General features: G+C 40.6%; 43 protein-coding genes and 2 pseudogenes (1 of these 45 running past the window's edge). 13 read left to right on the top strand and 32 right to left on the bottom strand.

Going from position 1 to position 57,671, the window contains the following annotated elements:
* The 4 genes from QZ574_RS13070 to QZ574_RS13055 form a co-directional block, all read right to left on the bottom strand.
* Positions 1-210: the 5' portion of a hypothetical protein gene (locus QZ574_RS13070; RefSeq protein WP_297090187.1), read on the bottom strand. 135 nt of this gene lie to the left of the window's left edge; only the first 210 of its 345 coding nucleotides appear in the window; it begins with the start codon at positions 208-210; its stop codon lies beyond the left edge, outside the window.
* Between the two features lie 68 nt (positions 211-278).
* Positions 279-1,181: an inositol monophosphatase family protein gene (locus QZ574_RS13065; RefSeq protein ID WP_297090185.1), complete on the bottom strand. Its 903-nt coding sequence runs from the start codon at positions 1,179-1,181 to the stop codon at positions 279-281.
* A 49-nt stretch (positions 1,182-1,230) separates the two neighbouring features.
* Entirely contained in the window at positions 1,231-2,211 is a 981-nt protein-coding gene (locus tag QZ574_RS13060) for an oxidoreductase family protein (protein WP_297090183.1), read from the bottom strand.
* Positions 2,212-2,252: 41 nt separating this feature from the next.
* Positions 2,253-3,674: a monomeric [FeFe] hydrogenase gene (locus QZ574_RS13055; RefSeq protein WP_297090180.1), complete on the bottom strand. Its 1,422-nt coding sequence runs from the start codon at positions 3,672-3,674 to the stop codon at positions 2,253-2,255.
* 259 nt (positions 3,675-3,933) lie between these two features.
* Here QZ574_RS13055 and QZ574_RS13050 point away from each other — a divergent pair, with 259 nt between their 5' ends.
* On the top strand, positions 3,934-5,151 hold the full coding sequence (locus QZ574_RS13050; RefSeq protein ID WP_297090179.1) for a serine hydrolase domain-containing protein: 1,218 nt from the start codon (positions 3,934-3,936) through the stop codon (positions 5,149-5,151).
* A gap of 79 nt (positions 5,152-5,230) precedes the next feature.
* On the opposite strand, the gene QZ574_RS13045 is transcribed toward QZ574_RS13050, so the two are convergent.
* From QZ574_RS13045 to QZ574_RS13030, 4 genes are all read right to left on the bottom strand, one after another.
* The gene (locus QZ574_RS13045; protein WP_297090177.1) at positions 5,231-5,851 is read right to left on the bottom strand and encodes a DUF4230 domain-containing protein; all 621 of its coding nucleotides are present in this window, start codon (positions 5,849-5,851) and stop codon (positions 5,231-5,233) included.
* Between the two features lie 75 nt (positions 5,852-5,926).
* Positions 5,927-7,048: a serine hydrolase domain-containing protein gene (locus QZ574_RS13040; protein WP_297090175.1), complete on the bottom strand. Its 1,122-nt coding sequence runs from the start codon at positions 7,046-7,048 to the stop codon at positions 5,927-5,929.
* 99 nt (positions 7,049-7,147) lie between these two features.
* A complete protein-coding gene (locus QZ574_RS13035) occupies positions 7,148-7,888 on the bottom strand; it encodes a LytTR family DNA-binding domain-containing protein (protein WP_297090173.1) in 741 nt (246 codons plus the stop codon).
* A gap of 18 nt (positions 7,889-7,906) precedes the next feature.
* Complete coding sequence (locus tag QZ574_RS13030; protein WP_297090171.1) at positions 7,907-8,923, bottom strand: histidine kinase; 1,017 nt, start codon at positions 8,921-8,923, stop codon at positions 7,907-7,909.
* Positions 8,924-9,381: 458 nt separating this feature from the next.
* Here QZ574_RS13030 and QZ574_RS13025 point away from each other — a divergent pair, with 458 nt between their 5' ends.
* The 3 genes from QZ574_RS13025 (at position 9,382) to QZ574_RS13015 (ending at position 14,886) form a co-directional block, all read left to right on the top strand.
* Positions 9,382-11,034: a diphosphate--fructose-6-phosphate 1-phosphotransferase gene (locus QZ574_RS13025; protein ID WP_297090169.1), complete on the top strand. Its 1,653-nt coding sequence runs from the start codon at positions 9,382-9,384 to the stop codon at positions 11,032-11,034.
* Positions 11,035-11,226: 192 nt separating this feature from the next.
* Positions 11,227-12,105: a hypothetical protein gene (locus tag QZ574_RS13020; RefSeq protein WP_297090167.1), complete on the top strand. Its 879-nt coding sequence runs from the start codon at positions 11,227-11,229 to the stop codon at positions 12,103-12,105.
* Positions 12,106-12,429: 324 nt separating this feature from the next.
* On the top strand, positions 12,430-14,886 hold the full coding sequence (locus QZ574_RS13015; protein WP_297090164.1) for a DUF5686 and carboxypeptidase-like regulatory domain-containing protein: 2,457 nt from the start codon (positions 12,430-12,432) through the stop codon (positions 14,884-14,886).
* A gap of 29 nt (positions 14,887-14,915) precedes the next feature.
* On the opposite strand, the gene QZ574_RS13010 is transcribed toward QZ574_RS13015, so the two are convergent.
* Positions 14,916-15,977, bottom strand: coding sequence for a hemolysin family protein (locus QZ574_RS13010; RefSeq protein WP_297090162.1), 1,062 nt, complete (start codon positions 15,975-15,977; stop codon positions 14,916-14,918).
* A gap of 265 nt (positions 15,978-16,242) precedes the next feature.
* On the opposite strand from QZ574_RS13010, the gene QZ574_RS13005 reads away from it, so the two are divergent.
* The gene (locus tag QZ574_RS13005; RefSeq protein ID WP_297090160.1) at positions 16,243-16,977 is read left to right on the top strand and encodes a hypothetical protein; all 735 of its coding nucleotides are present in this window, start codon (positions 16,243-16,245) and stop codon (positions 16,975-16,977) included.
* 145 nt (positions 16,978-17,122) lie between these two features.
* Here the strand turns inward: QZ574_RS13005 and nqrF are convergent, their stop codons facing one another.
* From nqrF to QZ574_RS12975, 6 genes are read right to left on the bottom strand one after another with little or no spacing between them, the layout of a single operon-like run.
* Positions 17,123-18,400 (bottom strand): NADH:ubiquinone reductase (Na(+)-transporting) subunit F, encoded by a 1,278-nt coding sequence (nqrF, locus tag QZ574_RS13000; protein WP_297090158.1) that lies wholly within the window; start codon positions 18,398-18,400, stop codon positions 17,123-17,125.
* 15 nt (positions 18,401-18,415) lie between these two features.
* Positions 18,416-19,036 carry an NADH:ubiquinone reductase (Na(+)-transporting) subunit E gene (gene nqrE / locus QZ574_RS12995; protein WP_297090156.1) on the bottom strand — a complete coding sequence of 207 codons (621 nt, stop codon included), beginning with the start codon at positions 19,034-19,036 and terminating at the stop codon, positions 18,416-18,418.
* Positions 19,037-19,061: 25 nt separating this feature from the next.
* The gene (locus QZ574_RS12990) at positions 19,062-19,706 is read right to left on the bottom strand and encodes an NADH:ubiquinone reductase (Na(+)-transporting) subunit D (RefSeq protein ID WP_297090154.1); all 645 of its coding nucleotides are present in this window, start codon (positions 19,704-19,706) and stop codon (positions 19,062-19,064) included.
* Between the two features lie 5 nt (positions 19,707-19,711).
* A complete protein-coding gene (gene nqrC, locus QZ574_RS12985) occupies positions 19,712-20,407 on the bottom strand; it encodes an NADH:ubiquinone reductase (Na(+)-transporting) subunit C (protein WP_297090152.1) in 696 nt (231 codons plus the stop codon).
* Between the two features lie 15 nt (positions 20,408-20,422).
* On the bottom strand, positions 20,423-21,604 hold the full coding sequence (locus QZ574_RS12980; protein ID WP_297090150.1) for an NADH:ubiquinone reductase (Na(+)-transporting) subunit B: 1,182 nt from the start codon (positions 21,602-21,604) through the stop codon (positions 20,423-20,425).
* A gap of 32 nt (positions 21,605-21,636) precedes the next feature.
* On the bottom strand, positions 21,637-22,983 hold the full coding sequence (locus QZ574_RS12975; RefSeq protein ID WP_297090147.1) for a Na(+)-translocating NADH-quinone reductase subunit A: 1,347 nt from the start codon (positions 22,981-22,983) through the stop codon (positions 21,637-21,639).
* 438 nt (positions 22,984-23,421) lie between these two features.
* Here QZ574_RS12975 and QZ574_RS12970 point away from each other — a divergent pair, with 438 nt between their 5' ends.
* A complete protein-coding gene (locus tag QZ574_RS12970; protein WP_297090145.1) occupies positions 23,422-24,708 on the top strand; it encodes a DUF5103 domain-containing protein in 1,287 nt (428 codons plus the stop codon).
* 54 nt (positions 24,709-24,762) lie between these two features.
* Here the strand turns inward: QZ574_RS12970 and QZ574_RS12965 are convergent, their stop codons facing one another.
* The gene (locus tag QZ574_RS12965; protein ID WP_297090143.1) at positions 24,763-26,676 is read right to left on the bottom strand and encodes a PAS domain-containing sensor histidine kinase; all 1,914 of its coding nucleotides are present in this window, start codon (positions 26,674-26,676) and stop codon (positions 24,763-24,765) included.
* A gap of 430 nt (positions 26,677-27,106) precedes the next feature.
* On the opposite strand from QZ574_RS12965, the gene pruA reads away from it, so the two are divergent.
* The 3 genes from pruA to QZ574_RS12950 all read left to right on the top strand — a co-directional run bounded on the left by pruA (position 27,107) and on the right by QZ574_RS12950 (position 29,859).
* Positions 27,107-28,744, top strand: coding sequence for an L-glutamate gamma-semialdehyde dehydrogenase (gene pruA, locus QZ574_RS12960; RefSeq protein ID WP_297090140.1), 1,638 nt, complete (start codon positions 27,107-27,109; stop codon positions 28,742-28,744).
* Between the two features lie 99 nt (positions 28,745-28,843).
* Positions 28,844-29,152 carry a septum formation initiator family protein gene (locus tag QZ574_RS12955; RefSeq protein WP_297090138.1) on the top strand — a complete coding sequence of 103 codons (309 nt, stop codon included), beginning with the start codon at positions 28,844-28,846 and terminating at the stop codon, positions 29,150-29,152.
* A 116-nt stretch (positions 29,153-29,268) separates the two neighbouring features.
* Positions 29,269-29,859, top strand: coding sequence for a YqgE/AlgH family protein (locus QZ574_RS12950; protein ID WP_297090135.1), 591 nt, complete (start codon positions 29,269-29,271; stop codon positions 29,857-29,859).
* Positions 29,860-29,881: 22 nt separating this feature from the next.
* Here QZ574_RS12950 and QZ574_RS12945 read toward each other — a convergent pair whose 3' ends face one another.
* The 4 genes from QZ574_RS12945 to QZ574_RS12930 are packed head-to-tail and all read right to left on the bottom strand — an operon-like array spanning position 29,882 to position 33,100.
* The gene (locus tag QZ574_RS12945) at positions 29,882-30,712 is read right to left on the bottom strand and encodes an aminotransferase class IV (protein WP_297090133.1); all 831 of its coding nucleotides are present in this window, start codon (positions 30,710-30,712) and stop codon (positions 29,882-29,884) included.
* A gap of 3 nt (positions 30,713-30,715) precedes the next feature.
* Positions 30,716-31,327 carry a rhomboid family intramembrane serine protease gene (locus QZ574_RS12940; RefSeq protein ID WP_297090131.1) on the bottom strand — a complete coding sequence of 204 codons (612 nt, stop codon included), beginning with the start codon at positions 31,325-31,327 and terminating at the stop codon, positions 30,716-30,718.
* Entirely contained in the window at positions 31,327-32,310 is a 984-nt protein-coding gene (holA, locus tag QZ574_RS12935) for a DNA polymerase III subunit delta (RefSeq protein WP_297090129.1), read from the bottom strand. Before holA ends, QZ574_RS12940 begins: the two co-directional genes overlap by 1 nt.
* Before the next feature lie 19 nt (positions 32,311-32,329).
* The gene (locus tag QZ574_RS12930) at positions 32,330-33,100 is read right to left on the bottom strand and encodes an AMP nucleosidase (RefSeq protein ID WP_297090127.1); all 771 of its coding nucleotides are present in this window, start codon (positions 33,098-33,100) and stop codon (positions 32,330-32,332) included.
* A 107-nt stretch (positions 33,101-33,207) separates the two neighbouring features.
* Here QZ574_RS12930 and QZ574_RS12925 point away from each other — a divergent pair, with 107 nt between their 5' ends.
* A complete protein-coding gene (locus QZ574_RS12925; RefSeq protein ID WP_297090125.1) occupies positions 33,208-33,693 on the top strand; it encodes a type I restriction enzyme HsdR N-terminal domain-containing protein in 486 nt (161 codons plus the stop codon).
* Here the strand turns inward: QZ574_RS12925 and QZ574_RS12920 are convergent.
* The 3 genes from QZ574_RS12920 to recR form a co-directional block, all read right to left on the bottom strand.
* Complete coding sequence (locus QZ574_RS12920; RefSeq protein ID WP_297090122.1) at positions 33,690-34,232, bottom strand: GNAT family N-acetyltransferase; 543 nt, start codon at positions 34,230-34,232, stop codon at positions 33,690-33,692. The two genes, QZ574_RS12925 and QZ574_RS12920, sit on opposite strands and share 4 nt — an antisense overlap.
* A 16-nt stretch (positions 34,233-34,248) precedes the next feature.
* Complete coding sequence (locus tag QZ574_RS12915; protein ID WP_297090120.1) at positions 34,249-36,204, bottom strand: glycosyltransferase; 1,956 nt, start codon at positions 36,202-36,204, stop codon at positions 34,249-34,251.
* A 143-nt stretch (positions 36,205-36,347) separates the two neighbouring features.
* Complete coding sequence (gene recR, locus QZ574_RS12910) at positions 36,348-36,968, bottom strand: recombination mediator RecR (RefSeq protein ID WP_297090118.1); 621 nt, start codon at positions 36,966-36,968, stop codon at positions 36,348-36,350.
* 171 nt (positions 36,969-37,139) lie between these two features.
* On the opposite strand from recR, the gene QZ574_RS12905 reads away from it, so the two are divergent.
* Positions 37,140-37,730 (top strand): hypothetical protein, encoded by a 591-nt coding sequence (locus QZ574_RS12905; protein WP_297090116.1) that lies wholly within the window; start codon positions 37,140-37,142, stop codon positions 37,728-37,730.
* Between the two features lie 70 nt (positions 37,731-37,800).
* Here the strand turns inward: QZ574_RS12905 and QZ574_RS19465 are convergent.
* The 3 genes and pseudogenes from QZ574_RS19465 to QZ574_RS12895 form a co-directional block, all read right to left on the bottom strand.
* Positions 37,801-38,787, bottom strand: a pseudogene (locus tag QZ574_RS19465) (phosphate acyltransferase); the annotation flags it as partial.
* 75 nt (positions 38,788-38,862) lie between these two features.
* Positions 38,863-40,086: pseudogene (locus QZ574_RS19460) on the bottom strand (malic enzyme-like NAD(P)-binding protein); the annotation flags it as partial.
* A 196-nt stretch (positions 40,087-40,282) separates the two neighbouring features.
* Positions 40,283-41,368, bottom strand: a complete 1,086-nt coding sequence (locus QZ574_RS12895; RefSeq protein ID WP_297090112.1) for an MraY family glycosyltransferase — start codon at positions 41,366-41,368, stop codon at positions 40,283-40,285.
* Between the two features lie 298 nt (positions 41,369-41,666).
* Between QZ574_RS12895 and QZ574_RS12890 the strand changes: the two genes are divergently transcribed.
* Together QZ574_RS12890 and QZ574_RS12885 are read left to right on the top strand one after the other, a co-directional pair.
* Positions 41,667-43,805, top strand: a complete 2,139-nt coding sequence (locus tag QZ574_RS12890) for an REJ domain-containing protein (protein WP_297090110.1) — start codon at positions 41,667-41,669, stop codon at positions 43,803-43,805.
* 162 nt (positions 43,806-43,967) lie between these two features.
* Positions 43,968-49,760: a leucine-rich repeat protein gene (locus QZ574_RS12885; protein WP_297090108.1), complete on the top strand. Its 5,793-nt coding sequence runs from the start codon at positions 43,968-43,970 to the stop codon at positions 49,758-49,760.
* 86 nt (positions 49,761-49,846) lie between these two features.
* On the opposite strand, the gene QZ574_RS12880 is transcribed toward QZ574_RS12885, so the two are convergent.
* The 6 genes from QZ574_RS12880 to QZ574_RS12855 form a co-directional block, all read right to left on the bottom strand.
* Positions 49,847-51,316, bottom strand: coding sequence for a capsule assembly Wzi family protein (locus QZ574_RS12880; RefSeq protein ID WP_297090106.1), 1,470 nt, complete (start codon positions 51,314-51,316; stop codon positions 49,847-49,849).
* A gap of 209 nt (positions 51,317-51,525) precedes the next feature.
* The gene (locus QZ574_RS12875; protein ID WP_297090104.1) at positions 51,526-51,978 is read right to left on the bottom strand and encodes a YhcH/YjgK/YiaL family protein; all 453 of its coding nucleotides are present in this window, start codon (positions 51,976-51,978) and stop codon (positions 51,526-51,528) included.
* A 106-nt stretch (positions 51,979-52,084) separates the two neighbouring features.
* Positions 52,085-54,979: a bifunctional fucokinase/fucose-1-phosphate guanylyltransferase gene (locus QZ574_RS12870; RefSeq protein ID WP_297090102.1), complete on the bottom strand. Its 2,895-nt coding sequence runs from the start codon at positions 54,977-54,979 to the stop codon at positions 52,085-52,087.
* 369 nt (positions 54,980-55,348) lie between these two features.
* Entirely contained in the window at positions 55,349-56,521 is a 1,173-nt protein-coding gene (locus QZ574_RS12865) for a GDP-L-fucose synthase (protein ID WP_297090100.1), read from the bottom strand.
* Positions 56,522-56,702: 181 nt separating this feature from the next.
* Positions 56,703-57,077: a four helix bundle protein gene (locus QZ574_RS12860; protein ID WP_297090098.1), complete on the bottom strand. Its 375-nt coding sequence runs from the start codon at positions 57,075-57,077 to the stop codon at positions 56,703-56,705.
* A 332-nt stretch (positions 57,078-57,409) separates the two neighbouring features.
* Positions 57,410-57,671: GDP-mannose 4,6-dehydratase (locus tag QZ574_RS12855; protein WP_297090095.1), on the bottom strand; the 262-nt coding region annotated here is incomplete at its 5' end.

The raw sequence follows: 57,671 nt of genomic DNA, 5'->3' as shown, positions 1-57,671 counted from the left end.
TTTTATCGGAAAGGCACAAACCGATGAAACCAGTGTTCCGGAAATACTTATAATACTTTTTATTTCGCCGGGGAAATCGAGCAGGTTAAAAGCATTTAACAAGATGATTAACAATCCTATTGATACAATTAAAACTGCAAAGCCAACCCTAAAGCGAATAGACGATTTATAGGTGAGAATTATTTTTTGTATGTACAATTCAACATCCATAATGATTTAATGGTAGCTACAAGTTACTCAATAAACTAACTCGAGGCAAGAAAATGGAGGATAAAAGACTAAAATGACTTATTTCGTCGGGCCAATGATTTGAACTGCCTGATAAGGGTAGCAATTTCTTGATTACTTGAATACAAAACCCCCCGGTGATTCATAAAACTTGAATCTTTTCGGTTAAGGTCGAGCAGGCTGTCATCAAAACTTTTTGCTACAGCTCCAACTTCGTTAAAAATGCAGGCTGTTGCTGCAAAGTCCCAAAGGCTTCCTCCGCCCGGCGTGGCTTTTGGCAGTTTAAAGTAGCATCCCGGAGCTTGCTCCAATACCCAAATAGCATTTAGCACGGCTCCTGCATGTTTTTGTATATTTAACTTGCTGATGTTGTACTTCTTTAAAACTGTTTTAAGTTCATCAACAAATAAATTGAAATGTTTGTCCTGCAAAAATGTACGATCGATATGGAGGGTAAAAGTATTTTTATTGGTAAGCTGCAGGTCGGGTTGCCAGGGATGCAGGTTTAGAAAAGCGCCCTGGTCTTTTACCGCATGATAAAGGTTTTGGGTAAGCGGGTCGAAAACTACTCCCAGTTGTGGTTCGCCAGATTTAGCCACCAAAGCAATGGAAACCGCATAACCCGGTGTTTGTTCAGTAAAAGCGAGCGTGCCATCCATGGGGTCGATACACCAGAAGTAGTCCTTTAAAAACCTGCTGTTGTTATCCGGGCTTTCTTCGCTTAGCAAAGCCAGCTGGTATTCTCGAATTGTAGGAGCTAAGGTTTCCAGAATACAGTTTTGTGCCTTAATATCTACCGCTGTTACTACTTGCGATGCCAGGCTGTCGGCGGCAATTTTTTTACCTACTTTCACTTTTTTACCGGCATATTCATGAATTATACCTCCGGCTTTTTTTGCAGCAGTAATGGCATATTGGCAAAGTGTGGAAAGCTGGGTGCTTGATAACTGCATAGTTGTTTAACTAATAATATTTGTATCAAAGTTAGCAAACAAGCCAAAACTATTGTGCAATGTTTTTTATTACTTCACGCGAAACCCGTTCGCTGTATGAGTTGATTTTCCAGTGGCCAGGGTGCCAGCCTTTTAAAAACCGATGAAAATCGGCCCAGGCAGTATGGTATAAATTTCGCCAGTTGTGCTCGAGAGCGATAAAATTGGTGCTATTTTGTTTCCGGTTCAGAGCAGCTTTTAAAAACTCAAAATAAGTGTTTAGAATCTGTTCTTCGTATTTTTCGCAGTCGTTTTCACTCATGCAACTGCCAATAAAATAGGCCAGATCTTTCATTCCACAACCACCACCAACATATTGAAAATCAACTGCTGCTACTTTTTTTCCATCTTCAGAAAAGCAAAAGTTGGCCAGTTTGGCATCGCCATGTACCAGCGTTTGAAATGGGCTTGATGTCAATGCCCTGTCAATTGCTGCAGCGGCATTTTTTAACGGAAGATCGTCCATCGCTTCCAGTTCTTCAGGGCGGGTGTTAAGGTGCCAGTATGTTCCGGTTTCCCATAGTCCCTGTGGCTTTATGTGCAAAAAAGTGGCATGAAAATTTGAAAGCCAACTCAGACAGGCGTTTATATTCTTCCAGTTAACCGAAGCACTAAGGCGCTTAGCAAAACCCGATTCATCTAAATCTTCCATCACCATCAACACTTCAGAACCCAGGGTTTCAAGTGCATAACATTCAGGTACTTTGCAGTTCTGGTCGCAGCTATTGGCAAAGGATTTATACCATTCGGTTTCAACTTTATATGATTTTAGTTTACGCTGGTGCGATAAATCGGTATTCCACCCGCGCGGATGGTTGCCGCCTTCAGGAAGATTAACATGTTTTACCACCACACTCTTCATTTTTGATCCTTCAAGGCTAAACCGAATAATTTCGCCATATCCGCTCCACAGGCTCTGTATAGATGCTGTTCGGCTCAAACTTTGTGCCCCCGTAGCCTTTAATATTGTTTCCTGAAAATGTTGGTTCATCGCAATTACTTTTGAAGATTAATGGCTTGAATAGCCTGTATTTATTTCAGGTTACTGTTAAAGAGTTTCCGGTTACCCGCCATTTCTCCCAGCGAAGCCGGGCCATTAATGCACCCTCCTTCGCAAACCATCACTTCAATAAAATTGGCCGGAGCTTTTCCGCGCGCATAAGCTTTCATCATGCCAACAGCTTTTTTATCTACACCATTAATTACAAGCTCTTTAATATTGGCCTCAGGGCGTTCTGCTTTTACTGCTGCTGCCACTCCTCCCGACAGGGCAAACCCGCGATCTACCGTTTTTTGGTTGTGGCGACTTTCGTTGTCGGCCAGGCTGCCCAAATCAATATCCAGCCCAACAATTAGTGCGTTTAGCTCTTCAAACGACATAACAAAATCAACTTTGTCGTTACGCTTGGCTTCCTTACGTTTACCAATACATGGCCCAATAAAAACTACTTTGGTTTCCGGATTTTTTTGACGCGCCATTTCTGCAGCATACATCATTGGCGATGGCGTATCAGAAACATAAGGTTTTAATCCTTTTACGTGTTTTTCAACGGTTTCAACATAACTCGGACAGCAACTGGTGGTCATAAAGGGTGCTCCATCTCCCAGTCGTTCTAAAAATTCTTCCGATTCGTGCTCCACTGTTTTTCGGGCACCATCAGCAACCTCAACAACCTCATTAAAGCCGATTTCTTTTAACAGGCTTTCAATCTGGCCGGTGGTTAAATCAAACTGACCGTGAATGGCCGGGGCAAAAATGGCTGTTGTGTGTTCTTCTTTCCTGATGCACATTAACACATCAATCAGCTGACTAATCTCAAAAATACTTCCAAAGGGGCAGGCAATCATGCATTTCCCGCAGTAGATACATTTTTCATCATCAATACGTTCTACTCCAAATTTATCTTTCGAAATTGCTCCTACGGGGCAGGCCGCCTCACACGGAATAGGTACATGAATTATGGCGTGGTACTGGCATTGTTTTTGGCAAATACCACAGTTGATACATTTTGTTGAATCAATTTGCGCCTGTCCGTTTACCATGCTTACGGCATCTTTTGGGCAGTTCATCATACACGGACGCGCTACACAGCCCCGGCACAGATTACTTACAACATATTGCGCTTTTACGCAGCTGGTGCAGGCTTCGTCAACAACAGTTAATATCTCATCTTTTATTTTAGTGCGGTTTTGAGCATTCTCGGCATAAGCACTCAGTGGGGTTAGCTCGTCTTTTTCATCGTCAACTGTATAGCCCAACAGCGGGAAAAGTTTGTATTTTATTACGGCCCGTTCTTTATGAATGCAGCAGCGGTGTTGTGCTTCGCGACGCTTGGGAGCCATTTGTATCGGAATTCGGTCTATTTCTTCAACCAGCCTTCCGTCGGCAAAAAGTTTAACTACTTGTTTTAGAAGATCTCTTCTGATAATCAGTGTATTACTTGTATATCCCATAGTGCCTCTTTTTTTTGACGCCGCAAAAGTACTGCCTTTTTAATGTTCTGCAACATAATTGTAAGGATTACTTGTTACTTGTTAAGCCTGAGTTAAGGGTAATTTCTGCTAAAGCAAGTTTATTATGACAATAAGGGGAAAAACCAAAAAATTGTAAACATAAATTTATTGAATTTCACCAATTTACACATTGAATTTTATAATTTTGAAGAAATAGGAGATACAACAATTTCTGAAACTAAACAAAAGAAACAGATTTATGAAAACACTACCATTTAACTTTTTATTGCTTGGCCTGGTTGTGTTGCTTTTTTCAAGCTGCAGCTCAACCCCCAAGAACCAGAATCTTAATCAAAGCCTTGATGCCGACTCATTAAAAGTGGCAACAGCGCATATTCAACACTACATTGATAAGGGGGAGCTGGCCGGTTTTTCAGCCCTGGTGTTAAAAGATGGCCAGGAAATAGTGCGTTTGAATGAAGGTTATGCCGACCGGGAAAACAGTAAGGCGATGGAAGCCAATACTATTTTTAGGATTTTTTCGATGACCAAACCAATTACCGCTGTGGCCTTAATGACTTTGTATGATGAAGGTAAATTTGAACTGGATGATAAGGTGTCGAAGTTTATTCCCGAATTTTCATCGGCAAAAGTTTATACGCCAGGTGATAATAGCTATACGCTTGAAGAACAGGAAAATGAAGTAACGATAAGACATTTATTAACGCATACATCAGGCATTTCTTACGGTTGGGATCCCAACTCGTATGTTGATTCGGTTTACCGGGCAACATTTGATAGTGCCTGGGATGGAAAATTGGAAGATAAAATGCCTTTGCTTGCAGAGCAGCCACTTAATTTTCAACCTGGTACCCAATGGCTTTATGGACTTTCAATTGATGTTGCCGGCTTTTTGGTAGAAGTAATCTCAGGAATGTCTTTTGATGAATACCTGCAGCAAAAAGTATTTGGCCCGTTAAAAATGGATGACACCGGATTTTATGTGCCGGAAGAAAAACACGAACGTTTATGTACCCTTTATAGTCCCGCTGAAGATGGTTCCCTTATACCTTCGGATGACCGTTTTGCAGAAGCCTTCAAGCAACCGGCAACCTTATTGTCGGGAGGTGGCGGACTGGTTTCTACCATTGATGATTATGCCCGTTTTTGTACTATGCTTTTAAATGGTGGCGAGCTTGACGGAGTAAAAGTATTGGAACCAACCACAGTAAAAATGATAATGAGCGACCAACTACCCGAAGGTGCAATTTACGACAATGGTAAAAGGGGCTATGGCCTGGCAGGGGCAGTTGATTTTGAAACCGGGGAGTACAGCTGGGCCGGTGCAGCATCTACTAATTTTTGGATAAATCCGACTGATCAGCTTATTATTATTACTGCTACACAAATAATGCCGAGCAACTTTAAGTTTGGTAAGGAGTTTAAAGCAAAAATTGAAGCCGCTATAAAAAAATAGCATGGCTTGATGTGTTTTGGCCGGATATGGCAAACTATTTGGCAGGCTATTGTTTTTCAGACATCTATAAAAAGTTGACTTAATCAGTCAGCTTTTTTTGTGCCTTTTTATTGGGTAACTCTTTATGTTCTGCTACCAGTTCCCAGCCAACCGATTCAATTAACTGACGGATAAGCGAAATTGTATCGTTGGCCTGGTTTTTTGCAATTTGCACCAGGTGGCTGTTTTGCACTTTTTCACGAATAAACTCTTTCGATTTTTTATTCATATTCGTCAGGTCGGTTTCGGTAAACTTGTTGATTATTCCTTTCTGTACATCGTAGTATTCCAGATCGTTATCAATGCTTAGAATTTCAGGCTCAGGGAATTGCGATAAGCGAACCTGCCTTTTTGGCGTATTTATTTCTATGTTTATTTTCGTGAGGTCGAAGCCAATCATAACTTTGGCTTTAACAATAAGTAGCGCTTTTTTTTCGGTCTGAAAAAGTTTAAAAAAAAGATTCTTTTCATCGCGGTGCGTGAATATTTCTGAAAATTCACCTTCAACAGTAATAAGCTTACAAACTTGTTTTATTTTCTCTAAAAGTAAAACCGATTGACTTTGCAGTTGGCGTTCGTTGCGGTTTTTATAAAAATATACCGTGCCGGCAATGCCGCCAACCAAGCCAATTATTAATCCCAAAAAAATAAGGGTCTCCATAAAATGTGGTATTTAAAAGTCTAAAATAAAACTTTTTACACAATACCCTCTTATCCGGGCGTTGAAAAGCTTGGCTTAGTCCTGTTCTTGTTCTGCTTCAGGAAGAAAAAAACGGGCTAGTTTAAATATTGGAATGCTTGAATTCTCTTGACACAGGTTAGTTGTTACCACCACTACCAGCTCTTCATCGGGGTAAATTAGCATCGACGAACTACCTCCGGTAACAGCTCCCTCGCGGCCATATACTTTTCTTCCACTGCTGTCGGTGATTATAATCCATCCGTTGGCGAGGAGAGAAGGCCCCTGACTGGATAGTGAGACAGGTTCAAAAAGGTTTTCACGGGTACGCTCGTTCAGGTAATCAGAGCTAAGGAAAACATTGCCCAATTTAACCAGATCTTCAGCTGTGGAAAGCAATCCATCAGACGGAAGTCGCCAGCGCATATCCATTGTTACTGCGTTTACTACCTGCGCAATCATGTTGTGGTCGTAAAAATTTGTACGGCCTTTTATTGTGGAAAAAGGATTATCGGGGCAGGTATTGCTAAGTTTAAGCGTATCAGTAACATAGTTTTCAAGCAATTCGTGATATTTTTGATTGGAGGCATTTTCCAGTATTGCTCCAAGCAGGTTATAGTTAAACCGGCTTTCTTGTTGATAGGCCCCTGGTGGTGCCATTAATGGATCGTCCATAAATTTCTCCAAGCCTCTTTTTATGCTAAAATTAATTCCGGTCCATTCTTGTTCCGCCCGCGTTAGTTCTCTAATGCCCGAGCTATGGTTAAGCAGGTGTTCCAACTTTACGGGCATTTTCTTTTTCGGAAAGTCGGGCAGGTAGTGTTGTACTGCTGAGTCGGGGATAAGTTTGCCTTCTTCAACCATTTTCAGGTAGATAAGCGCTGTATATAATTCAGATAATGAACCTATTCTGAATTTGGTGTCGCGTTTTGCAACTACTTCCAGGTCTTTTGAAGCCCAACCCATTGCTTCAGAGTAGATTAGTTCTCCGTTTTTAGAGATAGCAATTTGTGCTCCCGGAATAAAATTGCGTCCTAAAAGAAAAGAAAATTCTTTTCGAACCTGCTTAATCTCTTCAATGTATTTTTTATTATACACCACATCGTTTTTTGCTTTTTTACAGTTGGTAAGTGTTGCTAAAACAAAAAACAAAATTAGTACCTGAGTTATTCGCATCATTTTTTACTGGTTTTAGTTAAAAAAGCAGCTGCAAAAATAAAAATTTAGTAGAAGTGTGAGCTGAAATTTTTTGAAAAAATCGAAGGCTTTTCGTTGTGTTTAAAGGAAGTTTTTTTTCTGAAGCAGGTTTTGAAATGCGATTTTATAGGTACTGCTCACCGGAATTAATTTGTCCTTTATTTTTACTGTGTTGTTTTCGATATAATCAATTTTATCTACTGAAATTATAAACGATTTGTGTACCCGAATAAATTTCTGCTCATCTAAAAGCTCCTGCATTTTTTTGAAATTCAGCAGGGTCATAATCCGGTTGTCTTCGGTATGAATCTGAAGGTAATCGCGTTGTCCTTCGATGTATAAAATTTTATCAAAATATACTTTTACGGTTTTATTTCCTGATTTAATAAACATAAAATCGGGCTGCTCATTTACCGGGGTGCTTTGGGTAGAAGCCTGAACCGGTGCCTGGGTGTTTTTATCTTTCAGAAAACGGGCATATACTTTTTCCGTTGCTTTTACAAAACGTTCAAAAGGAATGGGTTTTAAAAGATAATCAACAACATCCAGTTCATAGGCTTTAAGTGCGTACTCGTCAAAAGCCGTGGTTAAAATAACGTAAGGCGGATCTTTAATGGTTTCCAACAGCTGGATGCCTGTAAATTCATCCATTTGGATATCAAGAAAAATAAGGTCTACTTTATTTTCGCGTAAAAATGAAAACGTGGAAAGTGCGTTGTCGAAAGTACCTAACAGGTTCAGGTAATCGATTTTTCCGGCAAATCGTTCTATCTTTTTTAAGGCCAGAAGTTCATCGTCAACAGCTATGCAATTCATTTTCATTGGTACGTTGTTTTTCAGTTAAACCGGTACTTTTATATGTACCTCAAATTTATCTATATCCTTATTAATATCAAAGGTATAGTTATCGGTATAAAGCAGTTTTAGCCTTTTTTCAACGTTTTTCAGTCCTGTTCCGGTGCCGCTGTCGGGTAATTTAAAATCATTACGCTTTATAAAATTTGAGGTGTGCAATTCAATAAAATCTTTACTAATGAAAAAATTTATTTTAATACCCGGCGATTGCGACTGTTTGTTACAATGTTTTACCGCGTTTTCAATAATTGGTATAAAAAGTAAGGGCGGAACTTGCTGAGAATTGGGCATGCCGTCTTGTTCGTAGTGCAAAAAATCGGGATCGGCAAAACTCAGCTTAGCCAGTTCAAGATAATCTTGAATATAGCTTATTTCTTTATCCAGTTTAACTTTTTCGTGCGTAGATTCCTGAAGCATATAACGCATAATTTTCGAAAGCAAAAAAATGGCATTCGAAGCTTTTTCTTTGTCTTCAAAAATTAAAGCATCAATGTTATTCAAAACGTTAAATAAAAAGTGCGGGTTAACTTGCGAGCGCAAAATTCCTAATTCAGACTGTACCGTTTTTCGTTCAAGTTCTGATTGTGTTAATTGGATGTTGTACGAATAGCGAAATAGCTTGAATGCTGTTGCAGACCCTATTATCATAAAGTTGTTGAGCAGCGCCGAAAACATTTCAGCACTAATTGGGCGGCGGGCAATCCAAAAACCCAGCATGGGTTGTATATTTAGTTTTATAAATTGCGAAACGGCAATGTTTAGCGCAATAATTAGGGCTGTACCCAAAATGAAAATCCCAAAGTTTCGCTTTTTAAAAACAAAGCGCGGCAAGAGGTATTCAATAACAATGTATACTCCAATAATATCAATCGGAATGTAAATGATGTTTATAAAAGCCTCAAATACAAAGCCATACGACAGTAGGTAGGGAACAGTGTAAAAGGTAAATATAAATATCCAAAACAGGATATGGTTAAGAATTCTGTATTTAAAAATTTTCATTTTTAGTTAAAATACTTATTTCTTACAATTGTACATGATTTAATTGAATAATTCACTGATATTCTGCCAATAAGCCGTTTAATTCGTCTAGCAGGGTTATTTTAAGCCACTTGCAGTTTTGAAGATTAAGAGCTGTATTTTGCAGATTATTTCATACTGTTGGCAGATAGGGAAAGCAGGCTGAAAATTCAACTTGTTTTAGCTCTAACATTTGTTGTAAATCAATGGTTTTTTAAGGCACATGATGTCGCTCCTGTTTTTTAGCAAGTATTTTCCCTTTTAACTTTACTTTAAATCGAATAATGAAAAATTTCTTTGGTAGGTTTCCCGTTTAAAATGCACTATTTTTGATCTGCTTAAAAAATTAGAAATCAATAATTAAAAATTGCAGTCATCAGAATTTCTGATCGTGCAAAATCGGAGCTTCAATTTTGGGGCCCGACTAAAAATAAACAGACATGAATATTAGCGCATTGCAAAAAGAAAGGGCTAAATATCAGCCTAAACTACCTAAATCATTAAAAGGGCCGGTAAAACTGGTTGAAGGAGCAAAAACCGAATCGGTTGCCGACCAAAAAGAAATTGAAGAACTATTTCCGAATACTTACGGAATGCCACTAATCTCTTTTGAGGCAGCTGATGAAGCCGGTGCAAAAGAACCTGTAAATGTTGGAGTTATTCTTTCAGGCGGACAAGCGCCAGGAGGGCACAATGTTATTTCAGGTATTTTCGACGGGATAAAAAATATTCACGCCGATAGTAAATTATACGGATTTTTAGGTGGACCTGGAGGATTGGTTGACCATAAATACATGGAACTTACTGCCGATATTATTGATGAATACCGTAACACCGGTGGTTTTGATATTATTGGTTCAGGACGTACAAAACTGGAAGAAGAAGCACAGTTTGACAAAGGACTGGAAATTGCCAAAGATCTTGGCTTAAACGCCCTGGTAATTATTGGTGGCGATGATTCGAACACAAACGCTTGTGTTTTAGCCGAATATTATGCAAAAATTAATGCAGGTGTGCAGGTGGTTGGTTGCCCGAAAACAATTGATGGTGACCTGAAAAACGAAATGATTGAAACATCGTTTGGTTTTGATACAGCCACTAAAGTATACTCAGAGCTTATTGGTAACATTCAGCGTGATGCCAATTCTGCAAAAAAATATTGGCACTTCATTAAATTAATGGGGCGTTCAGCTTCGCATATCGGGTTAGAGTGTGCGCTAAAAACACAGCCAAATATTACCTTAATTTCTGAAGAAGTTGCCGAGAAAAAACAAACTTTAGGCGAAGTGGTAGAGTATATGGCGGGTATTGTTGCCAAACGTGCCGATGATGGTAATAACTTTGGTGTTGCCTTAATTCCGGAAGGATTGATCGAATTTATTCCGGAAATGAAAGTATTGATTTCGGAGCTAAACGATTTACTTGCTGAAGATACCGATACTGAAAAGGAATTTAAGATGTTGAAAAAAAGTCACCGTAACGAATGGGTGGCCAGTCAACTTACTGATGCATCAGCAAAAGTTTTCAGTTCGTTGCCAACAGGTATTGCAACTCAGTTAACACTCGATCGCGATCCGCACGGTAACGTTCAGGTTTCGTTAATTGAAACCGAAAAGTTATTGGGCGAAATGGTAGGTACACGTCTTGAAGAGCTGAAAGAGGAAGGTAAATACATTGGTAAATTCGGAACACAATACCATTTCTTCGGCTATGAAGGACGCTGTGCTGCTCCATCTAATTTTGATGCCGATTATTGCTACTCCTTAGGTTACACCGCATCAGTTCTTATCTCTGAAGGAAAAACAGGATATATGTCGTCGGTGCGCAATACAACTGCAGCTGCCGATGAGTGGATTGCCGGAGGTGTTCCTGTAACCATGATGATGAACATGGAAAAACGCCATGGACATATGAAACCGGTTATTCAGAAAGCTTTGGTTGAACTCGATGGAGCTCCTTATAAGTATTTCGTTTCAAAAAGAGGCGAGTGGGCGGTTGGAACTGAGTTCGTATATCCCGGCCCGATTCAATATTTTGGTCCGACTGAAGTGTGCGACCAAACAACCGAAACATTAAAACTGGAACAGGAGTAATACTTGTTTCAATAAAAATACTTCAAAAAACCTTCCTGTTTTTTTACAGGAAGGTTTTTTTTGGTTTCCCCAGTCGTATGAATATTAGTAATTGTGCCTATTCTGTTGTACCTTTAACCATAATGTTGATACAGAGCAAGGTGCATGCCCTCAAAAAAGAAAACGTTCTTCTAACCAAAAAATAAAAGTAAAATGAAAAGAATTTTGATTTTGTTAATTTTTGCTGCAAGTATTGTTTCGTGTCACAACTATAAAAAGGATGCCGAACAATTGATTACTGAGCGAGACAGCCTGGCCCAGGTGACGGCGGTGAAAGATTCTTCAATAGTTGAGTTTCTCAATGATTTTAACGACATTCTTGCCACGCTGGATTCCATAAAACAGGTAGAAAAACTGGTTACCGTACAATCGGCCAGAGGGCGTGAAATGAATTACCGGCAAAAACAACAAATCCTTGAAGATATTCAGTTGCTTAACGAACTGATTCAAAAAAACAAGGAGCAGCTCTCATCGTTGCAAAAAAAACTTAACAGTGCCAATTATAAAATTGGTAACCTAAATGCTATGGTAGCCGAGTTTGAACAACTGGTACAAAAACTTGAAAAACAGGTGTCGGAAAAAGATATGGAAATTGTTGAATTATCACGCGAAGTGCAAAATTTAACCCGTAACATCAACCAGTTGAATCAGAAAATTACCGTAATTGAAACTGAAAGTGCTGAAAAGACGCAAACAATTGAACAGCAAAAGATGGCCTTAAACAAAGCCTTTTATGTGGTGGGCAGCGCAAAAGAATTAAAAGAAAATGGAGTTGTTGAACGTACGGGAGGAATGCTTGGAATTGGCCGAACATCAACCATTAAAGAAGATTTTAATAAAGAAGCTTTTACCGAAATCGATATCAGGGAGTTGAATTATGTGCCTTTAAATGTTAAAAAGGCAACTGTTATTTCTGTTCACCCTGCCGGATCGTTTTATATTTCAGGCGAAAAGGCTGCTGATACCCTTTTTGTTGAGAACAAAGTTGAGTTTTGGAAAGCCTCGAAATATTTGGTTATCGTACTCGACTAAAAAAATAAGAAAATCAAAACAACAGGCGCTTTTGCAAAAGGCAAAGGTGCCTGTTTGTATTGTTAACGCAATGTTGATGGTTAAACGGAATGGTTCTTAATAAAAGTTAAAAAATAGTAGGATTATTAGCGATATTAAATTTTGATCTGGTGATCTTAATTACTTTCGCTTCATTATTAAATATGTAAAATGCCACGAAAACAATTATCTTGAATAGATAAGCATATTTATTGTGTAAAACGTAGTGTAGTGATTTGTTTCTCTTTATCTTGAGTATTCAATAAAATGAAAATCTGATAAAAGAAACAAGATTGCTTATTTATTATGAAAAACAATATCAGATTTACAATACTTTTCCTCCTCTCTGTATTTGTTGCAACGGCTGCTGATGAGGCAACAGAATTATCGGGCTTCGTGTTTGACGCGAGCACGAATGAACCAATTCCGTTTGTGAACGTGTGGGTAAAAGGAACTACCCGTGGCACTATTACCGATATTGAGGGGTATTTCCTGCTCTCAGCTACAGTTGGCGACGAGATTAGCTTCTCGTCGGTTGGTTATGAAAAAGAGGAAATAAAGGTTACGGCCAATCTTGCTCTTCCCTTAAAAGTGCAATTAAAACCCGATGTACAACGTATAAGCGAGGTAACAGTTAAACCCGAGGAGTCGCGTGCCAAAGTACTTTTTCGGGAAATCATGAAGAATAAGAAGGATAACAGGCAAAAGGTGGAAGGCTTTGCCGATTACAAAACTTTTGCCCGAACTTCAGTTTATATGGCCATCGATTCAACCTCTAAAGTGAACCGAATTATCCCCAACCTTAACGAGGTTACCATGAAACTGGACGACCGTGATGTACGTTTCTCGCCCATATATTTGGCTGAAGAAGGGATATTGGTTGAAAACCAGGAAGACAGTTTGGTGTACCGTAAAAAGGATGGCATCTTCCCAAAACTTAACCAAACCATCGAAAGCTTGATTTTATTAAACGTAGTTATCGATCTTGATTTTTATAAAGACCAGATTAATATTTTAGGCCGTGGAATTATTTCGCCACTGAGCAATTCGGCCAGGTTACATTACGATTTTTACCTGAACGACAGTACTCTGGTTGATAGTGTATGGCATTATAGTTTTTCTTTTACGCCCAAAAATAAATACAACCCGCTATTTACCGGCAGGTTTACTGTTGAGGGTACGAATTATGCGCTTACAAGTGTTTATGCTTATGTTCAGGAGGAAGCAAATATTAATTTTGTAAATGGTTATCGGTCGAATGTACAATACCGTAAAACTCCCGATGGAACCTGGTTCTACGATGAACAACAAATTAGCCTGAACCTTTCTTTAATGCTGAATAAAGACACCGTTTCGAGGTACGGGTCGCAGCGAATCGACCAGATATCAAGTGGAAACTGGATGGTTAACAAAACAACCCAGTATTCAACATCGAAACAGTTGGATGAGGTAAAAGGGCGAAATTGGAAATTGCAACCCGAATTTGCCGCAAGCCTGATGTCGGATGGTACCTACGAGCGTGTTGACAGGCTCAAAGAAAACCAGGTGGTAAAAGGTATTGATGCAGTAGGGGGGATGGTGCTTACCAGTTATGTTGACCTGGGTAAGTTGGAATTAGGTCCTGTTTTTGATATCTACAGTACAAACGCCATCGAAGGCCAACGCTTTTCTCTGCCTTTCAGAACCGGGCAAAAAATGTGGGAGCGTTTTACCATTGGTGGATTTTTAGGGTACGGAACACGAAATAAAGAACTGAAATACGGCCTTAATTTTGGCTGGCAATTAACGGAGGATGACCAGTTTGTGCTGCGTGGAAGTTATTCCGACGATTACAACCTGGTTTCGCAGGATAAGTACCTGAGGTTTATAAAGAAAAATCCGAATACCCGCGGTAACGGAAACTTTATTGCGGCTTTAACCTCGCGCGAAGAAAATCCATACCTGCAGCAAGAAAAAAAAGTCCATGTAAACCTGGAGTATAATACCGAAAATATTATTCTGGAAGGGGGGGCTTACTTCTCTTCCAACCGCAGTACACCCGAAATTCATTACATACACGATGGGGTTGATTACAACCATTATTCAGCTTACGGTGCGTTATTTAATGCCCGTTTAGCCTTCGGACAGTATTTCGATCAATATTATTTTATGCGTGTTTATTACATCGACCAAACGCCGGTTATTAACCTGAGTTGGGACATAGGTCAGGCCTATCTGCCGGGTAGCAACACACCCGATTTTGGTCTGTATTCTCATTTTCACGGTTCTATTGTTGGAAAGTTAAATATGGGGGCGGCATTTATGCGCTACATGGTTAATGGTGGATATTTGTTTGGCGATGCGCCCTACGATTTGCTCGAAATGCCGGTTGGTTCGCAATCGCTCGGGTTTGCCAAGTACCGTTTTAACTTGTTGCACCAGGCTTCGTTCGCACACAATGTGTATACCAATGTTCACCTCGACTGGGTTGGGGGCGGCATTGTTTTTAATCGCTTGCCTTTAATTAAAAAGCTAAAGCTGCGTGAAATGGTTTCGTTAAAAGCTCACTATGGCGACAGAACAAGTTCATATAAACCTGTATTTGACTTGCCGCAGGCCTTTTCGCAAGACCTTACAGCGCCCTATGCCGAAATAGGTGTAGGTATTACAAATATTTTTAAAGTGTTGCGTGTGGAGTATATTCACCAATTGGGCAGTACCTACATGGATAGAAGTTTTACCGACAATAGTGGAATCCGCTTTAGGGCCGAAATGAGTTTCTAAAATTGAAAAACTACGTGTTTCATGAGTAATTAGTCTTGATCTTTAGACTGTTCCCATTGTTCGCGGGCAAGTTTTTGCAGGTCAGCAACCTTGTCGGTTTCATCCATGATTTCAAGTCCAAAAAGTGTTTCAATAACATCTTCCATGGTTACCAGGCCTACAATTGTGCCAAATTCATCGGCAACAATATTCATGTGTTGTTTCTCTTTAATCAGTTTATCCAACAGCTCAGCTACCGATACATTATCTTCAACAAAATATACCTTTCTTCGTATTTCAACGGCCTGACGGTTGTGTTTGTCGGCTGCAATGTTCTCTAAAATAGCAGCTTTCAGAATAAAACCGGTAATGTTATCAGTAGTTTCGCTATAAACCGGAATGCGCGAAAACTGAAAAGGATTGTAGCTGCTGTATATCTCGCCCAGGCTTTGATTTTCATCGAGACTAAGCACAACGCTTTTGGGGGTCATTATGTCTTTAACCACCTGGTTCTCGAGCTTTAGCAAGTTCTGGATAATTGATTTTTCTTCCTTGTCGATGGCACCACTTTTTAACCCGGCATCGGCCATTGCTGCTACATCGGCACGGCTCAATACGCTTTTTTCGCCATCTTTTTTTATTAAATGGGTAACCCATTTGCTTAACCAAACAAAAGGAGCCAAAACAAGCATCAGTATTTTTAACGAACGTACTGTAAACGATGTTAATTGTTTCCAGTACGTGGCGCCAATGGTTTTTGGAATGATTTCAGAAAGAATCAGTATGGCCAACGTCATCAGTCCGGCTATAAGCGATTCGTAGGTGGCCTCGAAAAGATAAAAATCGACTTTTGCCGTGCCATATATTTTCCCGGCCTCAACACCCACGCCCACTGCACCAACCGTATGTGCAATTGTGTTTAAGGTTAACACTGCCGACAAAGGCCGGTCGATATCTTCTTTTAAAAAGCTAAGCTGCTTTCCCAAACGTGGCTTTTCCATTTGTATGCGACTAACATACGATGGTGTTACACTTAGTATTACAGCTTCCCATATTGAACACAAAAATGAAAAAATGATAGAGATTAAAAAGAAGAAAAGAAGTGTCGTCATATATTACCTCAACAATGTTTACTACGAAAATAAAGAAATATTCCGGAATTTAATTGTCTGAAGTACATTCTTAAATCAGTAAGCTGGCAGCTGTTCGTCATTTGGATGATTGGAAATTCTGTGCATTAAACGCACTGTTTATCCCTGTTTTATTACCTGATATTTGTTTATCTGCCTGTCTGAAAAAATTTATAGTTTCATTTTTAGCATTAAAGTTGCTGATAGTGTTAACTTTAATGGGCTTTAAAACCGAATTACTACTGCAATGAAAACGATTATAAACTATTTCTTTCTGCTGGTTTTATTTTTTGTTGGATGTAATTTTAATCAGGAAAAGAAAGTTGAAACAAATGAAAACAGTAAGAATGATGGAATAACGGTGATAAAAAAGCCGTATAAAAATTCAACCAAGATTGAATATGAAATACCGGTTGTAAGCGGAACAACTATTAAACATGGTATACAAAAACGTTTTTACCTTCACGGAAGTGTATACTCTACAATACCTTATGTGGCAGGTAAAAAGCAGGGAATAACTTACACTTATTACAAGGCTGCATTGGGAGACAAACCGCAAGTGTGGAAAGAACAGCCCTACGAGAACGATGAGCTTAACGGAACCTGCAAACGCTATCACCGCAATGGTACGCTACAGGCTGAATATGAATATAAAAACGGATTACGGGCGGTTGGGTTAAACGAATTCTGGGAGTCGGGAAATGCCATAAAACAGCCCGAGCTGGTGTTAACCAGGAACAGGGTTGCTACAGGATATTATATTTCTGCACGTTTGTCGGATGAATCGGACAAGGTCGATTTTTTTATAGGCGACCTTGTGGAGGGCAGGTATATGCCAGAAAATTTGAAAGCGTTGCAGGTACGCAATGGAATTGGGGAAATTGTAGTAGAACAAACCTCCGGAAAGCTAACTATTACAGCTGTTTACTCCACCCGTTACCGAAATACAGGGGTGGTAAGTGGCCGGGTTGTTCTGCCATAATTAAAAACTCTAACATAGTTGTAGCGTCTTAAAATCGCTATTGGGCAAAATCAAAGCATTTGAAAAAAAAAGCCACCCTCCCTAAGGAAAGTGGCTTCTATATCGTTAAGTCTTATTTGCCTTATGCAAAAAACCGTTCTGTGGTTTACGATCCAAAGTCGTCGAATAATACGTTTTCATCCGGAACTCCCATATCGTAAAGCATTTTCTGAACGGCATCGTTCATCATTGGTGGGCCGCACATGTAAAAGTCAATTTCTTCCGGCTCTTCATGCTGGCTCAGGTAGTTGTCGTGAATTACCTGGTGTACAAACCCGGTTTTGTATTTAACGTCTAACTTATCCGCTTCCGGATCTTCGCGGTCCAGTGCCAGGTGGAACTCAAAATTTGGAAAGTTTTTCTCGATGTCTCTAAACTGATCGTAATAGAAAACTTCTTTCCATGAACGTGCTCCATACCAGAAGGTAACTTTCTTTTTCAATTCTTTAACCGTATGGAACAGGTGGAACAAATGCGAACGCATAGGCGCCATTCCTGCACCACCTCCAACAAACATCATTTCGCTGTCGTTGTCTTTCAGGAAGAACTCTCCGTAAGGCCCCGATACAGTTACTTTGTCGCCTGGTTTAAGGTTAAAAATATACGATGAACAAATACCTGGATTTACTTTCTTAAATCCGTTGCTTGCACGGTCCCAGGGTGGTGTTGCAATACGAATGTTCAACATTACAATATTTCCTTCAGCCGGGTGATTTGCCATTGAGTAGGCGCGGAATGTTGGTTCCGGGTTTTTCATTACCAGGTCGAACATGCCAAATTTCTCCCATTCCTCACGGTATTCCTCTTCAATATCCATGTCTTTAAAGTTTACATCAACTTTAGGTACGTCAATCTGGATATATCCGCCCGATTTGAAATCAAGGGTTTCGCCTTCAGGAAGTTTAACCACAAATTCTTTAATGAAAGTCGCCACGTTGTGGTTCGAAACCACTTCGCACTCCCATTTCTTCACACCAAGAACTTCTTGTGGGATTTTAATTTGCATGTCTTCTTTAACTTTTACCTGGCAGGCTAAACGCCAATTGTCGTTTTGTTCTTTACGGGTAAAGAAACCGGTTTCAGTTGGCAGAATAGAGCCTCCGCCTTCTTCAACCTGACAACGGCACATGGCACAGGTACCACCGCCACCACATGCTGATGGAAGAAGAATTTTATTGTCGCCAAGCGTAGTTAACAGCGTGTTGCCCGGTTCTGTTTCAACTTCCAGGTCGCCTTCGTTAATGCTCACTTTTACAACTCCCGATGGCATTAATTTCTTTTTGGCAAACAATAAAATGGATACCAATAAAATAACCATCAGCAGGAATACTGCCACACTGGCAATTACAACGGTTGATAGTGTTGCTAATAATATCATATTCATTAACTCTTTTTTATTCTACAATTTAATTCCGCCGAAACCCATAAAAGCCAAGCCCATTAAACCGGTAACGATAAACGTAATACCAAGTCCGCGTAGAGGTGCCGGAACATTTGAGTATTCGATTTTTTCACGAATAGCAGCAATACCAACAATGGCCAGTAGCCAACCCACACCCGAACCAAGTCCGTAAATGGTGGCTTCGCCAACGTTAAGGAAAGCTTTTTGCTGAAGGAATAATGAACCCCCTAAAATTGCACAGTTTACAGCGATAAGCGGTAAGAAAATACCCAGCTGCGTGTACAATACCGGAGCGAATTTCTCAACAATCATTTCTACCAACTGTACCATCGAGGCAATAATGGCGATAAACATGATAAAGCGCAAGAAGCTAAGGTCAACTGTCGCAAATTCTTCGCCCAACAACCAAACCAATGCGCCTTCATTCAAAATATAATTTTCTAACAGGTAGTTAACCGGAACAGTAATTCCTAACACAAAAATTACGGCAAGTCCTAAACCGGTTGCAGTACTTACTTTTTTCGAAACCGCCAAATACGAGCACATTCCGAAGAAGTACGCAAATACCATGTTTTCAATAAAAATTGACTTAACAAAAATATTAATCAGATTTTCCATTTGAATTCTTTTTTTGCGTTATGAATTAATCTTCAATTAGTTTACGGTTGCGGCTGCGTTGAACCCAAATAATAATACCAACCACAATAAGAGCCATTGGCGACAATACCATTAAACCGTTGTTTGCGTAGAATCCTCCGTTGGCAATGTACCAGCTATCGGGAATAATTTGGTAGCCTAATAAAGAACCACCACCTAATAACTCGCGCAGTGCACCAACAACAATTAAAATCCAACCATAACCTGCTGCATTACCAATTCCATCTAAAAAAGCCGGCCAGGGGCGGTTACCCAGGGCAAAGGCTTCCAGACGTCCCATAATAATACAGTTGGTAATAATTAATCCTACAAATACCGAAAGCTGCTTACTTACGTCGTAAACATACGCACGAAGTATTTGGTCAACTAAAATTACCAAAGCGGCAATTACCACAAGCTGCACAATAATTCGGATACGGTTTGGAATTGTATTTCGTAACAATGAAATAATTACGTTTGCAAATGCTAATACGGCGGCTACCGATATGGCCATTACAATTGATGGCTTTAATTGTGCGGTAACTGCCAGTGCTGAGCAAATACCAAGTACCTGTACGGTAATTGGGTTACTGTCGTTCAATGGATCCGACAATAACTTTAAGTTTTTCTTTGAAAATAATGGTTCGCTCATCTCTATTATTTTTTCTTATTTAAGAATTCTTCATAACTCGCAAAGTCGTCCTCAAGCATTTGTTGAAGACCTTTACTTGTGATTGTACCACCCGAAATACCATCAACTTTGTGTTCTTCCGGAGCAACTTCTCCAACTTTGGCAACCAAAATTGAAACCAGTTTACCCGATGCATCGAAGATTTTCTTTCCTTTAAAAGGTTCTTCAAATGCTGTTGTTGAAATTTCGGCACCCAAACCCGGTGTTTCCCCTTCGTGGTCGAAGTTGGCACCGTAAATGGTGTTCATATCGTCGTTTAACGAAACATAGCCCCAAACCGGTCCCCAAAGACCTGCACCGTATAACGGAAGTACATATTTAATACCATCTTCGGTTTGTACTTCAAAAACAGGAAGTAATTTGTCGGCTTCATCTTTAGCACGTTCCTTTTTTAGGTCGGTGTTAAACGCATCGCCATCAACCTGCTCGCCTTCTACGGTTACAACATATTCTTTTACCACTTTCTCAGCATAAATTGCTTCAGCTGTTTCTGCAGTACTTTCAATATTTACCGAGGCCAGTATATTTTGTTTTTTCTCTATCTCAACGTTCTTTTTCTGCGCAGGCTTTAACGCCATTGAAACTGAAGCAAGAACCGCTGCAACTATAATTACCATTATGGCTGCGTATAAAAATGTGTAAGTATTACTATTTCTATCCATGATTCTTCTTTTTTATTATGCAGAAACTTTAGCTCGTTTAGCTCTTTTCTTAATATGACCGGCTACAACGTAGTGGTCGATAAGCGGAGCAAATGTGTTCATTAGCAAAATTGCCAACATCATACCTTCAGGGAAGGCCGGATTGATAACACGGATGATAATGGCAAGGATACCAATCAGGAATCCGTAAATCCATTTTCCTTTTTCGGTTTGCGATGCCGATACCGGGTCGGTAGCCATAAAAATAGCACCAAACATAAAGCCACCTAAAATTAAGTGATGCCAGAAAGGCATGGAGAAATAAGTGGCAACTTCGGGCGAAAGACCTGCGTTTCCTGAAACAGCGTTAAGGATAAGGCCCATAACTGCTCCACCGGCAATGGTTGAAACCATAATTTTCCAGCTTCCAATTCCGGTTACAACCAGTAAAATGGCACCCAGCAGTATGGCTACTGCCGACGTTTCGCCAATTGAACCCGGAATTAATCCGATAAATGCATCGGCAACACTGTAATCGAGGTTACCCGCAGCAGCTCGCGCCATTGGAGTAGCTCCCGAGAAAGTGTCAACCACTTTATCGCCGGATGCAAGACGCACCCAAACCGATTCGCCCGACATTTGAGCCGGATAAGCGAAGAATAAGAAAGCACGTGCAACAAGTGCAGGGTTCCAAATATTCATTCCTGTTCCGCCAAAAACCTCTTTACCTAAAATAACCGCAAAGGCAGTTGCAATGGCAACCATCCAAAGTGGTGTGTTTATTGGCATAATAAGCGGGATAAGAAAACCCGATACCAGGAAACCTTCCTGAATTTCGTGACCACGTAGTTGGGCAAAAACAAATTCGATACCCAAACCTACAACGTACGAAACAATAAGGATGGGAAGTACCCGCAGGAGACCGTAAATGAATATTTCGAAGAAACCGGTTGAGGCCAGTTCTCCAATTGCTTTAAAGTGCTGGTACCCGGTGTTGTACATCCCGAACAATAAAGCCGGAACTAAGGCCAACACCACCATACCCATTGTACGTTTTAAATCGATGTAATCGTGAACGTGTGCTCCCGATTTCGATGTGTCCTTTGATACAAAGAACAACGTAAACATACCATCATGTACCGAGTGCAACCAATGAAACTTGGCGCCTTTCTGTACATGTGGCTTTGTATTTAAAAAAAAGTTTTTTATGAAATTCATCTTGCAAAAGACTAATAAGTTACATGTAAAAATTAACCAAGCTCTTTAATCATGGTGTTAATACCTTCGCGCAAAATTTTCTGTACTTCAATTTTAGAAGTACAAGCATATTCGCAAAGCGCAAAGTCTTCTTCAATTACCTCGTAAATACCCAGTTGCTCCATTTTGTCGATATCGTTAACCATTATGGCTTTTAGCAGAAATACCGGTAGGATATCCATTGGAACATACTTTTCGTATTGGTTTGAAACAACAAACGCACGTTCGCCACCATGTAGGTTGGCATTTAAGGTGTATTCTTTTTTCGGGAATAATTTGCCGAAGTACGCTTTGGTTGCACTGAATTTTCCGAAACCGGGATCAGCCCAGCCCATAAACTCATAATCATCGCCTTCCGGAATTACACTAACTTGCGAGTCGTAATAGCTCAGGAAGCTTTTCTCTGAAACTTTATCGCCGGTAAGCACATTGCCACTAATAATTCTGCTGCTGTATCCTGCAGTAGTAAGCTTGCCGCTAACCAAATCTTTAATTGGCGCACCCACGATGGTTTCAAAATATTTTGGTGCTTTTACCTCCGAGCCTGTAAATGCTATTGTTTTGGTAAAATCTACTTTTCCGGTTTCAAACAGCCGGCCAATAAACAATACATCCTGCACGTTTATTGTCCAAACTACATCGCCTTTATTGATTGGGTTGGTATTTGCAATCTGTATACCAACATTTCCTGCAGGGTGCGGCCCTTCAAAGGTGTTAATTACCACATTCTTTACCGAGGAAAAAGCGGAACCGGGTTTTACACCCAGGTTAACATCTCCTTCAGTAAGTTTGGCTAAAACGTCTACCCCTGTCTGGAATGTATCCATTTGATCCTGTAAAACAAAATCATAATCCGGAGCCATTGGAGCCGTGTCGAATGTTGAAATGTAAATAGCTTTTGGTTTTTCTTCCGGATTGGCAATTATTCCGTACGGACGTTTTTTAATAAACGGCCATAAACCACTTTTTAAAATCTGTTCCTTCACCTCTTCCGCCGATAACGCTGATGGGGCAGCTTTTTTAAATTCTGCCGATCCTGCATTTTTATCGGTTGCAATTACTACTTCCAAAATTCTGCGACGCTCACCACGGTTAATAGATACAACTTTACCGCCAATAGGGGCAGTAAAAACAATCTCCGGATGATATTTGTCATAGAACAAAGCTTCGCCTGCTTTAACCTCGGCATCAACTTTTACGCTAAGTTTTGGAGTAAGTCCCGGAAAATTAGTGGGTTTCAGAGCTACTGTTGCCGGAGTCGGCAATTTCTCGAGTGCCTTTTCTGCACTTCCTTTTAGCTTTATATTAAGCCCTTTCCTTAACTTAATTACTTCTGACATATCGAATTAAGAATGTATTATTTTTAGGTGTGCAAAAGTATTAATTTAATCGGCTTTTCGCAATGGTTTATACTAAAAGTTCAATAGTTTCAAATATGAAAATATGTACATAGTTGTAAAGGAATACTATTAGGTTGATATTCAGTAAGATGTGTGTTGAGGTGCAATGCTGGTGGTGTTCAGATTAAATTAACATTTTTTGCCTTATTCTAGGCTGTGATAATCATAATAATTTTAAGCGAATATTTTGATTTTTACTTTTCGGTTTTGAAAAAAGATACGAAATCCTGATTTTTACGTTTTATTAGTTACACCTATTACAAAACACTTTAATTTAATAATTTGAGGCAGGTGTAACGAAATGGTGCTAAAAGGACAAATGATAGAAAGTATCTGTTGGTAGCATCGCCTTTTTTAAACAAAAAATACAATTACAAAATGAAAATATCCATTGTAAGCCTTATTCTTTTTATCATTTGCTTTTTGCAGGTAAAAGGGCAAGAAGAAAACTTCTATTACGAGAATGCTATTTACCTTGAAAATATAAAAACGGTACTTGCCTATCGCGATGGTTTTGAGCTGTCGAACCCGATAATGGCTCTTCAGGAAGATATAACACTGGTTTTTAAATTTGACGATTTGTCGGAAAATGTGAAGGATTACTATTATACGATTATACACTGTGATGCGGACTGGAATGAAAGCTATATCGCTCAGGAGGAATATATTGACGGTTTTGTTGAAAACCCGGTTGATGATTATGCCATGTCGTTTAATACAACGTTTAATTATGTGAATTACCGGATTGAGATTCCGAATGACAATTTGAAATTTAAGCTCTCGGGTAATTATGCTCTTGTGGTTTATGAGGACCAGGATAAAGAAAAAAGAGTATTATCAAAACGCTTTCATGTATACGAAAATGCAGTTCGAATTGAAGGTACTGTGCGTCGGGCAACTCTCGATGCTTTTAAAGGTACCAACCACGAGGTTGATTTTAAAGTGCATCATCCCAACGTGCCTATTTTAAATCCACGCGACGAGGTAAAGGTGGTAATCATGCAAAATAATCGCTGGGATAACGCCATACGGAATTTGAAGCCTTTGTATATTCGCGATAGGGTGCTGGATTACGACTACAATAAAGAAAATGTATTTCCGGCAGGTAATGAGTTTCGTTATTTTGATATTCGCACCAACCGCATGAATGGGGAGAACGTGATTGCAACCGATTTTCATCGGCCGTATTATCACAAAACATTGAACCTTGATGAAGTTCGGGCAAATAAACGCTTCTTTTCATACGAAGAGATGAATGGAATGTATTTGGTTGAAAGTCAGGATCAGGAGGTACGTGATTTTGACACTGAATGCGATTATAATTTTGTTCATTTTACCTTGCCTCTGGAGGCGCCCTTGCTGGGAGGTTCTGTCAATGTTTTTGGCGCATTATCAAACTGGAATGCCAATAAAAGTAACGAAATGACTTATAATTTCGACCGGGGGCAGTACGAGCTTACCTTGCTTTTAAAACAAGGGTACTACAACTATATGTATGTTTATGTGCCCCAGGGAGCAAAATCAGCCGACCATACCAATATTGAGGGGAGTTTTTGGGAAACCAATAATGATTATCAGATTATGGTTTATTATCGTGATTTGGCAGGGAGGTTCGACAGGTTAGTTGGCTATACGCAGCTTAATTCGGTAAGCAACCGGTATTAATCAACGCTGTTATAAACAGTTATTTACAGGTGGTTCGCGTCTTTCGGAGAGTGATTAACTGACAACTTTCATGTATCCGCTACCTTCGTTAAACGGGAGTTCAAACCAGAAAGTACTGCCTTTATCTACTTTTGATTCAAATTCCAAGTCTCCACCTAATAAGGTAACGTAGTGTTGTGCAATGGGTAGCCCGATACCCGAGCCAGATGTGGTTTGGTTGATCTTGTTCTGCACACGATAGAAACGACTAAAGATATGTTCGTAATCCTCGGGCGGGATACCAATGCCCGTGTCGTTCACGAAAAATCTCACAAAATCGTTTCGTATCATTTCAAAACCAAAGGTAACCTGCCCCGCATTGGTATATTTTACGGCGTTATCAACTAAAATTGATAATACTTCTTTAAGCAACTCTTCATCGGTTGAAAAACCAAATTCGGCATTGGCAACATCTGCATTAAGTCGTATCCGAATGTCTTTACTATCGGGTAGGTTCGAGAAATGAGTGTTGTAAATTTCGCGGAGTAAAGGATTGATTTTGCAGAATGAAGTGTTTATTGCAATTTTTTCAGTCTCAATTCTGGCCAGGTGAATGGTGTTGTCAATCATATTCATTAACTGTTGGCCGTTCTGGTTAATCGCATCTGTAATACTCAGGCGCTCAAATGCATCCATCGAGTCGTCAGCCAACATTCGGGTGAAGTTGGTGATAATGTTCATTGGCGTACGAATTTCGTGCGATAAGTTAGCCAGGAATGCAGACTTTAACCGATCAGACTCTTCAGCTTTAACGAGCGCTTTTTCAAGTCCGAATTCTGCTGTTTTTCGCTTGGTAATATCGCGTGCAACAGAAATAACAGCATTGGCATTTAATTTTGCCAGTCGCATTTCAAACATAAATGTTCCGTTGGGGGTGTTCAACGAGTATTCAATACTTTCAATACTGTTGTGTTTGAGGCAGTGTTGTATGCATGAATAAATTTTATTGGCCATTTTATCCGGAAAACCGGCATCAAAAATTGAACTCCCGATAATGTTTGAATCTTCAATTTTAAACAAATCACTTTCTTTGATGACAAAATCCTCGTAAATCCCGTCTTTATCAATTACAAAAAAGATGTCGGGAATGGCTTCCAGTAAAACCTTGTACCTTCGTTTGCTTGCCTCCAGTTCGGCAATTTGATTTTTTGTTTTTGTAATATCTTCAAATATCAGGTAGTAGGTGTTAAAAAGCGGGTTTATCATGTGAACCTTATACCACTTGTCCAACTCTTTGGCATGAAACTCGGAAATTCTCTTTTTGTTAAAAAGAATGGTTTTATTGACGTCGAAACGACCTTTAAAAATCAAATCGAAAACGTACGCTGCTTCCTGCTCCTGCACTTCGTATAAATTCCGTTTAAAGGCTGCTTCAAAAGCATTGTTTATTTTTTCAACAATGAGGTTGGTAATGTTGCCATCTTCATCGCGTTTTGCACGCAGCCTTGCAATCAGAAACGAAGAGTTTTGAATAACGCGGTTTAGCCCTTCATGCTGTGCGTCAATTTGCTCTTTTAAGTTTTCTATGCTAATAATTAATTTCTTGCGCAGATAAAAGGTAACCAAAAAGAAAGCCGTAAAAATTAAAATAGGATTGCTAACGAAGGGGTCAAAGTAGGCAAGTGAATCGGTAAGGTGATTGGCTTTGTGCAACTGAAAACAAATAAGGCCAAGCGATATAAAAAAGTAGATGACCAGGCGCAATTCCAACACTGAGAAGAAGTAAAGAAATACGAGGCCGGCCATTAGCCACCATACCGATAAGTGCACTGTCTCTAGCAATGGGGAATGATCGGTAAAGTCTGAAAGGTATAAAGCGTAAACCAAAATGGGCAGGCCAAAAATGGCATTAATAGCGCAGTCTTTTCGGGCATTTAAAATACATATAATAGCTAAAACCGAAACAGATAATGCGAAGATGGAACACATCAGGCATCCTTCGGTAGTTGAAAACAGTAGGTATCTAATCGTTAAAAGAGAAGTCAAAATTCCCAGTGCTCCCCAAATCAATAGGAGCTGAAAAAGCTGCTTTTTTTCATTAGTATCTGTTTTAGCAGCCCAAAATCTTTCTGCTAATATTTTAAAAACTCTTTTTAACAATAATGTAAAAATATTAAAAAAGATATACGTCCCGCCAAAACAAGCAATTTTTAAGGAGAATATTGTCAAAATGGGAATATAAAAACCTGATTTTTGTTTTGTTTTGAAATGCGAGTAGTGTAAGTTGCATTGTTTCAGATTTTTATAAAAGTGTTTGTTTTTTGTAGTACTGATTTTTGTTATGCTTTTGGCGGAAGCTATTTTTTAGTTTTGCAATAAGTGTAAAGAAGAAGTATAAATTAATATAAACTAAAAAGACATGCCAAAAGGAATTTTTAATGTTCCGGTTGCAAAAAATGAACCGGTTTTAAGCTATGCCCCGGGCACTGCGGAAAGAGCTGAATTGAAGGCAAAAATTGCCGAATTACGTTCAGTAGAAATAGATCAGCCGATGGTAATTGGAGGTAAAGACGTTTTTACCGATAGAAAAGTACGGATGTTTCCTCCACACGAAATTGAACATACTTTAGGTTACTACAATCAGGGAGATTCAAGCCATGTTGAAATGGCCATTGATGCAGCTTTGGAAGCACGCGAAAAATGGGCTGGAATGGCTTGGCAACACCGTGCAGCTATTTTTTTGAAAGCTGCAGATCTTTTGGCCGGGCCTTACCGTGCAAAAATAAATGCAGCCACTATGTTGGGGCAGTCAAAAAATGCTTTCCAATCTGAAATTGATGCAGCTTGTGAACTCGCCGATTTTTTCCGTTTTGGAGTGCAGGTGATGACTGATATCTACAAAATACAGCCAGAATCGGCCAAAGGAATGTGGAACTACAACGAATTCCGTCCTTTAGAAGGTTTTGTTTTTGCATTAACACCGTTTAATTTTACTTCTATCGCCGGTAACCTACCGGCAGCACCTGCCCTTATGGGTAACGTAGCTGTTTGGAAACCATCAAAAACAGCCGTTTACTCCGCTGGTGTAATCATGGAAATTTTTAAAGAAGCTGGATTGCCCGATGGCGTTATTAATTTGATTTACGGATCGGGGCCGGTAGTTGCCGATGTGGTGTTAACGCATCCCGATTTTGCCGGCATCCACTTTACCGGGTCTACCGCGGTATTCCAGAGTGTTTGGAAAACTATTGGCGAAAATATTTATAAATACAAATCGTATCCGCGTATTGTTGGCGAAACCGGAGGTAAAGATTTTATTTTTGCTGATAACACTGCCAAACCTCGCGAACTGGCTATTGCCATGTTACGTGGTGCTTTCGAGTACCAGGGACAAAAATGTTCAGCAGCCTCAAGGGTTTATATTCCTGAAAGTATTTGGCCGGAAGTAAAAGAAATTTTTGGAGCCGAATTAGCAACAGTAAAAATGGGACCACCCGAAGATTTTACAAATTTTGTTAATGCGGTTATCGATGAAGCTTCGTTTGATAAATTAAAAAGCTTTATCGACCAGGCTAAAGCTGATGAAGATGCTGACGTAATTTTTGGTGGAAATTGCGATAAGTCGGTGGGGTATTACATTGAGCCTACCGTTATTTTAGCAAAGAAACCCGACTATGTAACCATGGAAGAAGAATTGTTCGGACCGGTTTTAACAATTTATGTTTACGACGATGAAGAGATGGATGCCACACTTGATATTCTGGATAAAACATCGATTTACGCGCTTACCGGTGCCGTGTTCTCACAGTGTCGTTACAATATCGAAAAAATTACCAAACGACTGGAAAATTCGGCCGGTAACTTTTATATTAACGATAAACCAACCGGCGCTGTTGTAGGCCAGCAGCCATTTGGCGGATCGCGTGGTTCGGGAACAGATGACAAAGCAGGTTCTATTTTTAACCTCCTGCGCTGGACCTCAATCCGTACGATTAAAGAAACCTTTGTACCACCTGTAAATTATACTTATCCGAATTTTCAACCGGATAATGAATAAATATTAAGGTTAAGCTGTTAAAAAAGAGGATCGAATTTATTCGACTCCTCTTTTTTTTGACCATTAAGAATTCTACTTTTGTACAGACATTTGGGAACGATGAAGAAAGAATTCTTACAATCCGGTTTTTTTAAGTTTATAAGCAATAAATACGTTATTGCCATCCTTTTATTTGCCTTGTGGATAATCTTTGGCGATGAAAATAGTATTGTCTCGCACATTCAAAGCAAAAAGCAGCTAAACGAACTAAAGCAGCAAAAAGAGTATTACCAGGAACGCATTGCTTCGGATAAACAAAAACTTCAAGACCTGAACAGAGGAAATGAGGAATTGGAAAAATTTGCTCGCGAGCAATACCATATGTCAAAACCCGACGAAGACGTTTTTGTAATTGTTGAAGAAGAGTAGTCTGCGATTCTGTTAAAAACCTTCACTTAAAACATTCTGTTAACAAATACGTTACAAAGTATAATAGCAAACAAAGCTATTTGATAGCCAGTATAAATTTCTTATATTGCTTTTGAATGAGTGAAAATTTAGACATATTCAAAATTAAAGGTAACAATATTGCACCGCAGAAAGGGCGTATTTTAATTGCCGAACCGTTTTTGGCCGGGAACTATTTTAATCGTTCTGTTGTGTTTTTGGTGGCTTACGGAAACAAAGGTGCAGTTGGTTTTATTTTGAATAAAAAAGTTGATTTTCCCGTTCAGGATGTTTTCCCTGATTTTCCTGATTTTAATGCAGATGTTTATCTGGGTGGCCCGGTGTCTACTGATTCGGTTTATTTTATTCACAAACTTGGAGATAAATTGCCCGGAAGTATACATGTTATGGGTGACCTGTACTGGGGAGGTGATTTTGATATCCTGAAACGCGACATCAGAAACGGGTTGATAAATCCAACAGAAATTCGTTTTTTTCTGGGCTATTCCGGTTGGGATGGTGGCCAGCTGGAAGATGAATTAAAGGAAGACTCGTGGCTGGTAACCGATGTTGACGAGGAGGCCGTAATGAGTGATTTAAGTGAAGACTCGTGGTTTAATTTTGTGAAAAGGGCAGGAGCCCGTTATTCTATCTGGCGGAATTTTCCCGAAAATCCATCGCTGAATTAACTGAGGTTGCTAAAAACAGGTTTTAACCCTGTACTTTTTCCTGTATAAAATGATTTAATTCTTTGTAAATCTTATCCGAAAATTCGTGTACGTACCGCCGTTCCTGAAAGCCAAGAATCCATTGTACTCCCCGCATTTCCGAAACAAAAAACACTTCATCCATTTGTTGCATGTGTTTGGGTGTTAAGTTATCAGATTCAATTATTTTCATTTTAAGTTTTTCACACAAGCGCAGTACTTCCGGGCGTAAAACATCGGCAAAACATCCGGTGGTTAGGGCTGGCGTAAAAACGTGGTTTTCTTTAACCATAAAAATATTGGAGCCGATGCCCTCGCTTACTGCTTCTCTTTGGTTTAACAACACTACTTTTGAATTTTGCATGTCTGTTTGTGTAGCCGACGCTTGCCGCCAAAGCTCTTCCTTACCAAGGCTTCCAGTGTAATTATTGAGTTGACTAAATATTTTTGGCTTGGCTACATGAAGAAATAAGCCTTGCGGATTTCGGGGCAAGCCGGATTCTGTGAATGGCCTGCACGACACCATAAAATTATCCCGGTTTTCTCCCAAAAAAAGCTGAATGATAAAAAGTCCGCTTCGGTAATACCGGTTTTTATTCAGTGTGCGTTTTAAAAGCCGTGAAAATTCGCGTTGATTTTTAAAAAGTGCCGGAAGTTCCCGGTTTAAAGCATGTAGTTTTTGCTCTAATAAAACAATATTTTCCTTTAGCAAGGGAATACCGCCAAAACCATACCATACATAGTGTTTTAAAATCAGCGGAGCTTCAAGTAGCACCGGGGTTAAGCTCACCTCATTCTCCCTAACAATACTATTATTAAACAGTAGGTAAGCCATGAACTACAGAAACGAAAATAAATTATCGATAAACCGCTGAAAAAGGTTGGGCTGTAGCAATATTGGGAAAACAAAACCAAATACTGCCCCTAAAAAATGAGCATCGTGTGCCACATTATCCGTTTGTTTTTTACTCATTTGGTACGAATAAAACAGGTAGCCTATAGCGAAAAGAATGCCGGGTATGGGAAGAATGGCAAACAGATACAAAGGTTCCCAGGGCTGAAAAAAAATAGCTGCAAACAACACTGCCGATACAGCTCCTGAAGCACCAACGGCATTGTAGTAATAATTGTTTTTGTGTTTTATCAGGCTCCAGGTGTTTGCTGCCAAAATACCACCCAAATAGAGCAGTAGAAAATAGGCAGTGCCCTTGTTGCCAAAATAATGACTAAAATACACCACTACATTTCTTCCAAAAAAATACAGTACCAGCATGTTTACACCCAGATGTGCCCAGTTGGCATGTATAAAAGCATGGCTCACCAAACGGTAATATTCCTTGCGGTGAATAATTTGAGCGGCATTAAACTGTAGTTTCGTCGATAACTCCCGATTTCCGAATGCTATGTATGAAATTACCGCTGTAACACCTATTATAAACCAAACAATCATTAATGTAAAATTTTAAATATCATTTCCTTTTGTAATTCTCCGGTTTCCACCATGGTTGATACGTTGAAACCTTTGCTTTTCATGTCGTATTCGCGCAGAATTCCCATAATCTCGTATAACTTGGTTGGCGAATAACGTTTTGCTGCCGATACATAATCCTTAACAAAGTAGGGATTAACACGCAGTTCGGCTGCCACATTATATTCTGATTTGTTTTTCAGAAAATGGTAAGTAAAAAGTTTTGAAAAATAATAATAGAGACCAGCAATTGTTTTTTGAATGGGATTTAGCGTAGGATTCGCGCCAAAGTATTGAATGATACGGTTGGCTTTTAAAACATTTTTCTCCCCCAATGCATTTTGTAACTCAATCACATTAAATTCTTTACTTAAGCCAATGTTTTTCTCAATATGGTCGGGTGTAATTTTGTTCGAATCTTTTACTGCAATTACCAGTTTGTTTAATTCGTTGGCAATTTTGCTTAAATCGGTACCCAGGTACGACGTAAGTAATAATGCTGCCTGTGGTGTAATCGAATAACTGTGCTGCTTCAGGTAAGCATCAATCCATGCCGGAATTTTGTTTTCGTAGAGCTTTTTAGAGGTAAAAAGTACGCCGTTCTTTTTTATTGCTTTGGCCAGTTTTGTTCGCGAATCAAGTTTTTTGTATTTGTAGGCCAAAACCAGAATGGTTGATTCCAGCGGTTTCTCGGCATAGGCAGTTAATGTGTCTATTTTATTCAAGCTTTGTGCTTCTTTTACCACAATTACCTGTTTGCTGGCCATCATTGGGAAACGCATCGAGGCTTCGGCAATGGTTACGGGGTCGGCATCTTTCCCGTAAAAGATAGTTTGGTTAAAGCCCTTTTCGCCATCGTTAAGTACGTGGTCTTCAATGTAATCCGATATTTCATCAATAAAGTAGGCCTCTTCTCCCTGCAGCAAATAAATGGGATGATAAATACCTTTTTTAAGGTTTTGCATTATTTCTTTATGCTCCATACTAAAAGCGTAAGTGTTTAACGGAGAGGCCGTTGTTTTTAATTTCGAGCAGCGCATCAATACCGGCCTGAATATGGCGTTCAACATACGAAGAGGATACGTATTTGTCGCTTGCTTCTGTTTTAACTCCGGTTGATATCATTGGCTGGTCGGATACCAGTAACAATACCCCTGTTGGTATCTGGTTGGCAAACCCCACGGTAAACAAAGTTGCAGTTTCCATATCAATGGCCATTGCCCGGGTTTTTTTCAGGTATTTTTTAAAACGTGTGTCGTACTCCCACACTCTGCGGTTGGTAGTTAAAACCACGCCGGTCCAATAGTCTTGTTCCGAGTTTCGGAGAATATGCGAAACCGCACGTTGCAGGTTAAATGCCGGGAGTGCGGGAACTTCGGGAGGCAGGTAATCGTTTGAGGTACCATCGCTGCGAATTGCTGCAATGGGCAGTATTAAATCGCCCAACTGATTTTTCTTTTTTAATCCGCCACATTTGCCTAAAAACAACACTGCTTTGGGATGAATGGCGCTTAATAAATCCATGATGGTTGCCGCATTGGGGCTACCCATTCCAAAATTAATCATGGTTATCCCTTCTGCTGTGGCACTGGGCATATTTTTATCGGCTCCATCTACAGGTACCTCAAACTTACGTGCAAAGCGCTCAATATAGTCCTGAAAATTTGTCAGCAAAATGTATTTGCCAAATTCATCAAGCTTTTTCCCGGTATACCGTGGAAGCCAGTTGTCAACAATGTCTTTTTTTGTCTTCATATGCTGAAATATTCTACCTTTGAACAAATAGGAATACTTTTGGTTTTAAGGCGAACACAAATGTACATTTTTAGATCTCGCCAGCCAAGTTGAGTTAATAAGTTATTATGAATAGGATGGATAAATTGAATTTGCCCGAATATGCGTTCAGAACCAAAACGGAAGATGGCCGCCGCTTAATTTTTGATGCGATCCGAAAAAAATATATAATTCTGACTCCAGAAGAATGGGTTCGTCAAAACTTTATTCAATACCTGATAAAGGAAAAGAAGTATCCGGAATCGTTGATGGCTGTTGAAAAACAAATAATGGTTAACCAGCAACAACGCAGGTTCGATTTGCTTATCTACCTGAGAAATGGTCAGCCGCATTTGATTGCCGAATTTAAAGCACCAAACGTAAAAATTACACAGGATACTTTTGACCAGGTGGTACGTTACAATATGGCGCTGCGTGTTGAGCGGGTAGTGGTGTCAAACGGCTTACAACACTTTGCCTGCGAAATTGATTATGTGAATAACAACTATTCGTTTTTGCACGAGATTCCGCAATTTTGCGAACGTTGCCGGGTGGATGGTACCGGCTTTAGTTAATCTTTGGCGGCGGGGGACAAAAATTTCTGAAACAAGATTTCATCTTTCCAGCCTGAATAGGTTTTAATCCAGCTCTTTTTAATTCCACACTGCTGATAACCGGCATGCTCAAATAAGTGAATACTCGGGGTGTTGTCGGCAGTAATATTGGCATACAATTGCTGTAAACCAAGCACCTGTAGAGCATAATTGCCAAGGGCTGTTAATGCGTCGCCGGCATATCCCTGTCTTCTGTCGGAGTTTTTATGAATGAGGATGCCAACACCGGCTCGTTGGTGGTAAGGTTCAAAATCAAACAGGTCAATGGCGCCAACCGGAATGTTTTCTTTTGTTTCGATTACCAGGCGAAGCTGTTTGGTGGTATAAATATCTTTGGTCGCTTCAAGCAGGTATTGGGCCAGAATATGCTTTGAGAAAGGTGTTTTGGTATTACTTACTTCCCATATCGCCATGTTATTTTCCCATTGGTAAAGGAGGTCAATATCGCCGGGTTCAAGCGGGCGTAAATTTATTTTACCAAATGAAAGTTGTTCTTGCATGCTGTAATTTGTTGAGTTATCTGTCTAATTTTTTCCAGGCTTTAGCCAAAAGCTCCATATCGGAAAAGACGTTGTAGTCTTTGGCATAAAGCCGGTTTAGCCGCATGGCTTTTTCCTGGTCTATTGTAATCTCCGGAAACATATCGGCAGGTGTTAATACGCCCGTTTTTAATTTTGGTAAATTGTTTTCCGTTTCGGCATCTGCGGTGTACCCAATCCATGTTTTGTTACCAAAAAGAACCCGGAAAATATTAGCAAAAAAATTGACTTTTTGGCTGTAGCACCATAATCCAACCGGACTAAGAAGGAGAAAAAGCAGTGCTGCAGTTAGATCGAGCAGGCGCTTTTTGCGCCGGTTTCCTGCCTTTGAAATGGCATTTAAATTAACCACATACAAATCGCCTGCGGTATGAATGGAATTGCTGCCAATTATACTCGAACTTTCGGGTGGTGCAATTTTGTAATCAATGTCAAGGCGGCTTAAATCGAGCATGGCTCGTATTATTGCTGCAGAACTAATGTTTTCGGCACAAAATACAATTTCATCAATACGATTAATTCGGATAATTTCTTCCAGCTGAGAAAGTTCACCCATGTAGTTTTGGCCTTTGTCGGTATTGTCGAGTGCAATAAAACCGGCCAGTTGCGATTTTATCCTGGTTTCTTCCAGCAATCGTTGCACACGTTTTGCTTCGTTTGAATGGCCAACAATTGCAATCTTACGAATACGTTGGTTGCTTAACCTGAAATCGCTTATTTTTAACCAGCTGCCAATCAGCCGTACTACCATAAGAACAGTTCCTGTCCAGGCTGTTCCCAATAAAATTAAAGCCCGCGAGAATCGGTACTGCTCATCAACCAGCGAGTATGCCAAAAGAATAGTAATGAGGCCCCATAGCACACCACGTCCAACTTTAAATAAACTAAGCGGTTTAGTGTACCCTCCTGAAAACAAAATGCTTAACAGAAAGATGAGGATATAAGCCGGAACAACAATTTGCATAAATTCGGGTGGGTAGTAGCCCGGGCTGCTAAACTGAAATTGCTCCCAAAATGGCGTGATTAGCCAAAATCCTGCAAAAATGATAAGGGCGTCAAGCAGTGGGAGGTACACTTTCGTGAGGATACGTTTTGATGCCGACAGCAAGGCCCTGAAATAAATGGCAAGATGGATAAACAGTGAAAATATTCCGGCTTTGCTACCCGGAAAATGTTTACGCGCAAAAATAATCATGGCATTGTAAAACACCTTTACATAGTTTAACGAACCTTTTTTGGTGCTTTCGCCTTTGTAATGAATAATGGTTGTATGCGGGTAATAATAGTTTTTATACCCGGCCAGTTGTATACGGTACGAAAGATCGATGTCTTCGCCGTACATGAAAAATGTTTCATCCAAAAGGCCTGTTTTATCCAACACCGATTTTCGGAGCAGCATAAAAGCACCGGCCAGTACATCAACTTCCTGTATTTTTTCTTTGTCGAGGTAGGAGAGGTGGTATTTTCCGAATTTTCGCGATTGGGGAAATAGCTTTGATAGTCCAAACATTTTATAAAAAGCCACCCACGGTGTTGGTAATCCCCTTTTCGATTCGGGCAGAAAAACACCTTTCCCATCAATCATTTTTACCCCTAAGCCACCGGCTTCCTTATGCTCGTTCATAAAGGCAATAAGCTGTTCAAAGGTATCTTCTTCTACAACCGTATCCGGATTCAGTAATAAAATATATTCTCCTTTTGATTGATTAATAGCCTGGTTATTGGCTTTTGAAAATCCAACGTTCTCCGTGTTTTGGATAAATCGAACCTTGGGGAATTTTTCACGAATCAGGTGCGCCGATCCATCAACCGAGTTGTTATCCACCACAAAAATCTCGCCCCGGATATTTCTTAAAGCCTTTTCCACCGAATGCAAACACTGCTCGAGGAAATGCTTAACGTTGTAGTTGACAATTACTATAGAAATATCCATCTGTAAAACGCGGTGTTTTTTTGTAGCTTTTGTTTTGGCTTACCGAAATCAGTAATCAAATAATTACTTTCGTTATTTATTTGTTGACCAAAAGTAGTGTTTCCTTTTTATAACGAAAAGATTTATGATTTCTGATGCAGAAATTATTTTCCCAGGGAACTTTCAAAAGGTACACGGTTCATTAATGAACGGCCAAGTGTAATTTCATCGGTATATTCAAGCTCGTCGCCAATTGATACGCCCCGGGCAAGTGTCGATATCTTTATCTCCTTGTCTTTTAGTTTCCGGTAAATGTAAAAATTTGTTGTGTCGCCTTCCATGGTGGTCGACAGGGCGAGTATCACCTCAAGCACTTTCCCCGAATTAATCCGTTCAACGAGCGAATCAATTTCCAGTTCGGCAGGCCCAATACCATCCATCGGCGAAATAATGCCTCCTAAAACATGGTATAAGCCATTAAACTGGTGCGTATTTTCCACCGACATAACATCGCGAATATTCTCCACAACACAAATTACACTATCGTTTCTGGAAGGAGTGGAACAAATCTGGCAAGTTTCGGTATCGGAAATATTATGGCAGATTTTACAATGCTTGATTTCGTTTTTAAGTTCTATTAAACTGTTCCCAAAGGCGTTCACTTCTTCTTTATCTTGCCGTAACAAATGCAAAACCAAACGCAAGGCACTTTTACGTCCTATTCCCGGAAGTTTTGAGAATTCGTTAACAGCATTCTCCAATAGTCGCGACGGATATCGATCCATATTTTACCTGGTAAAATTGTTTTCTGATTGTTAAAAAACAAAAATAGTGTTGAAATTGAAATATCAATACTGAAAAGCATTTTTTTAGCTCGGTCAGTATTTTTAGAAGGGCTTATTTTTTTGCAAGCTAATTTTATGTACCTTAATCAAATGATAAAATTACTATTTAAAATGAAGAAAACATTTTTACTAATAGCGGGCATATTGCTAATATCTGTTGGCTTTGGACAGGTGCAGGATACTACCACCACCTCCACAGCGCAGGAAAATGTTGCTACTGAAGAAAGTGAACTGCCAAAGCCAAAATTAGACAAAAGCCGAATGTATTACGGCGGTTATGTTACCATGAATTTTAGCCGGAATTACAGTGTAATTGGAGCACAGCCCCTGCTTGCCTACAAACTAACGCCAAAACTTTCTGTTGGAACTCAGGTCTCGTACGAATATATTAGCGACAGCCGATATTCCATTGAGCAAAATGGATCGAATTACGGCGCCAGTTTGTTTAGCAGGTTTAGGGCAACTCCGCGTTTATACGCACATACCGAGTTTAGTTTGATGAGTTATAAATGGTTTTATTCCAACGGAAGTGATGACCGGAAACTTGCCCCGATGTTTTACGTAGGAGGTGGCTATAGTCAGCCCATTTCAAAAAATACCTGGTTAAATGCACAAGTATTATTTGATGTGTTGAACCACGAAAATTCGCCGTATAAGGATTGGGAACCCTATTTTAGCTTAGGAATAGGCGTAGGATTCTAACAGAACTTCATAAGATGAAAAATGCCGGAAACGAGTTCAGTTCCGGCATTTTTTTATGGAGTAAAATTGACTAGTTCTCTTCTTCAGAAGTAGTGCCTTGTGCATCAATAACCGCAATGGCCGCCATGTTAATAATTTCGCGTACCGTGCTGTCGCGCTGCAGTATATGGATGGGTTTGTTCATGCCCATAAGTATGGGGCCAATGGCTTCATAAGGCCCAAGAGCCTGCAATATTTTGTAGCTAATATTTCCGGAGCTAAGATTCGGGAATATCAGCGTATTGGCATCAATATCGCCAAGCTTATTAAACGGATAACGCGAATAACGCAGCTTCCCGTTTAAGGCATAATTGGCTTGCATTTCTCCTTCAACCATCAGGTCGGGGTATTTTTCATGCAGCATTTTAACCGCCTCTTTAACCCGCACCGGACTTCCTTCACCTTTGTAGGCGCCAAAATTGGAGTATGACAAAAGGGCAATTCGGGGATCGATATTAAATTTACGAACTTCGGCGGCAGTAAGTAATGTGGTATCAGCAAGTGTTTGTGCCGATGGGTTCATGTTTACTGTGGTGTCGGCCAAAAACAATGGCCCCCGCTTGGTAAGTAAAATATACATGCCGGCAATGTGGTTAAACTCTTTTTTTACACCAACAACCTGAAGCGCGGGGCGGATGGTAGAAGAGTAATTCCTGGAGAATCCCGAAATAAATGCATCTGCTTCGCCCGTTTCAACCATCATGGAACCAAAATAATCGCGGTTATACATTTTCTCAACCGCTTCATCGTAGGTCATTCCTTTTCGATGTCTTTTTTCGTATAATATTTTAGCAAACTGATGCCGTTTCTCTTCACTTATCGAATCGTACATGTCGATAATGGGGACGTTACTGATATCAAGCTGGTTTTCTTTAATCAGTGCCTGAATTTTCTCTTTATTGCCCAATAGAATAGGTTGGGCAATTCCTTCGCGGATGACAAACTGTACAGCTTTTAAAATTCTGAAACTATTGGCCTCGGCAAAAACAATACGTTTGGGGTTTTGTTTGGCTTTGGTTCGAATGGCCATAATTAGCCGGTTGTCTATTCCTAATCGTTCGGTGAGCTCGCGTTCGTAGGCTGCCCAGCTTTTTATGGGTTTGCGGGCCACTCCGCTTTCCATGGCTGCATGGGCTACCGCCGACGATACTGTTGTAATTAGTCGGGGGTCTAATGGTTTTGGAATAATGTAATCTTTGCCAAAAACAATGTTTTTCATGTTGTAGGCTTTGGCTACCATTTCCGGAACATATTCTTTTGCCAGTTTTGCCAGTGCCTTCGCAGCAGCAATTTTCATTTCTTCGTTAATGGTGGTGGCACGTACATCAAGAGCTCCCCTGAAAATAAAAGGGAAGCCAAGCACATTGTTTATTTGGTTGGGGTAGTCGCTTCGTCCGGTTGCCATAATAATATCGTCGCGAACTGCAGTGGCATCTTCATACGATATTTCGGGGTTGGGATTGGCCATGGCAAAAACGATAGGGTTGCGGGCCATTGATTTAATCATCTTCTTACTTACTACATCAGCCACCGAAAGTCCGAGAAAAACATCGGCACCCTTCATTGCTTCTTCAAGGGTTTTTATTTTTCGGCTGGTTACAAACTGCTGTTTTATTTCGTTCAAATCGTCACGCTCGCGGTTTAACACGCCCTTGCTGTCGAGCATAATTATATTCTCCGGCTCAACGCCAATGCTGATATAGAGTTTGGCACACGACACCGCTGCTGCCCCTGCTCCGTTCACCACAACCTGAATGTCTTCAATAAGTTTTTTATTAAGCTCAAGTGCATTGAGTAAGGCTGCTGCAGAAATAATTGCTGTTCCGTGCTGGTCGTCGTGAAAAACGGGGATGTTTAATTCCTTTCGGAGTGTTTCTTCAATTTTAAAGCATTCGGGAGCTTTAATATCCTCCAGGTTAATGCCTCCGAATGTTGGGGCAATGGCTTTCACCACTTCAATCAGTTTGTCGGGGTCTTTCTGGTCCACTTCAATGTCAAAAACATCTACATCGGCAAATATTTTAAAAAGGAGTCCTTTCCCTTCCATAACCGGTTTGCCGGCCAAGGGGCCAATGTCTCCCAGTCCCAGTACCGCAGTACCATTTGAAATAACCGCCACAAGGTTGCCTTTAGAGGTGTATTTATAGGCGTTATCCGGATTTTTTTCAATCTCAAGACACGGTTGCGCCACTCCCGGAGTGTAGGCCAGGGAAAGGTCGTACTGTGTATTGTGTGGTTTGGTCGGAACCACTTCTATTTTTCCGGGACGTTCTTTTTTATGGTAATTGAGGGCATCAATTCTGCGAATTTTAGGCATGGCAGTATGTTTTTATGATTTCTTATAAATGTAAAGAAAATGCGCTGCCTAAAAAAGTACATCGGTCAGAAATAAAGGTGTTGTTTAGCAATTAAAACTGCTAAACAATTCAAGTGAAAATAATTTGTGAAAATGGGTTTTAGTTATAGAATTCTATTTAAGCGATAGTTTTATATAAAAATGTACTTCTGGCGCACTAAGCTTTGGCAGGTCTGAATTTTTGCCTTGATGCCTTGAATCTTAAAATAACAGAGGGAATCATTGCAAGGATACAGCCAAGCAGGAATACAATAATCAACTGGAGGTTAACATTTACCCCCCAGTGGTTTATTCCAAGAGCAACAGCTATTAAAAAAACATTGCCACCAACAATTGTTAGTGTAACTTTTAAGTGCGAATGTAACAGCGTTAGGAGGCGGTGGTGCGTATGGTTTCTGTCGGGAGAAAATGGCGACCGGCGCTGTAAAATCCGTATAGTCATTACTCGTAAAGTATCGATAAGAGGAACAATTATAATGGCAAAAGAAACTGCAGGAGCCCCTCCAACAACAAATTCTTTTGAGGTCGTTAAATTAATTTCGTTAAAGTAAATCACAAAAACAGAAATGAGCAAGCCGGTAATGAGAGATCCTGTGTCGCCCATAAAAAGTTTGTTCCGGTGTCCGAAGACATTATATAAAAAGTAGGCGGCCAAACTACCCAACAGTGCAAATGCCAGTACTGATAAATGGAAATTTTGTGTTAGGTAGAACCAAACTCCAAAAACGAAAGCTGCTAGCATGCCCAAACCCGCGGCAAGGCCATCGACACCATCGATAAGGTTAAAAGCATTAATTATGGCAAGCATGGTAAACAAAGTAATCGAGAAACTGGTGAGGTAGCCAATATTGGATTCTCCAAAAATCCCATGAAGGTTGGTAAAACGTATATCGGCCAGCGTAATTAATATAATAGCACTAAGAATCTGAACAACGAATTTTTTTCTGGCCGAAATGACCATTAAATCATCTTTTAAGCCAATAAAAAACATCAAGATAACACCGGCAATAATATATTTGAACGATTCAAAACGTAAACCGTCGGTAGCAATAATAGAGCTCATAATAAACCCTATAAAAATGGCAACCCCTCCAAGGGGTGGCACCACCTGGGTATGTACTTTGCGTTCTTCAAAAGGTTCAAATAAATGTTTGGCTTTGGCTGTTCTAATAATCGGAGGAACTACTACAAGTACCAACGAGAAAGAAAGAATAAGTGCGGTAAGGATTAAAATAATTTCCATAACGTGTTGGTTGTTTTTATGTTTTAAATGTGTTTCATAGTAAAAATACATCCAAGTATTACTAACTAGTGGGCTATAAGAAGTGGTTTGATCCGCATTTTGGTTAGTTCAAATATAATTATTATTGAATATGGTGGGCAAAAAGTTTATTTGCTTACTATAATTGGTAACAATTTATTAGGATTAAATTACTGCACTTTAAGTAATACTTTTAAAAAAGTTTTATCAAATGCTACTATTTCGCTTTTTTTGAACTTATATTTAAACCGAAGAATTTCAACCAAATAAACAGAATATTTTGAAACACTTAAGCCTTCTGCTTGTTGTAATCGCTTTTTTGAGCAATTTGCCTGGGAGCGCCCAAACCCGGTTTAATCCGGTGGGTGACTTTACCAGTGCTATGAATATTAATTTACTTGCGGTAAAAATTAATCAAAACAACCTGGAGGCCGGAGACGAAATTGGAATTTATGATGGAGACTTATGTGTTGGCGCAATTGTTCTTGAAAAAAATCTGGAGGAGACCTTCGATGCCATTACCCAGGCTGCAGTAGCTGGTGCCAACGATGTTGATACACAGCAAAAAGATGGTTTTACAAGCGGAAATGTTATGTCATTTGTGGTTTGGGATAAATCGGAAGAGGAACTTGTTGATATTGATAGTGTTAAATTTTATAATCCTGCTGATGGTAGTGAAATTATGGCGCAAAATTTCGAAGTTGGAGCTACTGTTTATGTGTCGCTCAGAGGCATACACAATTATACCCCTAATTCGGATGCCGGACCTGATTATGAATTATTTGAAGGCGAGCAGGGGCAATTGAATGGTAGTGACTCTAATGATTTAAATCAGGATTCAATATTATTTAATTGGATAGACGTAGATACACTGGGCTTGCATAGTTCAACTGCTGCTTCTCCAACTTTTACTGCACCCGAGGTTAATCAGACTACATTATTTCGTGTAATATTGGTTGTTAATGATGGCATGAATTTTTCCAAGCCGGATACGGTGATTATTACCGTTTTTAATGTTATTTCGGGGCCGGTTGCCAATGCAGGAACCAGCCCGGTAGTTGTTCCCGAAAGAGACACGCTTGTTTTGGATGGAGGGAATTCATACGATCCGGATGGTTCAGCGCTAAAATGGCAATGGTCAACCACCGAAGGCACAATTGATATAATTGAAAGTAATTCAGCAGTGGCAAAACTGGTTGCACCTCAGGTTAATGCCGACTCCACCCTTTTTGTGGTATTAAAAGTCACGAATTCATCCGAATTGTCGGCTTATGATTCCGTTCAGGTAACTATTGAAAATGTTAATGTCCGGCCCTTTGCCCTTGCCCAGTCAAAAACGGTTGCAAGTGAAGGTGAACAAGTTCGTTTGGATGGAAGTAATTCTTACGATCCGGATAAGGGGCCGGGCGAATTAAGCTATCAATGGCTAAGTTTAAATGGAGGCGAAATAGGTAACCAAAACAGCAGGTATGCTACTTTTTATGCTCCCTGGTTACTTGCCGACTCTTTATTTTTATTTTCCTTAACCGTTTATGATGGAGAAGACTATTCGCTTTCAGATACAATTGAAATAAATGTAGTACATGCCAATTTGCCGCCGGTAGCTTCTGCCGGTGCTGATTTAATTGTAACCGAAGGTGCTGAAGTTGTTTTAAATGGCAATTCTTCTTTTGATCCGGAAGGCGATACTTTATGGTTTCAATGGGAGTCGGATTATTTACTATTTGATGATGTTTTTGCGGTAAGTCCAACTTTTGTTGCCAACGAAATTCATAGCGATACAGTACTTTTTGTGACATTAAAAGTGAGCGACGGAGAATTATGGTCAGACCCGGATACCCTGCAATTGACTATTAAAAACATCAATAAGCCGCCAGAATGGATTACCCTTCCAAAAGATTCTGCATATCTTGGAATTAGTTATTCGGGTTTAATTGAGGCCGCCGATCCTGATCGTTACGATACCTTGTCTATAAGTGTCTCTGGATTGCCCGAATGGCTAACCTTTGAGGCAATTGATGATCATACAACCGTAATTAGCACGGATTCGGTACCCCATAGCGAAAGCCTGCTGGGCGACTATGAAATTGAACTACAGGTGAGTGATGGTGAATTTACAATAGATACAGTTTTTGTGTTGAATGTTAGTGTGTTAACCTATGTCCAATTATTAAATCTGGAAGGTTTCTCGTTTTACCCAAATCCTGCACAAAATTGGATTACAGTTAAATTTGAAGAGCCCGTTGGCGGAAGGATGGTGGTTTATATGTTTGATGCAACAGGTAAATTAGTTTTAGATAAAAGAATAATTCAACAACAAACAATATTGGATGTAAGCAAATATCCAAAAGGGTTATACCTATTAATAGTTAACAGTAGCGGACAATTGATTGAAAGGCATAAACTCGTAATAAATTAGATCGAGTTTAAATTATAAATTTTGAGCTGATTTGAACATATATTGCTTATATTTAACTGGAATTTTGAATATGTTAATCAGTAAGATCTTCAAATATAGCCAAATGCAGCTGTCTGATTTGCAAATCATATTAATTGATAACCCATTTAAAACAAATTATTTATGAAAAAAGCATTACCTCTGCTTCTCATTTTTGTGCTGGTTCTGGTGAATAACTTAAATGCAGCATTTTTACGAAATGTACCGATAAAAATTACACAGCCCGGAGGAGCTGTTATTAACTGCTTTGCCAGTGGAGATGAGTTTTTTAACTGGATGCACGATGCCGATAATTATACCATCATTAAAAATGGTTCAACCGGTTATTACACCTATGCTGTAATTATTGATGGAGAGCTGGTAGCTTCTCCACATATTGTTGGCACTGTTAATCCGGCAACTCTGGGAATTGAACCCGGTTTACTTGTACGCCCCGAAAGGGAACAGCTAAAATCGGCAGCAATTGATGATATTTCTTATGCTCCAAGTACCGGCGATTATAACAACATAGTTGTTTTTATTCGTTTTGCTGATCAGGCTGAATTTACCGAAGAACTTTCAACCTATGATGATATGTTTAATGGCGCTCAGCCTTCGCTACATGGCTATTTCTCCGAGGTTTCAGGTGGTCAGTTAAATGTGGTATCAACAATGTACCCAACACCTAGTGGAAACACTATCGTTTCATACCAGGATGCACAGGTTCGTGATTATTATGTACCTTATGATTCGCTGACCAACCCGATTGGTTATATTAATGATCGCACAGAACGTGAGCACACCTTACTTGAAAACGCTTTAAATGAAGTTATACCAACACTTGAAAGCAGTGGCATCAACTTCGACTCCGATGCCGATGGCTACGTAGATAATGTTTGTTTCATTGTTCAGGGTGCAACGGAAGGCTGGAGCGAGTTGCTATGGCCGCATAAGTGGACTCTGTATTCTAAAACAGTGTATATATCCGGAGCTCGTGTATGGGAATTTAACTTTCAGTTAAGCGATGTAACCGATGTGTCGGTATTGTGTCACGAAATGTTTCACACACTAGGGGCACCCGATTTATACCATTACAACGATGAATCCCGCCATTTATATCCTGTTGCAGGTTGGGATCTCATGGCCAATGACAATGCACAACATATGCTAACCTGGATGAAATATCAATACGGGAACTGGTTTAGCGAAATTCCGGAGATTACAGCAAGCGGAACTTACAAACTTCCTGCTGTTGCGGATAACCCTTTTGCTTGCTATAAAATTCCGGTTCCCGAATCAAGTACTGAATTTTTTATGGTAGAATACCGCAAAAAACAGGGCTACGATTCTTATCTGTACGGCTCCTATGATGAAGGATTATTGGTGTACAGGGTAAATACTTCTGTTACAACGGGTAATAGAAACGGTCCGCCGGATGAGTTATATGTTTTGCGTCCGGGCGTAACTGAAAGTCTGCTGAATGGCTATGTGGGAGACGCTGCTTTATCTGCTGACCAAAGCAGAACACTAGTAAATGATAGCTCTGATCCCTTGCCGCTATTGTCTGACGGATCTGCCACTTCATTAAGTATTTACGATGTTGGTTTTATCGGCGATTCCATCGAATTTAAGGTGGGCACAAGCGATACCGTTCTTTTGGGGTATACACTTACATGTGATGATGTAACTATTGTAAACGGCGAAATTACCGCATCTGCGGATAGTTTACCGGACACCGATATTATTATTCCGGACACGCTATGTGGACAAACAGTAACCCGAATAGGAGATAATGCATTTAAAGCAAAAGGACTTACCTCGGTTCAGTTTCCGTCAACCATTGAAAGTATTGGTTTTATGGCTTTTGATAATAACAGCTTGCAAACTGTTGATTTATCTCATTGTGCTAATCTGACTTTTATCGATCAGGTGGCTTTTGCCAGCAATAGCCTGATTGATGTTTCTGTTCCGGAAAGTACCTACATTGGGCACATTGCTTTTCGCGGTTATAACAATCGTATCGCAACATTTAATGGGCAGCCATTTGACGGCTTCTTTTATGGTTATGCCGGAGATAGTTTGGATTATACTTTTCTTGATTGTTATGCCGGAGTTGACCGAAATGTTGTAATTCCACAAGGGGTAAAGACAATTTCTTACACGGCCATGTATGCTTCAGGTTTATATTCTGTTACTTTAAGTAATACGGTAACTTATATTAGCCAGCATGCCTTTACCTATAATCATTTTAGCTCATTTATATTGCCCGTAGCAGTTGGCGAAACCGATCAGGTTTTTTCTCACTGGGTAGATGGCAACGGAAACACCTATGCCGGAGGCGAAAGTACATCAACTTTTGATACCGACTACACGGCCGTATTTGTTGATGCTCACACCCTAACCTGCGACGATGTAACCATTGTTGATGGAACAATAACCAACTGTACGTACGATTATGCAGACACTGATATCCTTATTCCGGATTCTCTTTGTGGACAATTGGTGACAGGTTTGGGCTATCGCTTATTCCGGTTTAAAGGTATTACCTCGGTACAATTGCCAGCAGGTTTGGAAAGTATTGGTGAATCGGCTTTTGAACACAATAACTTGTCTCAGATTGATTTTAGTCGCTGCCAGAACTTAAGTTACATTGGCCCCCTGGCTTTTATGGGCAATAACCTCAGCAGTTTAGAACTTCCATACAATATTGTTTTAGGAGGAGGAGTGTTTAATGGCAACCATATTACAACACTAAATCGTGAACCATTTGATGGTTTTTTCTATGAATTTAACGGAGAAATGTATGATCAATCCGTACTAATATCTTATGCTCATGAAACGGATAGTGTTCAAATTCCGGCCTGGGTAGAAAGGCTCAGCGATCATGCTTTAAATACCTGTGGTTTAACAAATGTAGACTTTAGTTTATGTACAGGCCTTACAGAAATTGGCTATCGGGCATTTTTTGGTAACCAAATTCCTTCGGTTGATTTAAGCCCCTGTGGATTGCTGGAAACAATCGGGAACAGTGCTTTTTTGTATTCAGGATTAAATGGTATCGACCTTAGCATGTGTACAAGCCTTACCTTTATTGGGGGAGCGGCGTTTGAGTCGAATAATTTTGAAAGTTTTATTTTGCCAACACCTCAGATTGATGGATTGCAATTCTTAAACTGGACAGATGGCTTTCAGAACACACGTAACGGTGGCGATACTACCTTAAACCTTGATATTTGGTATCAGGCGAATTTCTCAGCTGATTCCCTGTTACCCCTCGAGGTGGATGTTTTTACAAATGATGCTTTATGTTATGGAGATTTCGGTTTCCTTACCCTGGAGATATCAGGAGGCCTGGGGGGAAGCTACGGTTTAGGAGGTTTTAATCCTGAAGCGGAAAATGATAGCAATGCCTATGTGGTATATCTAAGTTTAATTGGAGGTGGCTCCGTGCCAATGGTGTTAGAAGATGATCAGAATAATGCAACCATACAATTAGAGGCAGGTTCTTATTCCATTTTAGTGGAGGATGCGGCCGGTAACGAAGTAGAATCCTTTGCAGTTGTTATGCAACCCGATCCATTGGAATTGATTATCGACCAATATTCGTTTATGTGCCCTGGCGATACCGCAATGAATCTGGCATTAATTACCATTGGGGGAATTGAACCCTACCAGTATTCAATTTATAAAAACGGAGAATTGTACACCGATTATACTACCGAAACAAATCATTGGCTATACGGCGAAGGGGTATATGAATTTCTTGCAGAAGATGCTAACGGCTGCATCGTAGTTGATAGTTTTATTCTGGAAACTTCACCAATGCCTGATTTTTCAGTAATAGATGTAAGTTGTTTTAGCGATCAGAAAGCAAGTGCTTTAATTGAGGTTGATGGTGAACCCGGCGATTCGTATCAGGCCACCTACACCTATCATTACAACGATACTATTCTATACCAGGGGACAAGCGATTTATTTGAATCAGAATTGGTAATAGGAAACCTGGAATTTGACGATGATCCACAGGCAGATATTTTTTATGTGTTTAGCCTTTCAAACAGTGATGGTTGTTTACTTGGAGAAACAAGCCTGGCATTTGAACCTCCGGCTGAGCCGCTTACTTTTAGCTATACAGAAATTGATGTAAGAGAACTGGATGCGGATATTGAGCTTAATGTGCAGGGGGGAGTTGCCCCTTATCAGATTTGGATTGATGGTACACTGGTGCAGAGTTCGAATCAAACACTCAGCACAGGCTATCATTCGGTTCAGGTTGTTGATGCCCACTTATGTGTTACTGCCGACATTATTTACATTGAACCATTTATTGCCTGTCCGCAACATTTCGATCTTGTTTGGGATGGTAATCCCAATGAAGCGATGAACATATACATTGTAGACGCAAAGATAGATGGAATAGACCTTGAACCGGGGGATCAGATTGGAATATTTGATGGCGAACTTTGTGTAGGCTATGGGAAACTTGAATATACCATCGAGGGACAAAACATTCTGAGTATTATTACCAGCTCAGATGATGGAACAGCTAGTGGTTTTACTCCGGGTAACGAAATTACATATAAAATATGGCGATGCAGCGATACCAAAGAATTTTCGGGTGTTTATGCCCAGTGCTATACTTCCGAAGCCATTGCTACTAGCTGCAGTCCGTTTATTCAGGGAGGTACCGCTTATGTAGCCTTATTGGCAAATAGTGAGGTAAATTTTGTAACTGATTTTTACCCCGGTTGGAACATCTTCTCCTCACCGGTAGTGCCCGATTCTTCTGATCTTGAATTTGTATTTTCAGATCTTATCAATACCGGTATGCTAATAAAAATGCAGGACGAGACCGGAGCTTCACTTGAGGACCATGGTACTTTTGGCGGCTGGATTAATGCCATTGGCAACCTGCACCCCGCCGAGGGCTATAAAGTAAAAGTTGCTGAATATGATAGTTTGTATTTAAGCGGACAGTTGGTGAATTATCCATACGGTATTGTGTTAAGCAGTGGCTGGAACATCATTGGTTTTCCGAGCATGAATATTGTGGACGGAATGGACATTGTACAGCAATTAATTGATAATGGAAGCCTGTTAAAAGTACAGGATCAGCAGGGGAACTCAATTGAAGATTTGGGGATGTTTGGCGGCTGGCAAAATTTTATCGGGAATTTTTGGGCAGGAAGAGGGTTTAAAGTAAAAGTGAGTGCTCCCGATACTTTATGGATTTACGAGAACTATCCGAAATCAAGCACTACAAGTAAAGCACCTGTTAAGCCACAACACTTTAATGTGGTATACAATGGCAACGGAGTGGACCACATGAACTTTAATTTTGTACACCTTGGCACCGAAATAATGGCTGCCGGCGATGAACTGGCTGTTTTTGATGGCGAGGACTGTGTTGGTGCAGTAACCTTACTACCTGAGCATTTGGAGAAACAGATGGTGGCCCTGTCAGCGTCCTCATCCGACGGAAGTGGGATGACCGGATTTAACGAGGGCAACACCTATAATTTCAGGTTATGGCAGGCCGGTGTGCAGCATGAAATCAACATAGAACCGGAGCTGGTGGCTGGCGAGCCGGTATTTGTAAAACATGAATCGGCCTTATTATCGATGAACCTGCTTGAAATGGGGGCTAACGAATTAGCAGAAATGGTTGCGGTTAATTGTTATCCAAATCCGTTTAATGATGCAGTTACACTTCGTATTGATTTGGCAAGCGACAGTAAGGTAGAGGTGCTGGTAATGAACCAAATGGGGCAGTGTATTCATCGTTTATGCGAAGAACAGCAAATGAGCCGTGGAAACCATAAAATGCAATGGACAGGAACAGCTGATGGCGGAGGTTCCGTAAGCTCAGGAATTTATTACCTGCGAATACACATCAATGAAAAAATGTATAACAAGAAAATCGTTTACAATAAATAAACTCGAAAGCAGCTCGGAAGGGCTGCTTTTTTATTGGTTTTTACCGCAATAATCAAACGGAAAAACAGCGAAAAGCCCCTTTGAATTTACCTGGCAAAAGGAAGATGAGGGCCTTTTGAATGGTGTTTGCTGTTTTCTTTTCGCAAGTAATAACTAATGCTTAACTCAAAGGCCGTCATGTTTTCAATAGTATTGCCAAAATCTCCGGCAAAAACAGCCTTTAGTTGTAATGGAATGTTTTGCGGATGGTAGGCTAGTTGCAACAGCAATGAAGTTTGCCGATGCTCAGGATCAAGCGGTGCCGAATAATTACCCTTGTGTGTAATAAAGGTGGTTTTTGCCATCCAGTGAAATTGTGGAGCAAGCTGGCCTTTAATTCCGAGGTGATGGGCAATATACCGGGTAGATGCCGGTCCTCTGCTTATTCCATCTACTATTTTTACCGGGAAAAACAGTGGCGATGCCATCATTTTTCCCTCGTAGGTAGCTCCCGATTTGTAAATCCCATGAGTATAATATTTATCAACATGGTAGGCACGCCAGCGTCCGATCCCTTCATCATACAAATGAGTGGAGTCTTGCCATAAACTTTGCTGGCTGGTATGAATATATTCATATAAAATATGCGAAATGAGTTTGTTTTCCTCCTTAAATTTCAAATCAATACCAATCAGGTTATCCGGGTAATTTTCAAAGCGTAATCCCGACATATCTTCAAAAGGGTGACTGATGTTAAGTTGGAGTACAAAATCTTCGAAAGTACGGGACACTTTAATTTGCCAGGTACCGTATTGGTTGCCTGCAACATTTATTTGGTCGGTTTCAAGAAAGTTTTCCGAACCGCTTTTTCCGGTAATATAACGCAGATAGTCTGAAAAGCTTTGAGGTAATTGTCCAATATTTTCGCTGGAGGAGGTGCCTCCCCACATCACAAAATGTTCGAGTCCTAAATCAATAGTGGTAAGCTCCGATGGCAAAAAACGAAAATACAGCGATTTGTGGTGAAGCCTTGCCTTATCAACGTGGCGCTCATCGTCAAGCAGGCCTTCTTCGTAGCTGGCTTTAAAACGTAAAAATGACTGAAAAAACGGAAATGATTTGTAGGTATTAATGCGTAGTCCAATGCGCGGGTGTGGACGCGCATTTCGGCTACGGGCCATATTTCCATTAGTTGTTGACAAACCTTCAAACTCCACAGGATCGTAATATCTGCCTGCAAGAAGTTCCCAGTCGCGAATAGATATTCCGGCATAAATGGTGTTGGTTTGGAAATAGTTGCCTGCAGGGCTCAAACCACCGGCCAGGCCAACTCCACCACTAACAAAAGTGTTTTCATTGAAGTTGTGTTTCCCGCTCAAACTCAATTCTGATAAGTTTAATAAAGAGGTATCATTAGCAATTTTTCCATCACGATTAGCCCAAAGCCAGAGCGGCAGTTTTTCACCACTACTCATCATTCCCGAGTTGGACACACCTAAATCGTACGAGCTTTGCCCCATTAACTGAAAAGTACTGACCAGGATTAAAAGAAATGTTAAAACGTTTGTTTTTTGCATTCAGAATGGTGGTGTTAATTACGTGTGGTTTCTTATTTAACGAAAGGCAATTTAATATCTTGTATTGGCATTAAAAAATTTATTTATCGGCTGATGGCAGATTAATTAAAATAGAGCAAGTGTTTAACATGGGATTAACTTTTGCATTCATCATCGAAAGATATATCTTCTTGTGTTCGAAGATAAAGGCTTACGTTTTTATTCATTTTTTATACCGGCACTTTAATGACCACTTTTTTTACTTTTTGTGGCTCATCAAACATAATTTGTGGTGCGTGGGCATCGTTTGGGAAGAAAATGGCAAATACGCTTTTGCTAAGAGCAATGTAGGTTTGCCGGCCTTCACCGGTGAAAAACCTTCGGTCTTTTTCTTCGTCGTATTCCATGCTTGGCACCAGCGCATCCGAAAGGGGAGTCCACTCAATGCGTTCTTCACCTTTCAAACAATACTGAATATCGATGTATTTTTGATGTGTTTCCCAGCCGAATTCAAAAGTTGGCCCGGTTTGGTAACTGGAAACATGGGCTATTAAACCAGGCTCAATTTCATACGATCCGTTTTCAATTTCCGGGTCAAGTCCGCTTAAGAAATCAAAGCTCTTTTTGAAAAGTGGGTGCAGCGTGTTGTACAATGCTGCCTTATTTAATGTGTCGCTAATCATTTTTTGTGTATAAATTTGTTTTTTCGTTAATGGTTAAAACTTCTGAAATAAATTCAGAGCAGGCTCTGCTACTTTAGTTTCTTCTCGTTAATAGCTATTCCGTGTTTTAGCTTTTTGTAACCTTAAACCCTTGCTGCGAAACTTCATAATCAACAAAGCGACCGCGCGGATTCACCGGGTTTTCATTTAATTCCTGCTTAAGCTTTATGGCTGCTTCCTCATCGCGGGCAAGAATCAGCATAAAACCACCACCTCCGGCGCCCAGCAATTTCTGACTTTGGATGTAAGGACTTATTCTTTTTACCAGTTCCTGTATCTCTGCCGGATTGGTGCCGCTGTCCAGTTGTTGGTTCAGCTGCCAGCTGCGCTCAATCATCTGGCTAAAGCGGTTAAAATCTTTTTGCAGCAGTGTACTATAGGTATTTTCGGCGTGTTGTTTCAGCTCTTCAAGCAAAGCCAGGTGCGCGCGGGAGTTTAGGAACATACCGCGTACAATTTCACCAAGTATGTTTTTGGCAACGCGTGTAATTCCGGTATAATACAGCAGAATACGGTTTTTATAGACGGGATCGGTAAACAGCGATTCGGGCAGCCATTTTAAGCGGGGTTCCTGCAATTTGCCGGCTTTGGTTTCCAGAAGTTTTAGCCCTTCAAACAAGCCGCCAAACTGATCCTGCCAGCCGCCTCCCGTGGTGAGCAGCTGCTCTAAAGCCAGTGCACGCTGGCCAATTTCCTGCTTGTCCCAGTTCAGGCAGCATACTTCGGCAAGTGTGCCCAACACTGTAGCCGCAAGAATAGAACTGGTTCCCAGTCCGGAGCCTTTCGGAACGGCTGAAAGTATGGTTAATTCCAGTCCGCCGCCAATTGCTGAAAGCTGCTCTTCCAGACTGGCATATTTTTTTGTAGCAAACTCGGGCAGAAAACCACAGAGTGCCAGTGCTGCCTTCGGAATAGAGAAGGGCGAGCGTATGTTTTCGAAGGAGCGGATTTCGTCGAAGCTTGTTAATTCTTCACGTGCGCCCAGATCGATAGAGCGCAATACAATTGTTTTACTTTCTGAACCTTTTATATAGCAATGCAAAGGGGGCTGACCGTTTAACTCTACCGCAATATTTACTACTTTTCCCCCGTAAAAAAAGCAATAGGGTGGGGTGTCCGTCCATCCGCCTGCCAAATCGAGGCGTACAGGACTGCGGCCCCAGGCAATCTGATCGGGTAATAATTTTATTTTCGGCTCTACGGTTTTTTCGTGGTAGCCGGAGATAATTTTTTGTTGCAGGTAGGCGAATGCCGCTTTCTCATCACGTTGCCAGTCGTTGTTTGTTAAGCGCCGGTATTGCGACCGGAACATCAGGTCGTGTAAAGGAATCCAGTCGTTGGTTTCCTGCTGCAGTTCGCCGGGCAGTGCCAGTTTGTTTTTCACAAATTCGTCGGCTGTTTTCTTTAAATCGAGCTGATAAAACACCGAACTTTTATAATTGGCCGCCAGTCCGGGATAATTGGTCAGCTGCCGGGCATAGCGTTCTTCTTCGGCACTGTTAATGGAACATTGGTTGCTTATCGCCTCGCAACTCATCCGTTCAGTTTCCTTCCACCGTTTTGTAAACTCCGGATTTTCTTCCGGCGATTTAAACCATAACCACTCCAGAAAGGCCTTGCTTAATGCTTCTTCCCTGAGTACCGGAAACAGCGGCAGGTTAAATATATCGGTAGATTCGGGAAGTTCGTCAAACACATTTTCGAGCTTGCGTTTTTTTAACCAGTCGGACAGCGGAACCCCCATAAAAAGTGTGTCGTTATCGTTCCGAGTCCCCCGAAATGCATCGTAAAAGCCATAAGGACGAATCACCTTTTTGCCCGTTTCCAGCGGGATAATATCCAGACAGTTGCCGGGTTCGGGTTGCAAGTGCCAGTTATTGTCGGGAATACCGGTAAAGGCATGGTTTTGCCCGAACTGCCAGGTGTCGGGGATGGATGAGTTTTCTACCCATATATTTTTATTGGCAGGAGTAAAATTATTGGTAATTTTCGAGTTCAGCACAAAAATAGACTGGTGGGGTTTTATGTTTTTATGCCATATTTCGCGCTGGTTATTTATTCTGTTCTGAATGGCCAGGTTGCTGCTTACCAGTTCGGAAGTATTTCCCAGGTGATGGAATTCGCCTTCCTCAAGATTAACCAGGGCAACGCTTAAGGCGCTTATTTCCTCATTATCTTCTGAAGGCATTTTTCCGAGTGCTGTTCCAAACTGGCTGTACATATCGTAAAACGATGGTGTTTGCTGTTTAAAACCAGTGCCCGTCCAGCCGCAATTTTTCATCAGCAGTTTTACGGCCCGCGCACTTAACATCCAAATGCCAATGTCCATCAGGAAATAATAGTCGTGTATCAGTTCACTTATTTTTGAGATGGGTGGTTTTTGCAGCATAAAGGCCAGCTCGCCGGGTGTTTCGTGCCGGGCAAAAAATACGCCGTGATTAGTAGCTTTCTCAGGTTCGAGCCACAGGCCAAAACAAACTACATCGGCATCCGGGATCTCGGGCAGGTTTTTACCGCCAAAAATCAGCGTGTCGCCACTGGCAACAAGGGTATTGGCACTGGCGGGAGCCTGTTCCATTAAGCGGTCGAATAGTGGCGTTTGCAGGTGGACAAGGCGTTGGTTTAATACCTGTCCGCGCGACCAGCGAAAAACAGGCATGGGAATCAGGCTTTTTCCCAAAGGCGCATAAGCCGGTAAACGGCGGCTTTGCCCTCCGGCATGGATGATCACTTTTTTATCCTGCTCCAGCCAGTCGTTAAATGCTGTTTCTTCGCCCGATTGTTTGTACGATTCAGCCAGTAAATGCGCTGTGCCACCACCGGAGCCTACTTTTTTATTCTCCGGATCAGCAGATACAAACCACTCCTCTTTACTAAGTTCGGCAATAGAATGAAAATGTGGCACAACACGTGGCGGGACCGATATAAGATGTTTCATGTTTGTTGTTGTATTGAGCTTCAAAGATAGAAGTTTTAGCTAAAGCTGCGGGTTAATTCGACCTTGATTGTTTTTCTTTTTTATTGGTTGAATTGATGGATTGATAAACTGCTAAATTGCTAAACTGATAAATTGCTAAATTGTGAAATTGATAAATTGATAAATTGATAAACTGCTAAATTGTGAAATTGATAAACTGCTAAATTGATAAACTGTTGAATGGTTAAATTGCTTGTTTGTTTTTTGTCCACGAATTACACGAATTACACGAATTACACGAAATATTGTAAAGGCTGCGGGCAGCACGAATCGTCCTCCCCTGGCTGCCGCGCGAATCCTTTCGCGTGGTCTGCAGGAAAGGATTCGCGCGGCAGCGGACGGAGGATTGCGGCTTTAAGCGTTCAGGTACCAGTTGTACATCAGCTGTACACCTTCCTCAATTTCTATTTTATGTTGCCAGCCCAAGGTATGTAGTTTGCTTACATCGGTTAGTTTGCGCATGGTGCCATCGGGTTTCGAGGTGTTGAAATACAGTTCTCCCTTAAAACCAACGGCAGCTTTTATGGCCTCCGCTACTTGTTTTATCGAAATGTCTTTTCCGGTGCCAATGTTAATGTGGGTATTGCGTATTTCGCCGGCTGCTCCTCCCTTTTCTGCCTTCTCCGGCGGGAACGAAACATCTTTAAAATCCACTTTTTCCATAATATAAACGCAGGCATCAGCCATTTCTTCGCTCCACAGGAATTCGCGTTTTGGTGCGCCTGTGCCCCAGATTTCAACTTTTACTTCATTTGTCAATCCCCCGCTTTCCTTCCCGGTGTACGTTTCTTTTTGCCGGGACAGGCTCTTCGCCAGGGGAGACGCGTTCAAACCGTATTTTTCAAGGATTGAAAGTATTTCCTCTTTCGTAGCAGAACCATCTACACCTTCAATGGGTCGTTTGGCAAGGTCGCTGCGAATGGCCTCCCAGTTGTTTTCTTCCAGGCATTTGCCCAGATGTATTTTGCGGATAAGTGCCGGTAACACATGGCTTTTCTCCAGATCGAAATTATCATTGGGGCCATAGAGGTTGGTCGGCATCACCGAAATAAAATTGGTGCCGTACTGCAGGTTATAGCTCTCGCAGAGTTTTATGCCGGCAATTTTGGCAATGGCATAGGGTTCGTTGGTGTATTCCAGCGGCGCTGTCAGCAAACAATCTTCAGGCATCGGTTGTGGCGCTTCTTTTGGGTAAATACAGGTACTGCCCAAAAACAACAGTTTTTTTACACCCTGTTTCCAGGCATTGTGAATAATGTTGTTCTGAATCATCAGGTTTTCGAAGATAAACTCGCCACGGTAGGTGTTATTGGCTACAATACCGCCAACTTTTGCTGCTGCCAGAAATACGTATTCCGGTTTTTCGCTTTCGAAAAAAGCTGCTACTGCCTGCTGATCCAGGAGGTTCAGCTCAGCACGGGTTTTCCCGATTAAGTTGGTGTAACCTTTTTCGGTCAGGTTTTTCCAGATGGCAGAGCCTACCAGTCCGCGGTGACCTGCTATGTATATTTTACTTTGTTTGTTCATGTTGTTTATTGTTTATGAATTGTTGAAGAAGCGTGTGTTAGTTGTGGGGTGAGTGGGTGAAGGCGAAGTGGAGAAGGGGCGAGTGGGCGAAATGGCGAGTGGGTGAAGGGGTGAGTGGGCGGTAGGGGGACTTGGCCATAAGATGCAGGGGCCATGGTGTGCTGAGTAGAAGTATAAGTGATTATAGTGACCATTTGCCAGGATTGTTTATCATGTTCACGATCATTGAAAGAATATGGTCGTATTTGTCGTCTAAAAGCTTGTGCTCCTTTTTGTTGATGTACGCACAGGCCAGCGCATAGTCGAGCCAGCTTTGGGTTTCAGCAGCTTCGCCTTCCGAGTCACTCAGTTTTGCAACAAACGATTTTGGGTAGCGCCGCTTCCTGTAGGCCTCTGAGATATTTGCGGAGACAGATCGCGACGACCTCCTGATTTGGTCGGTGAGTGAATACCTTTCTTCTTTTGGAAATGATTTGGACAGATGAAAAATTTCCATTCCTGCCTCAAAAGACAACAGATACACTTTTAGCTCCCGGTGAGATCGAATGATTTCCATGATTATTGTAAATTATAGGTTTCTTTTATTTTCTAGTTAATGTTGATTTGAGTACAAAGATTTGAGTATTGAGAAAACCTATCGTGTTTTTCTTCTCTCTCTACTCCCAGCTTTATACTGATATCCTTCTCTTCTCTAGGTTGAATTTCATTCATTCCTAAACCTATGTACTTCCAGTGCATAGTGGTTTAGTTTTCCAAGATCTTCGCTGTCCCAGCTTTTCTTTACTTCTCGCCTGGCCCCCTTGCCTCATCGCCCTCTCATTCTTCCTCATCAGCTCATTGCCCTCTTGTTCTTCCTCTTCACCTCATCGCCCTCTCATTCTTCCTCTCTTACTCAAAATAATTCAAGGTCTGATAGCTGCCATCTTTAAGGTAGCAGTCTTTTTTCATCAGTTTAACATCGCTTTGCATCATGTCTTCCACCAGGCCTGCCAGGTCGTATTTAGGTTCCCAGCCCAGAATGGTTTTCGATTTTGTCGGATCACCAATCAGCAGGTCCACTTCGGTAGGCCGGAAGTAGGCCGGATCAACAGCTACCACCATTTCACGGTTGGCCACCCGTTTTTTTATGGCTTCCAGGGATTCTTCCCCC

Origin of the sequence: uncultured Draconibacterium sp. (genome assembly GCF_913063105.1) — a bacterium.
Classification (GTDB): Bacteria; Bacteroidota; Bacteroidia; order Bacteroidales; family Prolixibacteraceae; genus Draconibacterium.
This window is presented reverse-complemented; position numbering and strand designations above follow the sequence as displayed.

Excerpts from the sequence above, each read along its gene's own strand:
- QZ574_RS13065 (WP_297090185.1), bottom strand. The coding sequence starts at position 1,181 with ATGCAGTTATCAAGCACCCAGCTTTCCACACTTTGCCAATATGCCATT.
- QZ574_RS12940 (WP_297090131.1), bottom strand. The coding sequence starts at position 31,327 with ATGATTGTTTGGTTTATAATAGGTGTTACAGCGGTAATTTCATACATA.
- QZ574_RS13035 (WP_297090173.1), bottom strand. The coding sequence starts at position 7,888 with ATGAAAATGAATTGCATAGCTGTTGACGATGAACTTCTGGCCTTAAAA.
- QZ574_RS12930 (WP_297090127.1), bottom strand. The coding sequence starts at position 33,100 with ATGAAGACAAAAAAAGACATTGTTGACAACTGGCTTCCACGGTATACC.
- holA (WP_297090129.1), bottom strand. The coding sequence starts at position 32,310 with ATGCAAAACCTTAAAAAAGGTATTTATCATCCCATTTATTTGCTGCAG.
- QZ574_RS13020 (WP_297090167.1), top strand. The coding sequence starts at position 11,227 with ATGAAAAGAATTTTGATTTTGTTAATTTTTGCTGCAAGTATTGTTTCG.
- QZ574_RS12865 (WP_297090100.1), bottom strand. The coding sequence starts at position 56,521 with ATGAACAAACAAAGTAAAATATACATAGCAGGTCACCGCGGACTGGTA.
- QZ574_RS12875 (WP_297090104.1), bottom strand. The coding sequence starts at position 51,978 with ATGATTAGCGACACATTAAATAAGGCAGCATTGTACAACACGCTGCAC.
- QZ574_RS12975 (WP_297090147.1), bottom strand. The coding sequence starts at position 22,983 with ATGTCAGAAGTAATTAAGTTAAGGAAAGGGCTTAATATAAAGCTAAAA.
- QZ574_RS13030 (WP_297090171.1), bottom strand. The coding sequence starts at position 8,923 with ATGAAAATTTTTAAATACAGAATTCTTAACCATATCCTGTTTTGGATA.
- QZ574_RS12990 (WP_297090154.1), bottom strand. The coding sequence starts at position 19,706 with ATGAGCGAACCATTATTTTCAAAGAAAAACTTAAAGTTATTGTCGGAT.
- pruA (WP_297090140.1), top strand. The coding sequence starts at position 27,107 with ATGCCAAAAGGAATTTTTAATGTTCCGGTTGCAAAAAATGAACCGGTT.
- QZ574_RS12980 (WP_297090150.1), bottom strand. The coding sequence starts at position 21,604 with ATGAATTTCATAAAAAACTTTTTTTTAAATACAAAGCCACATGTACAG.
- QZ574_RS12970 (WP_297090145.1), top strand. The coding sequence starts at position 23,422 with ATGAAAATATCCATTGTAAGCCTTATTCTTTTTATCATTTGCTTTTTG.
- QZ574_RS12955 (WP_297090138.1), top strand. The coding sequence starts at position 28,844 with ATGAAGAAAGAATTCTTACAATCCGGTTTTTTTAAGTTTATAAGCAAT.
- QZ574_RS12905 (WP_297090116.1), top strand. The coding sequence starts at position 37,140 with ATGAAGAAAACATTTTTACTAATAGCGGGCATATTGCTAATATCTGTT.
- QZ574_RS12880 (WP_297090106.1), bottom strand. The coding sequence starts at position 51,316 with ATGCAAAAAACAAACGTTTTAACATTTCTTTTAATCCTGGTCAGTACT.
- QZ574_RS13025 (WP_297090169.1), top strand. The coding sequence starts at position 9,382 with ATGAATATTAGCGCATTGCAAAAAGAAAGGGCTAAATATCAGCCTAAA.
- QZ574_RS12950 (WP_297090135.1), top strand. The coding sequence starts at position 29,269 with ATGAGTGAAAATTTAGACATATTCAAAATTAAAGGTAACAATATTGCA.
- QZ574_RS13060 (WP_297090183.1), bottom strand. The coding sequence starts at position 2,211 with ATGAACCAACATTTTCAGGAAACAATATTAAAGGCTACGGGGGCACAA.
- QZ574_RS12885 (WP_297090108.1), top strand. The coding sequence starts at position 43,968 with ATGAAAAAAGCATTACCTCTGCTTCTCATTTTTGTGCTGGTTCTGGTG.
- recR (WP_297090118.1), bottom strand. The coding sequence starts at position 36,968 with ATGGATCGATATCCGTCGCGACTATTGGAGAATGCTGTTAACGAATTC.
- QZ574_RS13005 (WP_297090160.1), top strand. The coding sequence starts at position 16,243 with ATGAAAACGATTATAAACTATTTCTTTCTGCTGGTTTTATTTTTTGTT.
- QZ574_RS13050 (WP_297090179.1), top strand. The coding sequence starts at position 3,934 with ATGAAAACACTACCATTTAACTTTTTATTGCTTGGCCTGGTTGTGTTG.
- nqrC (WP_297090152.1), bottom strand. The coding sequence starts at position 20,407 with ATGGATAGAAATAGTAATACTTACACATTTTTATACGCAGCCATAATG.
- QZ574_RS13040 (WP_297090175.1), bottom strand. The coding sequence starts at position 7,048 with ATGATGCGAATAACTCAGGTACTAATTTTGTTTTTTGTTTTAGCAACA.
- QZ574_RS13015 (WP_297090164.1), top strand. The coding sequence starts at position 12,430 with ATGAAAAACAATATCAGATTTACAATACTTTTCCTCCTCTCTGTATTT.
- nqrE (WP_297090156.1), bottom strand. The coding sequence starts at position 19,036 with ATGGAAAATCTGATTAATATTTTTGTTAAGTCAATTTTTATTGAAAAC.
- QZ574_RS12965 (WP_297090143.1), bottom strand. The coding sequence starts at position 26,676 with ATGTGTTCCATCTTCGCATTATCTGTTTCGGTTTTAGCTATTATATGT.
- QZ574_RS12860 (WP_297090098.1), bottom strand. The coding sequence starts at position 57,077 with ATGGAAATCATTCGATCTCACCGGGAGCTAAAAGTGTATCTGTTGTCT.
- QZ574_RS12915 (WP_297090120.1), bottom strand. The coding sequence starts at position 36,204 with ATGGATATTTCTATAGTAATTGTCAACTACAACGTTAAGCATTTCCTC.
- nqrF (WP_297090158.1), bottom strand. The coding sequence starts at position 18,400 with ATGAATATGATATTATTAGCAACACTATCAACCGTTGTAATTGCCAGT.
- QZ574_RS13045 (WP_297090177.1), bottom strand. The coding sequence starts at position 5,851 with ATGGAGACCCTTATTTTTTTGGGATTAATAATTGGCTTGGTTGGCGGC.
- QZ574_RS12925 (WP_297090125.1), top strand. The coding sequence starts at position 33,208 with ATGAATAGGATGGATAAATTGAATTTGCCCGAATATGCGTTCAGAACC.
- QZ574_RS12895 (WP_297090112.1), bottom strand. The coding sequence starts at position 41,368 with ATGGAAATTATTTTAATCCTTACCGCACTTATTCTTTCTTTCTCGTTG.
- QZ574_RS13010 (WP_297090162.1), bottom strand. The coding sequence starts at position 15,977 with ATGACGACACTTCTTTTCTTCTTTTTAATCTCTATCATTTTTTCATTT.
- QZ574_RS12945 (WP_297090133.1), bottom strand. The coding sequence starts at position 30,712 with ATGGCTTACCTACTGTTTAATAATAGTATTGTTAGGGAGAATGAGGTG.
- QZ574_RS13055 (WP_297090180.1), bottom strand. The coding sequence starts at position 3,674 with ATGGGATATACAAGTAATACACTGATTATCAGAAGAGATCTTCTAAAA.
- QZ574_RS12920 (WP_297090122.1), bottom strand. The coding sequence starts at position 34,232 with ATGCAAGAACAACTTTCATTTGGTAAAATAAATTTACGCCCGCTTGAA.